This is a genomic window from Mycobacterium shunyiense, assembly GCF_058270035.1.
This window is the reverse complement of sequence record NZ_JBZDPT010000004.1, coordinates 333,943-386,284: the sequence shown is the minus strand read 5'-3', so window position 1 is coordinate 386,284 and position 52,342 is coordinate 333,943. Positions and strand designations below refer to the sequence as shown.

Genomic DNA, 52,342 nt, shown 5'->3' with positions numbered 1-52,342 from the left:
GCGCACACAGTGCTCACCGACCAGCGGCTCGGCAATCAGCTTCACCCGATCAGACCACTACCGGTCGTAGGCTCGCTGATCAGTTCCCATTAGGCGCGCAGCGGGCACCGACGCCGGGCGTGCACAACTCGGGCTGGGTGCAGAGCCCCGGTGCGCAACGCATCGACGACCCCCGTTACCGCCCTGTACTGCGCGACTACGTGGTCGGCGTGATGAGTCAGTTCCGCAACGACAACCGGGTCCTGGGTTGGGACCTGTGGAACGAGCCGGACAACCCCGCCAAGCAGTATCGCAAGGTCGAGCGCAAGGACAAGATCGATGCGGTCGGAGGACTGCTGCCCCAGGTGTTCGCCTGGGCGCGTTCGGTCAACGCCGTGCAGCCGTTGACCAGTGGTGTGTGGCAGGGCAGCTGGGACCGCGGAAGCCGAAGCGAGATGGACAGCTTCCAACTCGACAACTCCGACATCATCTCCTTCCACTCGTACGCCGGGCCTGCTGAATTCGAGGCTCGCATCGCCGAACTCGCTCCCTTGGGCCGGCCGATCATGTGCACCGAATACCTGGCCCGAGACCAGGGCAGCACCGTTGAGGGTGTGCTTCCGGTTGCCAAGCGGCACAACGTCGCTGCCTATAGCTGGGGTCTGGTGGCCGGCAAAACCCAGACCTACTTCCCGTGGGATTCGTGGGACAAGCCCTACACCAAGGTGCCGAACGTGTGGTTCAGCGATCTGCTGCAGCCCGACGGACGGCCCTACAAGGAAAGCGAATACCAGGCGTTCCGGAAGCTCACCACCCGCGTGTAGGTGTTTAGCCGTGGTCGATGCGGGCGACTCACCAGGCTATGGACCAACGTGACGGTGGCAGGCCGATACCGAAAGACGCCCGTAAGGTGACTGAGGGGCAAGAGGAGCTGCAGGACGAATTCGACCGTCGGGGTGAGGATCCCGAGGGGCCGGGACTGCACGAGAGCCACGAGAACATCGCCGACGAGACGTGAACGCTAGAACGACTGCCCGTTGGCGTAGCGCTGCCGGCGGCTGTGCCGTCCGTTACCGCGGTTGCGGCTCTTGTATGTCGGCAACTGGGAGTCGCAGTTGGGGCAGACCAGTCTCAGGTTTTCGCGTCGGTTGTTGGTCGGGTTCCCGTCGATGTGATCCATGATCAAGGTCAGGGGTAGCGCCTGCCACACGCTGGCCGCGCCGCAGATGGCGCAACAGCCCGACTGTGCCTCGATGAGGTAAAGCCGGATGTAGTTGCCTTGTTCGCCGCGGACCCGGGCGTCGCCTGACTCGAGCCAGCGCTTCGTCATGGCGCCTCGTCGCGACGCAGCTTGACACGCATTACCGCAGTAGAGCTTCTGGCTGCGCTTCGACAGCGGTGTACCGCAACCGCGACAGAGCCTCATGATGGGAAATTACTTGCAACCACCGACAACCGAGTCGATGCGTGGAGCCTCCTATCGGGATTGAACCGATGGCCTACGCATTACAAGGGCGTTGCTCTACCACTGAGCTAAGGAGGCGGGTCGAACGCGGCCTAGTTTAGCGGGTCACTCGTCGGCGTCGATAACTCGCTGGGAACTGACCGGCCGCGGGGAGCTTCGCCGAGACGAACGGCGGGGCAGTGGGATGCGGTCGGCGATGTTGCTCAACGGGTTCACCACCTGACTCAGTGTGATGACGGCTTCGTGCAGAGCGTCGATGGTGGGCGCGAGGGCTTCGAGCCCGGGCGCCAGCCGGTTGAGGGTGTCGGCCACATCGGCGAGCTTGAGCAGCGGGCCGTCGGGATCGGTCAGGGTGTCGAGCAGGCCGCCCTCGGCGAGGAGTTTGTCGGCCACCCCGTCCTCACGCAGCACCCGCTCGAACAGTCCGTCGTTGGCGAGCAGTTGATCGGCCAACCCGCCGGGTGCGATCACCCGGGACACGGCGCCATCGGCGGTGGTCAACCGGTCCAGCAGACCGCCCTCCATGGTCACCTGGTCCACCAGGCCGCCGGGGGCGACAGCCCGGGCCACGGCGCCGTTGTCTGCGGTCAGCCGGTCCATCAGGCCACCCTCGGCGGTCAGTTGATCGACGATCCCACCTGGTCGCAGCAAACGGTTGATCGGGCCTTCGGGCGCCAGTGCCCGGCCGAGTGGCGCGTCATCGTCCAGCAGTCGCGCCAGGCGGTTCGCCCGCTCCACCGCATCGTCGATGCCGAACAGCGAGGCCATCGATGACCTGCCGTTGAGGGGATTTGCTTCGGTGATGCTGCGTTGCACCGCGTTGAGGGTCTCGTTGGCGATGCCGAGACCGGCATCGGCCACCGCCAGCCCGATTCGCACCGGCGCGGTAGCAACCTGGATCAGCGTCTTGCCGAGATTCATGGGCGTCAGTGTAGTTACCCCGATCACAGTTAAACTCACAGGAAGTGCACAGCGTGCATGCAGGTTGAGTTCAACAGGTACTACCAACATCAGGGAATGGCCATGCCTGCATTACCTGAGAGCGTCCCGGAGGCCCGGGTTCTCGTCGTCGACGACGAGGCCAACATCGTGGAGCTGCTGTCTGTCAGCCTGAAGTTCCAGGGTTTCGAGGTCTACACCGCGTCCAACGGCGCCGCCGCGCTGGACAAGGCCAGGGAAGTCCGGCCCGACGCCGTGATCCTGGACGTGATGATGCCCGGCATGGACGGCTTCGGGCTGTTGCGCCGGCTCCGCGCCGACGGCATCGACGCCCCAGCACTGTTCCTCACCGCGCGCGACAGCCTGCAGGACAAGATCGCCGGCCTGACGCTGGGCGGCGACGACTACGTCACCAAGCCGTTCAGCCTCGAAGAGGTGGTGGCCCGGCTGCGGGTGATCCTGCGCCGGTCCGGCCGGGGCGTCGAGGAGCCCCGCAGCGCCAAGCTGTCCTTCGCCGACATCGAACTCGACGAGGACACGCACGAGGTCTGGAAGGCTGGCGAACCCGTTTCGCTGTCGCCCACCGAGTTCACCCTGTTGCGCTACTTCATCATCAATGCGGGCACGGTGCTGTCGAAGCCCAAGATCCTCGACCACGTGTGGCGTTACGACTTCGGCGGTGACGTCAACGTCGTCGAGTCCTACGTGTCCTACCTGCGCCGCAAGATCGACACGGGCGACAAGCGTCTGCTGCACACTCTGCGCGGCGTCGGTTACGTTTTGCGCGAGCCACGCTGACGCCTCGTTCGGCGGCGGCATAATTCTGGAGTGTTTGACCGGGTAGAGCGGCACGGTGTGCCGCTGCGGGTCGGGCTGGTGGCGGTCGCGCTGGTCCTGGTGGCGTGTGGGCTGCTCGCCTCCGGCGTCGCAGTGACCTCGATCATGCGGCACACCGAGGTGAGCCGAATCGACCAGACGCTTCTTGACGCCGCGGGAAGTTGGGCCCAGGAGCCGCGCCAACTGCCGTCGACGCCGCTGGAAGGGCCGAACCCAGCCCGCCCGCCGTCGAATTTCTATGTGCGCGGTGTCGACCAGGACGGCAGGACCTGGATCGCGGTCAACGACCGTGAGGCGGAGCCCGAGCTCCCCGATGACAACGATGTCGGTCCGGTGCCGGTGACCGTCGAGTCCGTCGGATCCTCCGACGTGCAGTGGCGGGCCATGACGGTGCAGGGGCCGAACGGCGAGCTCACCACCGTCGCGATCGATCTGTCCGACGTCCAGTCTTCGGTCCGGGCGTTGATCTGGTCGCAGGTCGGCATCGGCACGGTCGTCCTGGTGGTGCTCGGCGTCGTCGGCTACGCCGTCGTGCACCGCAGCCTGCGTCCCCTCGTGGAGGTGGAACAAACAGCCGCGGCCATCGCGGCCGGACAGCTGGATCGCCGTGTCCCCGAACGTGATCCGCGGACCGAGGTGGGACGACTGTCGTTGGCGCTGAACGGCATGCTCGCGCAGATCCAGCGGGCGGTGGCGTCTTCGGACGCCTCGGCCGAGCAGGCGCGGACTTCCGAGGAACGGATGCGCCGCTTCATCACCGATGCCAGCCACGAGCTGCGGACCCCGTTGACCACGATCCGCGGATTCGCCGAGCTCTACCGCCAGGGCGCGGCGCGCGACGTCGAGATGATCATGGGCCGGATCGAGAGCGAATCCCGACGGATGGGCCTGCTGGTCGAGGACCTCCTGCTACTGGCCCGACTCGATGCACAACGGCCGCTCGATCAGCACCGGGTCGACCTGTTGACCCTGGCCACCGATGCCGTCCACGACACCCAGTCGATCGCCCCGAACCGTCGGGTGCGGATGGAGGTGTTCGACGGTCCGGGGACCCCCGAGGTGCTGGGCGACGAGGCCCGATTGCGTCAGGTGCTGAGCAACCTGGTCGCCAACGCCGTGCAGCACACACCGGAAACCGCCGGGATCACGGTGCGGGTGGGCACCGACGGCGACGACGCGGTGATCGAGGTGTGCGACGAAGGCCCTGGCATGAGCCAGGAGGACGCGCGACGGGTCTTCGAGCGGTTCTACCGAGCGGATACCTCACGCACCCGCGCGAGCGGCGGTACCGGGCTGGGCCTGTCGATCGTGCATTCCCTGGTGCTGGCGCACGGCGGCACGGTGAACGTCACCACGGCGCCCGGTCAGGGCTGCCGGTTCACCGTCAGCCTGCCGAGGATTGCAGATCTGCCAGCGCGGCTTTGATCTTGGCCTGAGCCTCGTCGAGCGACTCGGCCGACGGGTTGTTGTCGACGTGGGCGAAACCGAAGTCGGCCAGGTTGTAGGCCGGGAACACGTGCACGTGCAGGTGCGGCACCTCAAGACCGGCGATGATCACGCCGGAGCGCTGTGCGCCGAATGCCCGGCAGACGGCCTTGCCGATCAGCTGCGACACTTCCATCACCCGGGCGAACACCGCGGGTTCGACGTCCTGCCAGTTGTCGATCTCGGCGCGGGGAACCACCAGCGTGTGGCCCTGCGTCATCGGGGCGATGGTCAGGAACGCGACGATCTCATCGTCTTCATAGACGAATCGTCCGGGCAGTTCTCCGTTGATGATCTTCGTGAAGACGGACGCCATGGAGACCAAGCATAGTGGAGGCCACCGCGTCCTGAACTCCGGTTATGTCCCGGAAATGGCCTCGTGCAGTTCCTCGACGGTCCACGGCGGCGCACTGTGGTGATCTCGGTATCCGATGAAACCGGTTGAGGGCCGGGCGAATTCGCCGATGAACCCACCCGCGGCGATGAAGATGCGGCCCGTCACGTCTTTGGCCTGGTCGCTGACCAGGTAGGCGTACGTGGGGGCGACGTAGTCCGGCGAAGCGGCGTCCAGTGCGCCCTGCATGCTGACGTCGTCGAGCAGTCCGCGCCGGTTGAGGTCAGCGATGTGCTGTTCATAGTCCGATCCGGTGGACAGCCGGGTGCGGGCGCCCGGGCACACCACGTTGGCACGCACGCCGTGTTCCTTGAGTTCGGCGGCAATCGCCAGGGTCAGCCCGTTCACCGCGCCCTTGCCCGCCGGATAGCCGCTGCCGCCGTAATCGCCCAGGAATGCAAAGGAACTGGTGTTGACGATGGCGCCACCCCCTTGAGCCACCATCTTGGGCGCCGCTGCGCGACAGGTCTCGAACACCGTACCCAGATGTGCGTCGAGCAGGCTCCGGAACTCGGCGCTGGTCACGTTCAAGATCGAGGACCCCGCCGGCTCCGCGGTGCCGGCGCAGTTGATCAGGATGTCGACGTGACCGAACTCGGATACGCAGGTGTCGACGAGTGCGTCGGCCACCACAGGGTCGGCCGGTGAACCGGCATGGGCGACACCGGAAATGGATTCGGCCGCGGCTGAGGCAGCCCCCAGGTCGCGGCCGTTGACCACCACACCCGCACCCTGGGCGGCCAGGAGCTCGGCGACCGCCAGGCCGATGCCGCGGGTGCCGCCGACCACGATCGCGCCGCGGCCGGCGAGCGATCCGGTGGTCAGTTTCCGTCCGCCTCTGCGAACTGCATCGCTTCCAGATTCCAGTAGCCGCGCAGGTTCGTGATCAGCCCTTCGTCGTTCACCTTGTAGGTGAAGACGCCTCGCACCGTGGCGGTGAACCCGTTGGGAAACTTGGTGCGCAGCACCAGGATGTAGGCGATCTCGGTCGGCGAGCTGGACGGGAACGTCTCCTCGCACGTGACGGTCAGCTCGTTGGGACCGATGTTGGTGTCGTAGAAGGCGGCGAGTGCTTCCTTGCCGCGCACCCCGGTGCCGTCGGGGTTGGTGACGGCCTCACCGATCGGGTCCTCGACCAGGATGTCATCGGCCATGAGGGCCAGCCAGCCCTCCCGGTCACCGGATTGCACGCATCTCCACGACGACCGCGAGGCGACGACGACGGGTGTCTCAGTGGTTGTCTCGGTCACGAAATTCCTTCCTCCATATGCCGAAATGGCATTCCAGCAGGTGGTTACTCGACCTTTGTCTGCTGGAATGCCATTTCGCGGGTAAGGGGTTTAGCGGTCGGCGTCGGTGTAGCGGATGACGCCGCGGATGTTGCGGCCCTCGAGCATGTCCGCGTAGCCGTCGTTGATCTGCTCCAACTTGTACTGGCGGGTCACCATGTCGTCCAGGTTGAGCCGGCCGGCCTTGTACATGCTCAGCAGCTGCGGGATGTCGTGGTGCGGGTTGCCGCCACCGAAGATGGTGCCCTGCAAGCGCTTCTGCAGCAGGGTCAGCATCGACAGGTTGAGCTTGACGTCGTTGCTGGCCATGTTGGCGACCGCGGTGGCCACGACCGTGCCGCCCTTGGCGGTGATGTTCATGTAGTGGTCGATGTCCTCGCCCTTGAGCTCACCGACGGTGACGATCGTCTTGTGCGCCATCCGGCCCTGGGTGACCTCGGCGACCCCGGCCATCGCGGAGAAGATGTCCGGGTAGGCGTGGGTGGCACCGAACTTCAGCGCGTTGTCGCGCTTGAACTCGACCGGGTCGACGGCGAAGACGTTGCGTGCGCCGGCGGCCAGGGCGCCCTGCAGCGCACCGGTGCCGACACCGCCGACGCCGACGATGACGACGTCGTCACCCGGGCGGACGTCACCGCTGCGCACCGCCGAGCCGTAGCCGGTGGTGACGCCGCAGCCCACGAGGCAGGCCACCTCGAACGGGATGGACGGATCGATCTTCACGACCGAGCTCTTGTGCACGACCATGTACGGGCTGAACGTGCCCAGCAGGGTCATCGGGATGACGGGCTGACCGTTCTTGACGGAGTGGATGCGATGCGTGCCGTCGGAGACCGCCGTGCCGGCCAGCAGCCCCGCGCCCAGGTCGCACAGGTTGCGCAGACCCTCCTGGCACGCCGGACACTCGCCACACGACGGGATGAACGACAGCACGACGTGATCACCGGGCTGGATGTGGTCGACGCCCGGGCCGACCTCCGTCACGATGCCTGCGCCTTCGTGGCCGCCGAGCACCGGGAAACCTGCCATCGGGATGTCGCCGGTCACCAGGTGGTGATCGGAATGGCACATGCCCGAGGCTTCCATCTGAATCTTGACCTCGTCCTTGACGGGGTCACCGATCTCGATCTCCTCGATCGTCCAAGGTTGGTTGAACTCCCAGATGAGAGCGCCTTTGGTCTTCATCGCGTGTGCCTTCCACTAGAGCCGTTGACCACAGACTAGAGCCATTAGTTGCGTGGGTCACACCCACCCCCAAGCAACTGCTTGGCCGGGAACTACCAGATCTTGACCGGCGCTTCGCCGCGCGGGTAGTAGCCGGGCAATTTCTCGCCGGCGAGGCTGCGCTCGATGCGCTTCTGCATCGTCGGGGTGAGGTCGCCGGAGCTGATCAGGTTCATGAATGCCTTCTGCACGTGCCCGAAGTCGAAGAAGTCGCGCTGCCACTCGATGAGCAGCTGATCGTTGAGCCGGAACCAGCTACCGCCGATGCCGTAGATCTCGGCGGTGCTGCCGTCGGACTTGTGGGCGATCTGCTTCCAGAAGCCGACGATCTCGTTCTGCTTCTCGTCGATCAGCACCCGCTGGTACTCGTAGACCCAGTTCTCCAGGCCTTCCATCTCCAGGCCCAGTGCGGTGTCCCGGATTTCGTCCTTGCCGATGCACATGACGTCTTCCTTGGGCCCGATGTTCCAGCCGTAGGTTGCATCGTCGGTGTAGAAGTCGGCCAGCGGCTTCCAGTCACCGGCCTTCTCGGCCTCCTGGTTGGCCTTGAGCCAGCGATCGGACCAGGTTTCGAGGGCTTCTCGTTTGGAGGATGAAGTCATTGTTCCGCTTTCTTTGTGATGGATAGTGCTCGGGTAGGACACATCTCGACGGCCATCTCGACGGCATCGCGGAGCTCGTCGGATGGTTCGTGATCGAGGATCTCGACGACGCCGCGTTTCGGCACCCGGAACACGTCCGGCGCTTCGAGCTCACACATGGCGTGGCCCTGGCACAGATCCTCGTCGACCTCAACGCGGTAGCAGCCCATGAGTGCGCTCCTACTCGATTCCCCGGTCGCTGCGCTCATGCCCGCCGGAAACCCGCTTCCGATAGCGAACCTTGGCCGGCTGAGCCAGCTGCACGACCATCTTGGAGTGGTCGTTCTGGTAGCTCTCGGCCGGCTGGGCCATCTCGAACTCATACTCGCGCAACAGAACCGAGAAGATCGCCTTGATCTGCATCTGCGCGAACGCCGCACCCACGCAACGGTGTTTACCGGCGCCGAAGGGGATCCAGGTCCACCGGTTGATCAAATCTTCCTGACGCGGCTTCTCATAGCGGGCAGGGTCGAAAGTGTCGGGCTCGGGGAAGTCCTCCGGGATCCGGTTGGAGATTGCCGGGGAGGCTGCCACCATCTGGCCCTTGTGGATCGGATGGCCCGCCACCTCGAACTCGTCCTGAGCCACGCGCATCAGGATGATCAGCGGCGGATGCAGGCGCAGGGTCTCCTTGAGCGAGTTGTCCAGCTTCGGAATCTGCCGCAGCGCATGGAAACTCACCTCCTGGCCGTCGGCGTAGAGGTCGTCGAGCTCCTGCTGCACCTGTGCGTACACCTCGGGGTTGCGCAGCAGTTCGATGAGCGTCCACGAGGACGTGCCCGAACTGGTGTGGTGCCCGGCGAACATCAGGGAGATGAACATCCCGGTGACCTCGTTGGCTGTGAACCGGGGGTTGCCCTCGTCGTCCTTGATCGACACCAGAACGTCGAGCAGGTCGCGATCCTCCTTGCCCTTCGGCGGATTGGCGATGCGACCGTCCATGATCTCCTGCACCAGCGCTACGAGTTTGACGCGCGACTCATCGCGGATGCGGAAGCTCTCGATGTCCAGGTAGGGATCGACGTAGCAGAGCGGGTCGGTGCCCCGCTCCAACTGGTGGTAGTACTCGGCGAACCGGCGATCGAGCTGCTCGCGGAACTTCAGCCCGATCAGGCACGCCGTCGAGGTGTAGATCGTCAGCTCGGAGAAGAAGTCGAGCAGTTCGATCTCGCCCTCGTCGCCCCAATCGGCGATGATCTTCTTGACCTCGTTCTCGATGGTGGCCGCGTGGCCCTTCATCTGCTCACCGCGCAGCGCGGTGTTGTGCAGCATCTCGGCGCGGCGCTCGGGATCGGCGTCGAACACCACGCCCTCACCGAAGATCGGCGTCATGAACGGGTAGGCCTCGGCCTGGTTCAGTTCGCTGTCGCTGGAGCGGAAGAAGAACTCGTTGGCCTCCGCACCGCTCAGCAGCACCACCTGCTTGTCGGCCAGCTGGAACCAACCGACGTCACCGCATTCGTCCCGGATGCGCTGCATCAGGCCGATCGGGTCGGTGCGAAATTCTTCCAGGTGGCCGTGTTCGTCTGCTTCACCGCCCGAGACGCGCTGTACTTCCTTGAGTTCTGAGCTCGTCATGTTCTTGTCAGCCTTCCACTCTCAGCTTCTGGCGGTCCTTGACATCGGCGAGCGGAGCTTCGGGCTGAATCTCCAGTTCGGCGATGAAGCCGCCGCGGGGGGTTTCCGCGACGAAGGTGATGGCCCGCGCGAGGTCTGCCGCGCGCAGGAAGTAGTCGTGCCGGGCCTGGCCCCACTTGGCCCAGTCCTCGAGCATTTCGCCGACCTTGTCCATGGGCGCACTCCAGCCCATGGCGGTCTTGGTGGGCCCGGGATGGACCACGGAGGCGCGCACGCCGGTGCCCTCCAGTTCCATCTGCAGGGTCTTGGCCATGCCCAGCAGGCCGGCCTTGGCTGCGCCATAGCCGCCCATGTACGGACGCGGCCGCAGGGACACGTCAGAGCCGACGAAGATGATGTCGCCGCGCCGCCGCTCGACCATGCCCGGAAGCACAGCGGTGGCAAGGCGATTGGCGCCGATGAGGTGAATCTGGATCTGGTTCTCGAACTCGTCGGTGCTGATCTCGTGGAGCTGGCCGAAGAAGGTGTCACCGGCACCTGCCACCAGTAGCTCGATGTCGCCGAGCGCCTCGGTGGCGCCGTGCACGAACGACTTCACCGACTCGGCGTCGGTGACGTCGAGCGGCAGCGCGATTGCCTCGCCGCCATCGGCGGTGATCTGCTCGACGAGCTCCTGGCATTTCTCGACGCGGCGAGCGCCGAGGGCGACCGGGAAGCCGTGCGCGGCAAGCTCGGTCGCCGTGGCGGCGCCGATGCCGGACGACGCGCCAGCCACGATGGCCGGTCGGCGGTCGGGATGGGGTTCGAAACGTGCCATTTAGCGTGCCTTTACTGTGATGGGCTTCAGCGGTGGGACACCGCAATGGGCAGGTGAGCGAATCCTCGTACGGAACTGGAGTGGACACGGACAGCGTTGGCCTCGTCCACCTCGTATCCGCGGATTCGCTTGAACAACTCGGTCAGTGCCACCCGCGCCTCCATGCGCGCCAGGTGCGCGCCGAGGCAGAAATGGGCTCCACTGCCGAAACTCACCAGTTTCGGGCCGATCTCGCGATCGATCCGGTATTCGTCGGGGTTCTCGAAGGCGCGCTCGTCTCGGTTCGCCGAGCCGATCAGCAGCACCAGCACATCGCCGGCGGGCACCGTGGTGTCGTAGTACGTCTGGTCCTCGGTGACCAGCCGCGCCAGGATCTGGCTGGAGGCGTCATAGCGCAGGGTCTCCTCGACCCACGGCACGACCAGGGCGTGGTCGTCGAACACCGGGGCCAGCTGGTCCGGATTCTTGAAGCCCCAGTACGCGGCGTTGGCAAGAAGTTTGGTGGTCGTCTCGTTACCCGCCACCACCATGAGGAACAGGAAGGCCATGATCTCGTCGTCGGTGAGCCGGTCTCCGTCGATCTCGGCCTCCACCAGTGCCGACGTCAAGTCGTCGGTGCGGTTCTTGCGGCGCTGCTTCACCATGTCGGCGTAGTAGACCAACAGTTCCCCGGAGGCGGCGATCGCGGATTCGGGGACATCGGCGACACCGTCCTCACGGTGCATGACACCGTCGGCAAGCGCCCGGATGCGAACCCGGTCCTCGTCCGGCACGCCCATCAGTTCGGAGATGACGTCCATGGGCAGCTTGCCTGCGAAATCGTCTACGAAATCGATGGAGCCGGACGTTCCGATCTCTAGAGCCGTATCCAGGTGCTGGTGGGCGATCTCCGTGACCCGGCCCTCCAGTTCGCGGATACGCCGCGGGGTGAATCCCTTCGAGACCAGGGTGCGCAGCCGGAGGTGACCGGGATCGTCGAGGGCGAGGAACGACATCACCCGGTGGGCTTCGTCATTGCGGGAGATCGGATCCAGGGACACGCCGTGCTTGTTGGACAGCGTGACGCTGTTGCGGAAGCCGGCGACCACGTCCTTGTGCCGCGACAACGCCCAGAACTTGAGCTCCTCGTTGTGATACAGCGGTGCCTCGTCGCGCAGTCGGCGGTAGTAGGGGTACGGATCCTCGTGGAATTCGTAGTCGTACGGGTCGAGGATCGGTTTGACTATGTCCAAGCTCATCAGTGCTCTCCCAGGCTCATGCTCATTTGTCCTCTCCGAGGACGAGGCCGACGACATAGGTCAGCCGATCGGCGATCTGGTGGTAGGTGAAGGCGCCGCTGCCGGCGTTGACCAGCGCGCCGAAGAACGTCATCTCGAGGGCGGAGACGATCCGCGAATCGGCATCGGGCCCGACGGCTGACCGGATGCGCTTGTGGATCTCGGCGCCGATACGGTCGCGCACCTTGCGCACCGCCGGATCGGTGCCGCCGCCCAGCAGGGCCGTGGTGCAGGCAGCTGCCACCTCGGGCTCGTCGGCGACGACCAGCGTCAGTGCCCGGAGCGCCTTGTCGACGCGCGTGGTCATGGAGTCGTTCACGTCCGTGAAGTACGGGCACTGGCTGACCAGATCCAGGTACATCTCGGCGATCAGATGATTCTTCGACGAGAAGTATGTGTAGGCCGTGGCCGGCGCTACCCCGGCGCGTGCCGCGACTGCGCGCACGGTCAGATCGGCGTAGGAGGACTCGCGCAACATCTCGGTCCCGGCGGTCAGGACCTTGCGGAAGGTCTCCTCCTGCCGGCGGTTGCGCGGGGACTCCTTGTCTGGCTCGGGAGCTGGCTCTGTGACTGCGGACACCGCATCGCTGGACACATGTCCAAGTTATCGGACGATGTCGCGGTTGGGCAAGTGCGTATCCTGAAAGGGGCTGATGAACTGCGTATTTTTCGCTATTCGCGGGGCGGTTGGGGGCCGCTCTTGCGGCTTGACATTGTCTGCGGCTATCGTTCGAGACGAGACAGCCGGACAGTTGTCCAGAATCTTCTGAAGTGGAGTTCACCAATGCCGGTACTGGCCGATCGCCAGAGTCAACTGCTGATCGACGGCAAGCTCGTCGCTGGACGCGGCGGAGTGTTCGAGACCGTCAACCCCGCTACCGAGGAGGTGCTCGGCGTTGCCGCCGACGCCGACGCCGAGGACATGGGCAACGCCATCGAAGCGGCTCGCCGTGCGTTCGATGACACAGACTGGTCGACGAACACCGCGCTCCGGGTGCGCTGTCTGCGGCAGTTGCGTGACGCGCTGCGCGAAAACATCGAGGAACTGCGGGAACTGACCATTGCCGAGGTGGGCGCACCCCGCATGCTCACCGCCGGCGCGCAGCTGGAAGGCCCGATCGACGATCTGGCCTACTCGGCCGACACTGCCGAGAACTACGAGTGGAAAACCGATCTCGGCTACGCCACCCCGCAGGGCATCCCGACCAACCGCAAGATCGCTCGCGAGGCGGTCGGTGTCGTCGGCGCGATCACCCCGTGGAACTTTCCGCACCAGATCAACCTGGCCAAGGTCGGCCCGGCGCTGGCCGCGGGTAACACCCTGATCCTCAAGCCGGCCCCCGACACCCCGTGGGCAGCCGCGGCTGTCGGCCAGATCATCGCCGAGCAGACCGATTTCCCGCCCGGCGTGATCAACATCGTCACCTCGAACGATCACTCCGTCGGCGCGCTGCTGTCCAAAGATCCTCGGGTGGACATGGTTTCGTTCACCGGCTCGACCGCGACCGGGCGCGCCGTGATGACCGATGCGGCACTCACACTCAAGAAGGTGTTCCTCGAGCTGGGCGGCAAGTCGGCCTTCCTGGTGCTCGACGACGCCGACCTGGCGGGGGCCTGCTCGATGGCCGCCTTCACGGTGGCCATGCACGCCGGCCAGGGCTGCGCGATCACCACCCGCCTGGTGGTGCCGAGGGCCCGTTACGACGAAGCCGTCGAGGCTGCCGCCGCCACCCTGGGCGGCATCAAACCTGGTGACCCCAACAGCAAGCGCACCGTGTGCGGCCCGCTGATCTCGGCCCGCCAGCGCGATCGGGTGCAGTCCTACCTGGACCTGGCTCTGCAGGAAGGCGGCCGGTTCGCTTGCGGTGGTGGACGTCCCGCGGACCTGGACACCGGCTTCTTCATCGAGCCGACCGTGATCGCCGGTCTGGACAACACCGCCCGGGTGGCCCGCGAGGAGATCTTCGGGCCGGTGCTGACGGTGATCGCCCACGACGGCGACGACGACGCCGTGCGCATCGCCAACGACTCGCCGTACGGCCTGTCCGGCACGGTGTTCTCCGGTGACGACGCCCGCGCCCAGGCGGTGGCCGCCCGGATGCGCGTCGGCACCGTCAACGTCAACGGCGGCATCTGGTACTCGGCCGACGCACCGTTCGGCGGCTACAAGCAGTCCGGCGTCGGCCGCGAGATGGGCCTGGCCGGCTTCGAGGAATACACCGAAATCAAATGCGTCGCGACGCTCGCCAATTAGAACGGGTGCCGAGCGGCCAGTTATGACACGCAAACTCGTGAGAGCCGTGCACTAACTGGCCATTCGGCGGGAAAGGAACAGACATGGGACAGTTCACAGACAAGGTTGCGATCGTCACCGGGGCCGGTGGCGGAATCGGGCAGGCGTATGCCGAGGCGCTGGCACGTGAGGGCGCGGCGGTCGTGGTCGCCGACATCAACACCGAAGGTGCGCAGAAGGTCGCCGACGGCATCAAGGGTGAGGGCGGCAACGCCCTGGCGGTACGGGTCGACGTCTCCGACATCGACTCGGCCAAGGACATGGCCGCGCAGACGCTTTCGGAGTTCGGCGGCATCGACTACCTGGTCAACAACGCCGCGATCTTCGGCGGGATGAAACTCGACTTCCTGCTCACCGTCGACTGGGACTACTACAAGAAGTTCATGAGCGTGAACCTCGACGGCGCGCTGGTGTGTACCCGCGCGGTGTACCGGAAGATGGCCAAGCGGGGCGGCGGCGCGATCGTCAACCAGTCCTCGACCGCGGCCTGGCTGTACGCCAACTACTACGGCCTGGCCAAGGTCGGCATCAACGGTCTGACCCAGCAGCTCTCCCGAGAGCTCGGCGGACAGAACATCCGGATCAACGCCATCGCACCCGGACCGATCGACACCGAGGCGAACCGCACCACCACGCCCAAGGAGATGGTGGACGACATCGTCAAGGGAATCCCGTTGTCCCGCATGGGCCAGCCGGAGGACCTGGTCGGCATGTGCCTGTTCCTGCTGAGCGATCAGGCCAAGTGGATCACCGGCCAGATCTTCAATGTCGACGGCGGACAGATCATCCGGTCATGAGCACCGACGAGCGCGGGCGCGAGGAGCCGACCAGCACAGTGAAATACGGCTACATCGGCCTGGGCAACATGGGTGCCCCGATGGCCAAGCGGCTGGCCGCATGGCCCGGCGGGTTCATCGTGTACGACGTGCGGGCCGACGCGATGGCGCCGTTCGAGGAACTCGGGGCCACGTTGGCGGGCGACGTCGCCGACATCGCCGAGGCCGACATCATCAGCATCACGGTGCTCAACGACGAGCAGGTGCGTTCCGTGATTGCCGAATTGGCGGCAAAGGTCAAGCCGGAGACGGTGATCGTCATCCACTCGACGATCAGCGATACCACCGCCGCTGAACTTGCCGACCAGTACAAGCCGCAGGGTATCCACATCGTGGATGCCCCGGTCAGTGGTGGCGGCGCCGCCGCCGAGAAGGGTGAGCTGGCCATCATGGTCGGCGCCGAACGGCCTGTCTACGAGCGGATCAAGCCGGCACTCAAGCAGTTCGGCTCGATGGTGATCCATGCCGGCGAGCCCGGTGCCGGTACCCGGATGAAGCTGGCCCGCAACATGCTGACCTTCACCTCCTACGCCGCCGCGTGCGAGGCCATGAAGTTGGCCGAGGCGGCCGGGCTGGACCTGGGCGCGCTGGGCCGCGTGGTGCGCCACACCGATGCGTTGACCAGTGGGCCCGGCGCCATCATCGTCCGCGAGAACATGACCGAGCTGACCCCGGATCATTGGCTCTACGACGCCTTCACCCACACCCGCGGACTGGGGGAGAAGGACCTGAGCCTGGCTCTCGGGTTGGGTGAGGTTGTGGGAGTAGACCTTCCGTTGGCCCAGGTGGCCCTGCAGCGGCTCGCTGAGGGCCTCGGCGTACCGCACGAGAACGACTAGGAGAACTTCGATGGACGAGTTGCGCGCCAAGGGCCTGGCCAAGATGAACGAGGTCTACGGCTGGGAGATGCCGAACATCGAGGGAGATCCGTACTTCGATCTCACCGTCGACCACCTGTTCGGCACCATCTGGAGCAAGCCGGGACTGTCGATGCGCGAGAAGCGGCTGATGACGTTGTCCGCTGTGACCGCCGTCGGCTCGCAGGACCTCGCCGAGATCCAGGTCAATGCCGCGTTGCTCAACGGTGAGTTCACCGAGGAAGAGCTCAAGGACATCGCCATCTTCCTCACTCAGTACCTCGGCTTCCCGCTCGGCTCCGGTCTCAACGGAACCGTGTCCAAGGTGGTGGCCAAGCGCCGCAAGGCCGCCGAGAAGGGGCTGGCCGAGGATCGGAAGGCGAACGTCAACGCCGCCGTCAAGATGAACACCGGGAGCGAGCTCGATGACAAGTAGGTATGCGTCGCTGACGCACGACGAGCTGGTCAAGCTGGTCCCCGAGCTCCTGCTCATGGGGCAGATGATCGACCGCTCCGGGATGGCCTGGTGCATCAGCAATTTCGGGCGCGAAGAGATGCTGCAGATCGCGATCGAGGAGTGGGCCGGGTCCAGCCCGATCTACACCAGGCGGATGCAGAAGGCGCTCAAGTACGAGGGCGTCGACATCATCACCATCTTCAAGGGGCTGCAACTCGACATCGGCGCTCCTCCGCAGTTCATGGATTTCCGCTACACGGTCCATGATCGCTGGCACGGCGAGTTCCACCTCGACCACTGCGGCGCGCTGCTCGACGTCGAGCCGATGGGCGAGGAATACGTGCGCGGCATGTGTCACGACATCGAGGACCCGACCTTCGATGCCACCGCGCTGGCCACCAACCGCAAGTGCCAGGTGCGTCCGATTCACCGGCCGCCCCGGACACCTGCCGACCGGCAGCCACACTGCGCCTGGACGGTCATCATCGACGAGTCCTACCCCGAGGTCGACGACATCCCCGCGCTCGAGGTGATCGGCCGGACTCGCGCAGCCCAAACGGTTCTGGATCCGATCGACCCTTCCGATGAGGGTGCGGCCGACTACTCGGGCCCACTGCTGTCGGATTTCGATTTCGCGGCGTTCTCGCATTCCGCACTGGTCCGGATGGCCGACGAGGTGTGCCTGCAGATGCACCTGCTGAACCTGTCGTTCATCCTCGCGGTGGGGGCACGCGCTGGTGCCGACACCGCGTTGGCCACCGATATCTGCGCCAAGCAGCTCATCGGGGTGGCGGGTGTCGGTGCCGAGCGCATCCACCGAGCTCTGGGCCTGCCCGGCGGCATCGAGGGTGCGGTGCGCGTGCTGGAACTGCACCCGTTGTTCAACCCGGCCGCCTACGTCGACGCCGAGTTCGGTCCCGACACGGTGTCCGTGCGTCGGTCGCCGGCACACGAGGATGGTTCTTGGGTGGCGCTGGTTTCGCCCGCCGAGATCCGGCCCCTGCTGGCGATCGTCGCCGCTGTCGACCCGCACCTTGCCGTCGAGGTGATCGGGTCGGATGTCGAGTGGACCGCCCGGGTGATCGAAACCGAGACCGCGGCAAAGGAATTCGGTGAGGTCGCAGTGGTCAAATTCAGTGGCGGGGCCGAGTTCGTGTTCGAGCCGAGGAAGTCGTTGCCGCTGACCGTGGTGTGACGCGCAGCGTCAGGATTTCGCCCGTTCCAAGGCTCTGCCCACTGCGGTCGAGGCATCAATCAAAGTTGCGGCAAACGTCCGCTCAGGGGCCGATTTCCCGTCTCTGAGACCATATGGATGGCCATCTCGGCGATCTAGAGTCGCGGGGTGGGCATCGCAACCGTCCGCGTATGTGCCCTGGTGGTGGCAGTGTTCACCGGGTGCACGGCGGCGTGCGCCGGTGGCGCGCCCGAACCGGTGCGGGCACCCGAGAGCATCTCTGCCTCGCCGCAGAATCCGCGGCCCAGCGTGGAGCCGGAGCAACCCGCCCGGGTTCAGCCCGTCGACGAGGCCGCGTTGGGCGCCAGTTGGCGGCCGGGATGCCCGGTGCCGCCGGCCGACATTCGCCGAATCACCTTGTCGTATATCGGTTTTGACGGTCGATCCCACCGGGGTGAGTTGGTGGTGCACCGTGATGTGGTGAGCGACGTGATCGAGATTTTCGGGGATCTGTATTCGGCGCGATTTCCGATCGAGAAGTTGCGCACGGTGGACCACTATCCGCGCGCCGACGACGAGCTGTCCATGGAGGACGACAACACCTCGGCGTTCAACTGCCGGCCGCTGCAGAGTGGAGCATGGTCGTTGCATGCCTACGGTCGTGCGGTCGACATCACCCGCTGGTCAACCCGTATATCTCAGCCTCTGGCGACCTTCAGCCGGTTACCGCGCGGGCTTATCTGGACCGCACCCGCACCGATCCGGGGATGATCCACGACGGAGACGTGGTGGTGCGGACCTTCGCCGAGCGTGGCTGGCGCTGGGGCGGGCACTGGAATGACCCGGTCGACTACCAGCACTTTGAACGACGTTGACGTGCCAGCCCGTCTAACGTCCGGAGACCGGCCCTTCGGACGCCAATTTCCCGGCCACGACGGCCGAGCCGACCCACCGGCGCAGGTAGCTGCGTAGCGCCTCGCCGGTGCGCGGAGGACGCCCAGGGTCGATGACGAACGACTGGATGATCCGCAGGAGGTGCTCAGCGAGCTCATCGAGATCCGCGTCGGTGTAGCCGATCGCGGCCCAGTCGACGTCGAGCATGCGCATCATCGTCCGGGCAAAGTCGACCGCCACATCCGAGGTCACCCCTTCGGTGTGCGCGGTCGCGTGTCCGGGAGCCACGAGCAAACCGATGTGCTTGTCCTCGGGCAGCCACTCCAGGGCGACGGCGATGGCCTCGGTGACGGCCTCCGCCGGATCGGTCGTGCCCTTGACGTGGGCGGCCACCCGGTCCTGGAAAGCGCTGGCCGCTTGCACGGCCGATGCCACCAGCAAGGCATCGGTGCTGGGGAAATAGCGGTACACGGTCTGGCGGGTGACACCGAGGGTGCGCGCCACGTCGGCGATGGAGAAGTCTGCGCCCCGCTCATCGATGGCGTTGCCCGCAGCGACGAGGATGCGGGCAATCGCCTCCTCGTCGCTGGCCGGCGCCGAGCCGGACCACCCGTGCGTACGCATGGGCGAATCCTAGAACAGACAGCTGATCACCTGCGGTAGGAGACCGGCAGATCCTTGACGCCGTTGATCCATCCCGACCGGAGACGTTGGGGCTCACCCAGTTTGGCGATGTCCGGAATCTGATCGGCGAGCTCGTTGAAAATCAGCTTGATCTCCATCCGCGCCAGGTTGGCACCGATGCAGAAATGCGCGCCGTTGCCGCCGAAGGCCAGGTGCGGATTGGGGTTGCGCAGGATGTTGAAATCGAAGGGCTTGTCGAAGACCGATTCGTCATAGTTGGCCGAGCTGTAGAACAGGCCGACGCGTTGCCCGGCCTTGACGGTGACGTCGCCCACCTGGACGTCGGACAGGGCGGTCCGCTGGAAACAATGCACCGGCGTGGCCCAGCGGATGATCTCGTCGACCGCGGTCTCGGGGCGTTCCCGCTTGAAAAGCTCCCACTGGTCGGGGTTCTCGAGGAAGGCGTTCATGCCATGCGTCATGGCGTTGCGGGTGGTCTCGTTGCCGGCCACGGCGAGCAGGATCACGAAGAAAGCGAACTCCACCTCGGTGATCGCCTCGCCGTCGATATCGGCCTGGATGAGGCGCGTCACGATGTCGTCGGCCGGGCACTTCCGTCGCTCCTCAGCCATGTTGTAGGCGTAGCCCATCAGTTCGGCATTGGCCATCGTCGGGTCGGCGTCGAAGTCCGGGTCGTCGGTGTTCATGATCGCGTTGCTCCAGTGGAACAACTTCTCCCGGTCCGCCTCGGGTACACCGATCAGGTCGGCGATGGCCTGCAGCGGAAGGCTCATTGCGACGTCGTCGACGAAATTCCCGCTGCCCTTGTCCGCAGCCGCGGCGACGATCTCGCGTGCGGAGACGGCGAGCTTCTCCTCCAGTGCGGCGACGGACCGCGGGGTGAACAGGCGGGACACGATCTTGCGCAGCCGGGTGTGCTCGGGAGCGTCGTGATTGATCAGCAGCGCCTTGGTCAGATCAAGCTGCTCGCTGGTGACCCCCTCGGGCAGCCGCATGACGGCGCCCTTGGCGTTGGTGGACCACAGGTCACCGCCGTTGCGGGAGATGGTCTTGATGTCCTCGTGGCGGGTGATCACCCAGTAGCCGCCGTCGTTGAAGATCGATTCGCCCTGCTCGTTCCACCACACCGGGGCGGTCTGGCGCAGTTGGGCGAACTCCTCGACGGGGATTCCGCGGAGCAGGACGTCGGGGTCGGTGAAGTCATAGCCGGCGCCGAACGGGCAGGCGCTCATCGTTGTCATGCCGGGGTCATCTCCTTGTGTGACGGCGGGCACATTCCTGCATTCGACCATACACCGTGGCGTCAAGTGTATGCCCGTAGGTTTCCCGCTACGCTACGACCGTGCGCGTCCTCGTTATCGGATCCGGAGCCCGTGAACACGCCCTGCTGCTGGCCCTGCGCCGCGACCCGCAGGTGGAGGAGTTGGCGGTGGCCCCCGGCAACGCCGGAACCCAGTCCATTACCGACCAGTACGACGTCGACATCACCTCTGGTGAGGCCGTCGTGAAGCTGGCCCAGCGCCTCGGCAGCGACCTGGTGGTGATCGGACCCGAGGTTCCGTTGGTGCTCGGCGTGGCCGACGCCGTACGGGCCGCCGGTATCGCCTGCTTCGGCGCGAGCAAGGACGCCGCCCGCATCGAGGGCTCCAAGGCGTTCGCCAAGGACGTCATGGCCGCCGCCGGGGTGCGGACCGCGACCAGCGAGATCGTCGACAACCCGGCCCACCTGGACGCCGCGCTCGACCGCTTCGGGCCCCCCGCCGGCCAGGCCGCCTGGGTGGTCAAGGACGACGGACTGGCCGCCGGCAAGGGAGTGGTGGTCAGCGCCGATCGCGATGCCGCCCGGGCGCATGCCGCCAGCCTGCTCGACTCCGGACACCCGGTGCTGCTGGAATCGTTCCTGGATGGGCCCGAGGTGTCACTGTTCTGTGTGGTCGACGGCGCCACCGTCGTGCCGTTGCTGCCCGCGCAGGACTTCAAACGCGTCGGCGACGGCGACACCGGGCCCAACACCGGTGGCATGGGCGCCTATGCACCGCTGCCGTGGCTTTCGGACTCGGTCAAAGCGCAGATCGTCGACGACGTCGTCAAACCCGTTGCGGCAGAACTGGTTGCCCGGGGCAGCTCGTTCTCGGGCCTGCTCTACGCCGGCCTGGCGATCACCTCGACCGGTCCTTCGGTGGTGGAATTCAACTGCCGCTTCGGCGATCCGGAGACGCAATCGGTTCTGGCTCTGCTGGATTCGCCGTTGGCGCAGCTGCTTAACGCTGCGGCCACCGGGGAGCTCGCCTCCTTTGGTGACCTGCAGTGGCGCGACGGCTACGCCGTGACCATCGTGGTGGCGGCCGAGAACTATCCGGGCCGGCCGCGCGTCGGCGACGTCATCCAGGGATCGGAAGCCGACGGCGTGCTGCATGCCGGTACCGCGCGCCGCGAGGACGGCGCGGTGGTTTCCTCGGGCGGCCGGGTGCTCTCGGTGGTCGGCACGGGAGCAGATCTGCCCGCCGCGCGCGATGCGGCCTACGCGCTCGCCAAGTCGATTCGGTTGCCGGGCAGCCACTTCCGCAGCGATATCGGTCTGGCCGCCGCCGAAGGGCGGATCAGCGTCCAGGAATCAGGCGACCAGTAGCGGTGCCATCCAGGAGATCTCGGCGGGCAGCTGCGAACTCCAGAAGCTGCCATCGTGTCCACCGGGGGAGAACCCACCGGCCGGCGGATTGGGCAGTTCGGAGATGAACTGCTTGGTTGCCGAATAGAACGGATCGCTGTTGCCGCAATCGATCCGGATCGGAATCGATCCCAGCGCGGGCTGGCCCCACACAGTGTTGGCGGCGTAGTCCGCTGCGCTGTCGAAAGCCCCGGGCGCTGCGGCGCCCGACGACGTCCACAGCGCGGGGCTGACGGCACAGATCGCGGCGGTACGTGCCGGCCCCAGCCGCGAACCCAGCAGCAGTGCACCGTAGCCGCCCATCGACCAGCCCAGGAACCCCACCCGTGAGGTGTCCAGACCCTGATCGCCGAGCAGCGGCATGAGTTCGTCGAGCACCATGGCGCCCGAGTCCTCACCGGATGCGCGCTTGTGCCAGTAACTTCCACCACCGTCGACGGCGACCACCGCGAACGGCGGCAATCCCGCGGCCACGGCCTCGGCCAGGCCCTGCTCGACTCCGCCGGCCATCACACCGGCCGCGTCCTGGCCTTTGCCGTGCAGGGCGATCACCGGACGGAGTTTGCCGGTCTGGCCGGGCGGGCGCGCGATCGCCCAGCTCGTGTTCGTCCCACCGCGTGCGGCCGAGGTGAACGAACCGCTCGTCATCGTGGGGGCTGCGACAGGGCTGGCCACCGATCCCGGGGCGGAGGCGAGGGCCAGGGCGCCGGCGGCGCCGGCGGCTGCACCGACGCCGAGGCGCAAGACTGCGCGACGACTCAAGTTGGGCATGCGGGCCATCTTGCCATCGCCCGACAAAGGCATCGGTCAGTGGCATTCTCGCGGGGTGGCCGACGCGCCAGCAAAACCTGAGTAAAGGCTGATGATTGACCGAAAGCCCCATGTGGAGAGGGTCCGACTGGCACGATGCTAAAGGTGACGGCAGCGGTCACCCCTAAAGGGGAGCGTCGGCGGTACGCCCTCGTCAGGGCGGCCGCTGAATTGCTCTGTGAGGGCGGCTTCGACGCCGTCCGGCACCGCGCCGTGGCCCGCCGCGCCGGCCTCCCGCTGGCTTCGACGACGTACTACTTTTCTTCACTGGACGACCTCATCGCGAAGGCTGTCGAGTACATCGGCACCCAGGAAACCGAACATCTCAGTGCCGGTGTGGCTGCGCTCTCGCGGCGGCGTCGCGGTGCCGAATCGACCGCCGACGTCCTCGTGGATTTGTTGCTCGGGGAGTCTCCGGAACGTCGTGGCGCCGAGGACCTGATCTCGCGCTACGAGCGCTACATCGCCTGTGCCCGGCAGCCCGGACTGCGTGACATCCAACGGCGCATCCTGCAGCAGCGGACCGACGCCGTCGTCGAGGTGGTGGAACGCTCGGGCCGCTCGGTGCGGGCCGAACTGGTCACCGCCCTGGTGTGCGCCGTCGACGGAGCTGTGGTTGCATCGTTGGTCGACGAAGGGGAGGGGCCCCGGGCCAGCGCCAGGGCCACGTTGATCGACGTCATCGACGTATTGGCGCCCGTCGACGAACGGGCGGTGCGCGTCTGACCGGTGAAGGAGGGGGAATGTCGCAACCCGCAACCGCGGCGCAGCCACAGCTCAAGCGGGTGATGGGACCCGGCCTGCTACTGCTGTTCGTCGTCGGTGACATCCTCGGCACCGGTGTGTACGCGCTCACCGGTCAGGTCGCCAAGGAGGTCGGCGGCGCAGCTTGGCTTCCCTTCCTGGCGGCGTTCCTGATCGCCACCATCACCGCGTTCAGCTACCTCGAGCTGGTCACCAAGTATCCGCAGGCCGCCGGTGCAGCGCTGTACGCGCACAAGGCCTTTGGCATCCACTTTGTGACGTTCCTGGTGGCGTTCATCGTGATGTGTTCCGGAATCACCTCGGCCTCAACGGCTTCGCGCTTCTTTGCGATCAGTTTCTTCGACGCGATAGAGGTCAACTTCGGGCAGTTCTATACCGATAACGTCGCTCACCTGAAGGTGATCGGAGTCATCCTCCTTGCGCTGTTGTTCATGGCTCTGATCGCCGCAGTCAACCTGCGCGGCGTCAGTGAGAGCGTCAAGCTCAACGTGGTCCTGACGTTCATCGAGATCACCGGCCTGGTGCTCGTGATCGGGGTGGGGCTCTGGGCGATTGTCAGCGGCGTGGACGTCGACTTCTCCCGCGTCGTCGCATTCGATACCTCGGGGGAGAAGAACGCGTTCATCGCGGTCACCGCCGCGACGTCACTGGCCTTCTTCGCGATGGTCGGATTCGAGGACTCGGTCAACATGGCCGAGGAGACGAAGGATCCGGTGCGAATCTTCCCGAAGGTCTTGCTGACCGGGTTGGGTATCGCCGGGCTCGTCTACGTCGTCGTGGCTGTCATCGCGGTCGCGTTGGTGCCGGTCGGAACGCTCGCCGAGTCGGACTCGTCACCGCTGGTGAAGGTTATGGAAGCCGCCGCGCCGGGACTCCCGTTCTCGAACATCCTGCCTGTTATCTCGATGTTCGCCGTCTCGAACACCGCATTGATCAACATGCTGATGGCCAGCCGGCTGATCTACGGCATGGCCCGTCAGCACGTCCTGCCGCCGATGCTCGGCGCGGTGCACCCGAAGCGTCATACGCCGTGGGTGGCAATCGTTTTCACCACGCTCATCGCGTTCGGCCTGATCTTCTATGTGTCGGCGTTCGCGAGCGGCGACACCGTCGCGATTCTCGGCGGGACCACCTCGTTGCTGCTACTCGCGGTCTTCTCGGTGGTCAATGTCGCGGTCCTGGTGCTGCGCCGCGATGTGAAGAGAGAGGGCGGGCATTTCAAGACACCGACGGTGCTGCCCGTCATCGGTTTCATCGCGTCGTTGTACCTGGTACTGCCGACGTCGGGGCGGCCGGCCGTGCAGTACGTGCTGGCGCTGGCCTTGGTCGCCACCGGCGTGGTGCTGTTCTTGATCACCAAGTTGATCAACCGCCAACTGGGTATCACCGGGCCCGGCATCACCGATCCGACCCATCTGGCCGACGCGCCCTAGGAGTCGGTGCGCAGCTTCGCAATTCGGTTCTGCAGCAACGCGACCCGGTGGGCATTACCGTCCAGCCCGATGTAGCGGTCGTCGAACACCGCCAACAACGCGTCGTCGAGGCGACGCACCGCGCCGGGCGGATACCGGTAGTCCATGAGCCGGTTGATCTCGTCGGTGTCCACCGAATCCAGAAGACCGGTCAGCGCTTCCAACGTGGTGATACCCAGCTCGAGCAGCAGCCCCGAGATCCAGGCGTAGTGGTCGGTTCGCGACCAACCGGCGTCCGCGAAGCGGTTGCCCAGATAGGTGGCGAGCACCGGGGTGGGGATACGGGAATCCCTGGAAAACCCCGGAGACTCGGCCTCCTCGTCTTCGGACATGGTCAGCCGCAGGCGTTCCCGGATCTCGGTGAACTCACGGTCGGCGAGTTCCAGAAGCCCGGCGGCCAACGTGAACCGACGGTCCAGCTCACTCACGTGCTCGGCCGGTATCGAACCCTTGTACCGCACATCGTGTTCGAACTCGGCCCACGCATGCTGCAGGACGGTACGGACCTGGATGGATGCCGGATACTGTTCGCCCTCGACCCCGAACAGCAGATGCCGGCTCGCATACCCCCACCGGCCCTGCCGGGCGGTCTGCAGGCCCATGTCCTGGTCGTCGAGCAGCCGCATCTCCTCGGCCAGCAGATTGGCCACCGCGTCGACATCCTCACGCAGATAGGTGATGACACGCAGACCCACCTGATCGGTGATCTCCACCAACGGATCGCTGTACAACGGAGTGCCGTCGCCGGCGCGGCGGTTGGCTTTCGCGGCGAACGAATCGATGCTCTTGGTGCGGGCCGTGATGCTCAGGTAGTTGATGCCCGCCTCGTCGAGTAGGCCGGTGACCAGCTTGAGGTACTGCTCGGTGGCCGCCACCAGGTCCGGGCGCCGCGAGGCGTACTCGGCCACCGCCGTCGACGGGGCGGTCTCGCGTACCGGGGCCGGCCGCGGCCGGGGGAGCCGATCAGCAGGCAGAGACGGGGTGACGATGTACCCCGAGGCGAAGTCGCCGTAGATCGTCACATCCTCCGGCCGGTCATACCAGTACAGCGCGATGTAGGCACAGAGCATCGCATCGACGGGATCCTCGTCCCGGTCGAGCTGGCCCGGCCGGGTGGCCGCCTCGATCCGCCGCCGCAGCTCCACCCAGTTGACATTGCGATTGGCCCGCAGCCTCGGCGTCGCCGTGTCGAGTTCCTCGATGTACGTCATCAACTTGAGCAGCTCCCGCTGCCGGTCGCCGAAGGCGCCGCGCTTGTACTTCAAGGTCTTGTCGAGTCCGAACAGCACCACGCTCGCCGGATGTGGATACACCTCGATGGCGCGCCGATTCGACTGCGACGACGGATCCATGTCGAGGCCAAGGGCCGTCGCGATACGCGCGCCGCGCGGATGCTTGAACTCGGGTCGCTCGGTGAATGCGGGGCGCGCCCCGGCGTCGAACCGCTGGAAATCCCGGTTGAGATCCCGCTCGCACGGACGGTGGCCCGTCGGGTTGTTGACGATGAGCGGCGCATCGATCGCAACCAGGCAGTCACCGCTGACATAGGGCTCGATCGCCGCGCCTATGTCGTCGTCGTCCTGTGCCACCCCGACGTGAAGGACCCGGCCACTGGAGTCGATGACAGCGACCCCCGTCTGATTCTTCTCGCCCCACGCGAGGTCGAGCCCGACGAAGTACATCCGTCCACTGTCTCATTGGTGGTCCGGCCCGGGCCGTAAGCTGTGTGTTCGTGACGATCCCGAATGTTCTGGCCAACCGCTACGCCAGCGACGAAATGGTCGCGATCTGGTCGCCGGAGGCCAAGATCGTCGCCGAACGCCGACTCTGGCTCGCCGTGCTGCGGGCCCAGGCCGAGCTGGGTGTCCCGGTGCCCGACGGGGTGGTCGACGACTACGAGCGGGTTCTGGAGAACGTCGACCTGGCCTCGATCGCGGCCCGCGAGCGGGTCACCCGCCACGACGTCAAGGCGCGCATCGAGGAGTTCAACGCGCTGGCCGGCCACGAGCATGTGCACAAGGGCATGACCAGCCGCGACCTCACCGAGAACGTCGAGCAGCTGCAGATCCGCCGCTCCCTGGAGCTGGTGTTCGCCCACGGCGTCGCCGTCGTCGCCCGACTGGCCGAGCGCTCCGTCGTCTACCGCGACGTGGTCATGGCGGGCCGGTCGCACAACGTGGCGGCCCAGGCCACCACGTTGGGCAAGCGGTTCGCCTCGGCGGCCGAAGAAACCCTGCTGGCGTTGACCCGGCTGCGCGAGCTGATCGACCGGTACCCGCTGCGCGGTATCAAGGGCCCGATGGGCACGGCCCAGGACATGCTCGACCTATTTGACGGGGACACCGAGAAACTGGCCGAGTTGGAGCGGCGGGTCGCCCAATTCCTCGGATTCACAGACGTTTTCACCAGCGTCGGGCAGGTCTACCCGCGCTCGCTGGATCACGACGTGCTCTCGGCGCTGGTACAGGTGGGTGCCGGGCCGTCCTCGATGGCGCACACCATCCGGCTGATGGCCGGCCACGAACTGGTCACCGAGGGCTTCGCACCAGGTCAGGTCGGGTCGTCGGCGATGCCGCACAAGATGAACACCCGGTCGTGTGAGCGGGTCAACGGCCTGCAGGTGGTGCTACGCGGGTATGGCTCGATGGCCGCCGAGTTGGCCGGTGCCCAGTGGAACGAGGGCGACGTGTTCTGCTCGGTGGTGCGCCGTGTTGCGCTGCCGGACGCGTTCTTCGCCGTCGACGGGCAGACCGAGACGTTCCTGACCGTGCTCGACGAGTTCGGCGCCTACCCGGCGGTGATCCAGCGTGAGCTGGACCGCTACCTGCCGTTCCTGGCCACCACCCGCATCCTGATCGCCGCGGTGCGGGCCGGGGTCGGCCGCGAGACCGCGCATGAGGTGATCAAGGAACACGCTGTCGCCGTCGCGTTGGCGATGCGCGAGCAGGGGCGTGAACCCGACCTGCTCGACCGCCTGGCCGCCGACCCGCGGCTGCCGCTGGACCGGGCCGCCCTGGAGGCCGCGCTGGCCGACAAGCAGGCCTTCACCGGCGCCGCCGGCGCCCAGGTCGACGGGGTTGTCGCGGCCGTCGACGAACTGGTCAGCCGCTACCCGGAGGCCGCCAAGTACACCTCGGGCGCCATCTTGTGACGTTGGCGGCCGACCTCACCGACCTGGACAACTTCGCTGCCGGTTTTCCGCACGAGTTGTTCGCCGCGCACCGCCGCGAAGCGCCGGTGTACTGGCACGAGCCGACCGAGCACACCCCGGACGGCGAGGGCTTCTGGTCGGTGGCCACCCACGCCGAAACCCTTGCGGTCCTACGGGACGCCGAGACCTATTCCTCGGTGACCGGCGGCTCCCGGCCCTACGGCGGCACGCTGCTGCAAGACCTGGCCATCGCGGGCCAGGTGCTCAACATGATGGACGACCCGCGGCATGCCGAGATCCGGCGACTGGTCAGCTCCGGGCTGACCCCGCGGATGATCAGGCGGGTCGAAGACGACCTGAGGGCGCGGACCCGCCGGCTGCTCGACGGGATCTCCCCGGGTGATCCGTTCGACTTCCTGGTCGACGTGGCCGCCGAGCTGCCGATGCAGATGATCTGCATCCTGCTGGGAGTGCCTGAATCCGAGCGGCATTGGCTGTTCCACGCGATCGAGCCCCAATTCGACTTCGGCGGTTCCCGTTCGGCGGCCATGCCGCAGATGTCGGCCGAAGAGGCCGGATCGCGGATGTACACCTACGGCTCTGAGTTGATCGCGGCGAAGCGGGCCGAGCCCACCGACGACATGCTGTCGGTGGTCGCGAATGCGACGGATGCTTCTCTGTCCGACCTTGAGCTCTACCTGTTCTTCTCCCTGCTGTTCAGTGCAGGTGCCGAGACCACCCGCAACTCGGTGGCCGGTGGGCTGCTGGCGCTGATCGAAAACCCTTCGCAGATGGCGTTGTTGCGTGAGGATCTGGGTGAACTGCCGACGGCAATCGAAGAAATGGTGCGCTGGTCCTCGCCGTCACCGTCGAAGCGCCGCACCGCAACCCGGGCGGTGACGCTCGGCGGCTGCGACATCGAGCCAGGACAGAAGGTGCAGGTGTGGGAAGGGTCGGCGAACCGGGATTCACTGGTGTTCGCGCAACCGGACGTTTTCGACATCACCCGTAAACCCAATCCGCACTTGGGTTTCGGCTACGGCATCCACTACTGCCTTGGCGCCAATCTGGCCCGGCTGGAGTTGCGGGTGGTTTTCGAGGAGCTCCTTCAGCGGTTCTCGGCGGCCCGTCTGGTGAAGCCCGTCGAATGGACCCGCAGCAACCGTCATACCGGTATCCGACATCTGGTGGTGGAGCTCGGGGCGTGAAACCCGAGTCGTTCGCCGCCGTCATGGCGACCGGCATCGTGTCGATCTCCGCGGGGCAGCACGGCTATGGCGTCATCAGTTGGCCGCTGGCGGTGCTCGCGGCGCTCGGGCTGCCGGTACTGATGTACCTCGCCGTCCTCCGTTGGCCGTCCCTCGATCTGCAGAGCATCGACACTGTGGTCGGTTTGTTCACGTATGTGGCGGCGTGCGCGGTGGTGGCTGCCCGGTTCGCCGAGTACGGGCCCGCGCTGTGGATCCTGGGAGCGATGGGTCTTGCCGGCTGGCTGGCGCTGATCCCGATGCTGCTGGTGCAGATGCGGCGGCTGGGGCCGACCGGCCTGCGGGATCGTGCCCGTGGCACCTGGGAGCTGGCCAGCGTTGGGACGTCCGGGCTGTCACTCATCTTCGTCGCTGAGGGAATCGTGTTCTGGGGGTTCATCTTCTGGGGTGTCGCCCTGTGCCTGTACGGCGTGATGACTCTGCTCATCGCGTGGCGGGCACTCGGTGAGCCCGAGGTTCGGCGCAATGTGCCATCCGATCACTGGATCCTCATGGGTGGCCTGGCAATCGCAACGCTGGCCGGTGAGCACATCTACGGTGCGCTGCCACCCGGCCCGATTGCCGATGCGGTGCGCGTCCTCACCATCGCGACTTTTGTTGTTGCCACCGTGCAGATCGTGCCCCTGGCGATCACGAGCCGGCGCCAGATGCTCGACTGGCCCGCGGTGTTCCCGTTGGGCATGTACTCGGTGGCCGCATTCGGCCTGGCCCTCGAAACCGGTTGGAATGCACTGGCTGTCGTATCGCAGGTGTTCTTCTGGATCGCATTCGTGGCCTGGCTGGCGGTGGTTGTCGTGGTGGTCGGGCGCGTCGTTCGCCTAACCTCGGGGCATGGACTCAGGCCAGAATGACCACCTCCGAGTCTCAGACGCCGAGCGCGCGAAGGTGGGACAACTGCTCGAACGCGCGGTAGCCGAAGGCATGATCACGCTCGACGAGTTCAGCGAGCGCTACGACGCCGCCCTGGCCGCCCGGACCCGTGGCGAGCTGAATGCAGTTTTGGTCGACCTGCCGTTGGGGCGGCCGGCCGTACCGACCCCGGCCGCGGCACCCGAGGAGCTGCGCGGCTGGATGTCCTCGGTTGTGCGGCGTGGACAGTGGACGGTGCCGCCCGCCCTGCACATGACCACGCGGCTGTGCAGCACCACCCTGGACTTCACGTCGGCCGTCCTGAACGGCCCGATCGTGGACATCGTCCTCGACGATTACTGCAGCTCGACAGAGCTCATCGTGCCGGCGTCGGCCACCGCCGACCTCAACGGCGTCAACGCCATCGCCGGCAGCGCCACCGTCAAAGTGCGCACCAGCCCGCCGTCGGACCAGCTGCACCTCGTCGTGCGCGGCCGCGTGCGGATGGGTTCTGTCACCGTGCGGCACCCGTTCGGAAGCTGGCTGCGGCGCTTGAGCGGCACCGGATAGCCTCGCTGGGGCGATCGTCAAACTTTTTGACGGTTCTGGTGAGGACTATGGGCCGGGAGTCTGGCCGGTGGTGGTCGTCTCTCGGCGCGACATGTCGCACGGAACTTCGTCAAACTTTTTGACGAAATCACTCGATACGGCGCAGGCGCATGCCGGCGGAACGCAGTTCCAAGGCGGCGAGGCCGCGAATGGCCCGCTGATCTTGACTGCGCCACGCGCCGACAGGGTCGTCCGACACCGCGGTCAGCTTGGCCAGCGGCCGGTTGGCCAGGGCCCGCAGCGCGAGCAGTTGTTCGCCGGCGCTCGTCGAGGCCAGGGTGATCGCGGTCCACTTGCGCCGGAAGAACCGCACCCGCAGGAACAGCCACGGCATGGCGACGAACAGGATCGGAGCGGCGGCCACTGCCAAGGCCAACACCCAGGCCAGCCAGCTCGCGGTGCTGTCCAGGTTGTGGCCGGCGCCGGCGATGTCGAGGGCGGCCTCGCTGGCGGCGCGCAACGGCTTGCTCAGTGTGTCGCCGATCAGCGGAACGTGGTCGGTGCTGTCGCCGGCCGATCCCAGGTTGTCGGCAACCCCGTTGGCGCCGCTCTCGACCTGCCTGCCGACCTCAGCGATGGTCGCCACCGCCGAATGCACGGCCATCCCGACCAATATCCACACCGCGATCCACGTGATGACGGCCACGTCGCTGAACAACTGGGCCAACAAGCGGCCAGGTCTGCTGGCATAGGGCAGGTACCGCGATCTCATGAGACCGATCCCAACACATAGGCTGACCCAATGCGTCCTGCTCTGTCCGACTACCAGCACCTGGCAAGCGGCAAGGTCCGTGAGTTGTACCGCATCGACGACGAGCACCTGCTGTTCGTGGCGTCCGACCGCATCTCGGCCTACGACTATGTCCTCGATTCGCAGATCCCGGACAAGGGCCGGATCCTGACGGCGATGAGCGTGTTCTTCTTCGACCTGATCAGCGCGCCCAATCATCTCGCCGGGCCGCCGGACGACGAGCGCATCCCCGCCGAGGTACTGGGGCGCGCGCTGGTGGTGAAGCAACTGAAGATGCTGCCGGTGGAATGTGTGGCCCGCGGCTACCTGACCGGTTCGGGGCTGATCGACTACCAGGCGTCGGGATCGGTGTGCGGTATCCCGCTGCCGCCCGGGCTGGGAGAGGCGAGCAGATTCGACGAGCCGCTGTTCACCCCGGCTACGAAAGCCGACATCGGTGACCATGACGAGAACATCGCGTTCGCGCAGGTGATCGAACTGGTGGGGCCGGTGCTGGCCGACCAGCTGAAGGAACGCACCCTGCAGACCTACCTGCAAGGTGCCGACCATGCGTTGACGAAGGGCATCATCATCGCCGACACCAAGTTCGAGTTCGGCGTCGACGGGAACGGCAACGTGGTGCTGGCCGACGAGGTGTTCACGCCGGATTCGTCCCGGTACTGGCGCGCCGAGACCTATCAGCAGGGTGTGGTTCAGGACAGCTTCGACAAGCAGTTCGTCCGCAACTGGCTGACCGGGCCGGACTCAGGCTGGGACCGGCACGGCGACACCTCGCCGCCACCGCTGCCCGAAGAGATCGTCGCAGCCACCCGGGACCGGTACATCGAGGCGTACGAACGGATTTCGGGCCTGCGGTTCGAGGATTGGATCGGCGCATGACCCCGTCCGTGCAGCCTCCGGTCGCCAAGCGCGGCAACCACCGCCGCGAGCACCACGGTGATGTGTTCATCGACCCCTACGAATGGTTGCGCGACAAGGACAACCCCGAGGTGATCGCGCACCTGGAGGCGGAGAACGCCTATACCGAGGACGCCACCGGGCATCTGGAGCCGTTGCGGCAGAAGATCTTCGACGAGATCAAGGCCCGCACCAAGGAAACCGACCTCTCGGTGCCGATGCGCCGGAACGGCTGGTGGTACTACGCGCGCAGCTTCGAGGGCAAGCAGTACGCGGTGCATTGCCGGTGCCCGATCGGCGATCCCGACGACTGGACGCCGCCCCAGCTCGACGAGGGTGCCGAGATTCCGGGCGAACAGATCCTGCTGGACGAGAATGTCGAGGCCGACGGTCACGAGTACTTCTCGCTCGGCGCAGCCACCGTAAGTCTCGACGGCAATATCCTGGCCTACTCGGTGGACGTCCTGGGTGACGAGCGATACACCTTGAAGTTCAAGGACTTACGCACCGGTGAGCTCTATGACGACACGATCGCCGGGATCGGCGCCGGTGGTACCTGGGCGGCCGACAGTCGCACCCTGTACTACACCACGGTGGACGACGCCTGGCGACCCGACACCGTGTGGCGGCACCGGCTGGCGTCGGGCCTGCCTGCCGAGAAGGTGTATCACGAACCGGACGAACGGTTCTGGGTCGCGATCGGTCGCAGCCGCAGCGACAAATACCTCTTCGTCGCGTCGGGCAGCGCGGTCACCACCGAGGTCCGCTATGTCGATGCTACTGACCCGACCGCCGAGCTCACCACGGTGTGGGAGCGGCGCGACCTGGTGGAGTATTCCGTCGAGCACGCCGTGGTCGGGGGCGAGGACCGGTTCCTCATCCTGCACAACGACGGCGCCGAGAACTTCATGTTGGTGGAAGCCCCGGTCAGCGATCCCAGCGACGTGTGCCCCCTGATCGAACACCGGTCCGATGTCCGCCTGGACGGCGTCGATGCGTTCGACGGTTTCCTGGTCATCAGTTACCGCAGTGACGCATTGCCGAAGATGGCGCTGTGGCCGCTGACCGCCGACGGCTACGGCACGCGCGAGGAGCTGACCTTCGACTCCGAGCTGACCGCCGCAGGGATGGGTGGCAATCCGAACTGGTCCACCCCGAAGTTGCGGATCGGTGCGACGTCGTTCATAACGCCGGCGCGGATCTACGACCTGGACCTGGCCACCGGCGAGCGCACGCTGCTACGGGAGCAGCCGGTGCTGGGCGGTTACCGGCCGGAAGACTATGTGGAGCGCCGGGATTGGGCGACGGCGTCCGACGGTGCCCGGGTTCCCATCTCGATTATTCACCGGGCCGGGTTGCAGTTCCCGGCGCCGGCGTTGCTCTACGGTTACGGGGCGTACGAGTCGTGTGAGGATCCGCGGTTCTCGATCGCCCGGCTGTCGCTGCTGGACCGCGGCATGGTGTTCGTGATCGCCCATGTGCGCGGCGGCGGCGAGTTGGGCCGGCCGTGGTACGAGCACGGCAAGCTGTTGGAGAAGACCAACACCTTCACCGATTTCATCGCGGCGGCAAGCCATCTCATCGACACCGACGTGACCCGACCGCAGAATCTGGTGGCACTCGGCGGCAGTGCCGGCGGCTTGTTGATGGGCGCGGTGGCCAACATGGCCCCGGAGTTGTTCGCCGGAATTCTGGCCCAGGTGCCGTTCGTCGATGCACTGACGACGATCCTGGACCCGTCGTTGCCGCTGACCGTGACCGAGTGGGACGAGTGGGGAAATCCGTTGGAGGACCCCGAGGTGTACCGGTACATGAAGTCCTACACGCCCTACGAGAACGTGGCGGCACAGGACTATCCGGCCATCCTGGCGATGACCTCACTCAACGACACCCGGGTGTACTACGTCGAGCCGGCCAAATGGGTTGCCGCACTACGGCATACGAAGACTGATGGTCATCCCGTGCTGCTCAAGACCGAGATGGTGGCCGGCCACGGCGGACTGTCCGGACGCTACGAGCGGTGGAAGGAAGCCGCGTTCCAGTACGCCTGGCTGCTAGCCGCCGCCGATGGCGACAACTACGGCCGCGGCCAGGTAGACAGCCTCTTCGGCGGTCCGAACACCTAACCGCGAGGTCATCGACTTCGGCGGGTCGGGCATGCGGGCCGCGTGGACGTTGGCCGGGAACATGGCCAGCATGAGCAGGAACAGGCAGACTGCCGCCGCTGTGCGGGTGGGCGGGTAGAGCAGGCCGATGGCGCCGGCCAACTCCAGTACGCCGGTGACCGTCACCAGGATGCCCGGCGCCGGGAGAGCGGGCGGCACGATGGCGATCATGTCGCGCCGCAACGGATTGACGAAGTGTGCGACGCCGGTCATGACGAACATCGCGGCCAGTCCCACGGCGATGGCCTCAGGCCAACTGTCGAGGTAGTGCACGCCTGCCAGTCCGATCACCCGGGCTGCCACGCTGCCGAGGATCAGGGTGAGAAAGACGGCCATCGCAGGCTCCCATCTTGTCAGTGCCTAGATCGACACGCTACGCCTGATCTAGCCGCTGTCAAGATGCGGGATTAGGATGGACCACATGGGCTATCACCACGGCGACCTCAAGGCCGCGATCCTCGCGCAGGCCGCCGCCCTGGTGGCCGAACGCGGCGCCGACGGCATCTCGCTGCGCGAGCTCGCGCGAGCCGCCGGGGTCTCCCACGCGGCCCCGGCGCACCACTTCACGGACCGGCGCGGGCTGTTCACCGCCCTGGCCACCGAAGGGTTTCAGTTGCTGGCGGCGGCGCTGACGGGGGCCAGGCCGCAATTCATCGACGCCGCCAAGGCCTACGTGCGGTTCGCCCTCGACCACCCCGGCCACTACGAGGTGATGTTCGACAAGTCGCTCTACGACGACACCGACCCCGAACTGGTTGCGGCCGCGTCGGCCGCGGGTGCGGAGTTGAGCCGCGGCGTCGGCACCCTGGCCGACCCCAAGGCCGCAGCCGACCCGGAAAGCGCCGCACTCGCCGCATGGTCCCTGGTACACGGATTTTCGATGTTGTGGCTCAACGATGCGATCGACACCGGGGGAGACCCGATCGCCAAAGTGGAGAGTCTGGCCGCGATCCTGTTCGACGGTTAAGGGGCGGAGTAGCGTCCGCTAACCTCATTGCGATGAGCCTCAACGACATTCCCCTGACCACCCTCGACGGCGAACCGACGACGTTGGCCGAGTTGGCAACCGGCGCAGCGTTGGTCGTCAACGTGGCCTCAAAGTGCGGGCTGACACCGCAGTACAGCGCCCTGGAGAAGCTCGCCCAGGATTACGCCGCACGCGGGCTCACCGTCGTCGGTGTGCCGTGCAACCAGTTCATGGGCCAGGAGCCGGGCAGCGCCGAGGAGATCCAGACCTTCTGCTCGACCACGTACGGCGTGACGTTCCCCCTGCTCGCCAAGACGGACGTCAACGGCGCCGACCGTCACCCGCTGTATGCCGAGCTGACGCAGGCCGCCGACGCCGATGGCGAGGCCGGGGACATCCAGTGGAACTTCGAGAAGTTTTTGCTCGCCCCGGGTGGCACGGTGACGAACCGGTTCCGTCCCCGCACCGAGCCGGACGCGCCCGAGGTCATCGCGGCCATCGAAGCGGTCCTGCCGGCCTGATCGCAGGTCTATCCCAATGGACACTCGGCGTCAGAGTGTTCGACACCGTCCCGACATGTGACGTTGCCACACTGGCAGCGTGACCGGACAACTCATCGTCTCGATATCGCAGATCAGCGATCGCACGATGGCTGATGTCGAGTCGTTCTGCGCCGAGCTCGATGCCCGTGGAGTGCCCGCCTCGATGATGGTGGCGCCGCGGCTCAAGGGTGGCTACCGGTTGGACCGCGACGCCGACACTGTGGACTGGCTGGCCCGTCGGCGCAGCGGCGGTGACGCCATCGTGCTCCACGGCTATGACGAGGCCGCGACGAAGAAGCGTCGCGGTGAGTTCGCCTCTTTGCCCGCCCACGAGGCCAACCTGCGGCTGATGGGTGCCGACCGGGTGCTCGAACACCTCGGCCTGCGTACCCGGCTGTTTGCCGCCCCCGGCTGGACGGTGTCACAGGGCACGGTGACAGCTTTGCCGCGCAACGGCTTTCGACTGCTGGCCGACCTCAACGGCATCACCGACCTGGTCCGCCAGACCACGACGCGCGCACGCGTGGTCGGAATCGGGGAAGGATTCCTGTCCGAGCCGTGGTGGTGCCGGACCGTGGTTCTCGCGGCCGAACGCACGGCGCGACGCGAAGGAATGGTGCGGGTCGCCGTCGCTGGGCGGCACCTGCGGCGGCCCGGGCCCCGGCAGGCCATGCTGGATGCAATCGACCTGGCTTTGCTGCATCAGTGCGTGCCCACCGTCTATCAGTGGCGAGGATTTTCGGTACTGACCGACGCCGCCTGACAGGGGCTACTCTTTCGTCTCATGGCAGACGCCGATGTCATTGTCGTGGGGGCCGGTCTCGCCGGCCTGGTCGCTGCATGCGAGCTCGTCGACAGGGGCCTGCGGGTCCTGATCCTCGACCAGGAGAACGCCTCGAACCTGGGTGGCCAGGCCTTCTGGTCGTTCGGTGGCCTGTTCTTCGTCGACAGTCCCGAACAGCGCAGGCTCGGCATCCGCGACAGTCAAGAGCTGGCGCTGCAGGATTGGCTGGGCACCGCGGGGTTCGACCGACCGGAGGATCACTGGCCCCGGGAGTGGGCGCATGCCTACGTCGATTTCGCCGCCGGGGAGAAACGCAGTTGGTTGCGGGCTCGCGGTCTGCAGACGTTTCCCTTGGTCGGGTGGGCCGAGCGAGGTGGTTACGGGGCGCTGGGCCACGGCAACTCGGTGCCCCGCTTCCACATCACCTGGGGCACCGGTCCGGCGATCGTCGACGTCTTCGCCCGCCGGTTGGTGGACGAGCCCCGGGTACGATTTGCCCACCGGCACCGCGTCGATGAGCTCATCGTCTCCGAGGGTGCCGTCGTCGGCGTCCGGGGTGCGGTGCTGGAGCCCTCCGACGCGCCCCGCGGCGCGGCCTCGTCGCGAAACACCGTCGGGGAGTTCGAGTTTCGTGCCTCTGCGGTGATCGTGGCCAGCGGCGGCATCGGGGGCAATCACGATCTGGTGCGCGAGAACTGGCCGGCCCGCATGGGCAGGGTGCCCGAGCAATTGCTCAGTGGTGTGCCCGCGCACGTCGACGGCCGCATGATCGGCATCTCCGAGACCGCCGGCGCGCACGTCATCAACAGCGACCGGATGTGGCACTACACCGAAGGCATCACCAACTACGATCCGATCTGGCCGGACCATGGGATCCGCATCCTGCCCGGACCGTCGTCATTGTGGTTGGACGCCAACGGAAAACGACTGCCCGGGCCGCTGTACCCCGGCTTCGACACGTTGGGCACACTCGAACACATCTGCCGCACCGGGCAGGATTACACCTGGTTCATCCTCGACGCGCGGATCATCGCCAAGGAGTTCGCACTGTCCGGCCAGGAACAGAACCCCGACCTCACCTCACGCAGCGTGCGTGATGTGCTGGCCCGGGTGAAACCCGGCGCTCCGGCGCCGGTGCAGGCGTTCGTCGACCGTGGCGTCGACTTCGTCAGCGCGCGTTCGCTTCGCGAGCTGGTGGCGGCGATGAACGACGTGCCCGACGTGGTCGAACTCGACTACGCCATCGTGGCTGCAGAAGTCACCGCACGCGACCGCGAGGTGGTCAACAAGTTCACCAAAGACGGACAGGTGACTGCGATCCGGGCGGCCCGAAATTACCTCGGCGACCGGTTCACCCGGGTCGTCGCCCCGCATCGGCTCACCGACCCGAAGGCGGGCCCGATGATCGCCGTCAAACTGCACATCCTCACCCGAAAGTCCTTGGGCGGTTTGGAAACCGACCTGGACTCCCGGGTGCTCAAGGAAGACGGGACGGCGTTCTCCGGCCTGTACGCCGCGGGCGAGGCGGCCGGATTCGGCGGCGGAGGGGTGCACGGCTATCGGTCTCTGGAAGGCACCTTCCTGGGTGGTTGCATCTTCTCCGGCCGGGCGGCCGGGCGTGGCGCCGCAGCCGATATCGCCTGACCCGCACGACCGCTCGCGGTCAGAAGGCCACGGCTGGGCCGTGAATCAGAACTCGGTGCCGTTTTCCTCGGTGAGCACCTGGAAGTCGGTCTTCGTCATCTCGGACAGCCGCCCGTAGTAGATGCCCCGGGCATTCGGCTCGATGATGCCCTGATGGATCGGCACCGCCCGGGCCGGTGCCACCGCGCGCAGGAAGTCCACGGCCTCCGAGATTTTCATCCACGGAGCCGCCGCCGGGGTGGCCAGCACGTCGACCGGTTCACCGGGAACGAACAGCGCATCCCCGGGATGCATGAGCCGGGCCGGATGCTCGTCGTCGCCGAGCAGGTACGAAATGTTGTCGATCACAGGGATTTCCGGGTGGATCACGGCATGCTTGCCGCCGGTCCCGCGCACGTTCAGTGAGCCGACCCGGAACTCGTCGCCGGGATGCACGGCCTGCCACGGCTCACCCAGCTGGGCGGCGGTCTGCGGGTCGGCATACAGCGCGGCCTGGGGGTTGGCATCGATCAGCGCAGGCAACCGGGCAGTATCGGCGTGATCGGGGTGCTGATGGGTGATCAGGATGGCCGACAGGCCGGTGATGCCTTCGAAACCGTGCGAGAAGTTACCCGGATCGAACAGCACAGTGGTGTCCGAAATGCTGGCCAGTAGGCACGAATGTCCGAAATGCGTGAGTTGCATACCTATATTGTGGCGCTCGGTGGGGCTATGGCGGGTGATCGTGGCGATGTCGATAGTGCTCTGCGGTCTGGCCGCAGCGCCTCCTTCCGCGTGGTCAGAGCCCAGCGCCGACTGCCCGCCGCTGTGTGACCGCATCCCCGATTCGGCGTGGGCGCCTGCGTCGCAACTCCCGTTGGCCCGCGAATATCGCTGGCCCGGACTAGCAGGCTTGGCTGTGACCGCAGTGGCACCGCGCTTCCGCCTCGAAGAGGAGTGTGGGTCGCCACTCGTGCCGGGGGATCCGCGCGGCTATGCCGTCGCAGCGCGATCGGAGGTGACGCAGCCCGCCGGGCACTGGCAACTGCGGGTACAGGTCCTGCATTGGCGCGGGGAGACATGGCAGGGCGGTCAGACCGCGCTCGCGGTGGTGCAGGGGGCTGCCGAGGCACTGCGCGCGTGCCAGGGGGCCGGGACGGCCATCACCACCGACCGGCCCGGGCGGCTGGCGGCGGCCGTCAACTTCGGTAACACCAGGTTGCTGCACCAGTACCTGCTCGCCGATCCGGGCAACAGCACCGTGGTGGAGTTGGCCCTCTGGTCGAGCACGCCACCACAGGTTCCGTGGTCGGCTTCGTCCGATCGTGAGGTGCTCGATGCGCTGGCCGACCCACTGTGCACGGCTTACATAGGGTCGTGCCGGTAGAGTGTGGGCCGTGGCAAAGGTGGTTGTGCACGTCATGCCCAAGGCAGAGATCCTCGACCCGCAAGGTCAGGCGATTGTCGGGGCACTTGGTCGGCTCGGACATGGTGGTATCGCAGACGTCCGTCAAGGCAAGCGTTTCGAGCTCGAAGTCGACGACTCCGTAGCCGACGAAACCTTGGCCGAGATCGCTGAATCTCTGCTGGCCAACACGGTTATCGAGGACTTTTCGGTGAGCCGGGAGGACTCGTGAGCACCCGTGTCGGGGTGATCACCTTCCCCGGGACGCTCGACGACGTCGACGCGGCCCGAGCCGTCCGTCTGGCCGGGGCCGAGGCCGTCAACCTCTGGCACGCCGACGCCGACCTGAAGGGCGTCGACGCCGTCGTCGTCCCCGGTGGGTTCTCCTACGGCGACTACCTGCGCTGCGGGGCGATCGCGAAGTTCGCCCCCGTGATGGGGTCGGTCGTCGAGGCGGCCGGCAAGGGCATGCCCGTGCTCGGCATCTGCAACGGCTTCCAGGTGCTGTGCGAGGCCGGGCTGCTCCCGGGTGCACTGACCCGCAACGCCGGTCTGCATTTCATCTGCCGCGACGTGTGGCTGGAGGTCGCCTCCAACACGACCGCGTGGACGACCCGGTACGACGCCGGCGCCGATCTGCTGATCCCGCTCAAGTCCGGCGAGGGCCGGTACGTCGCGTCCGAGGCGGTGCTCGATGAACTCGAGGGTGAGGGCCGCGTGGTCTTCCGCTACCGCGAGAACCTCAACGGCTCGATGCGCGGAATCGCGGGCGTCTGCTCCGAGAACCGCCGCGTCGTCGGCCTGATGCCGCACCCCGAACATGCCACCGAGGCACTGACCGGACCGTCCGATGACGGGCTCGGCTTGTTCTACTCCGCTCTGGATGCGGTTCTCTCGGTTTAGCGCAGATTTTGGTGCCCTGAGCAGGGTTTGGCCTGTGTTAGCTTCACGTTAGGTGTGGCGCTGCGCGGCAGTCCCCACCGCCGAAAGTTAAGGGGGGACGATGTTAGTTGATCCAGAAGTGCTGCGCGCGTTCGCCGCACAGGTAAATACCGCCGCGGCGTCGATCAGCGGCCTCGATATGGGCACCGTCGCTAGTACAGCGGCGGACGGACTACCCGGATCGGCAACTGAATGGGCAGCCCGCTTGAACGGAGCGCACCTGGGTTTGGCGGCAAAGGACGTCGTTAATGACATCGGCGCCATCGGTACCGCAGTGCGTGGCGCAGGTGACAAGTACGAAGTGGACGATGCAGCCTTGGCGAGAACCTTCGGAGGCCTCTTCTAGACATGCTGCCTTCACGTTCACGGTTGGAGAGCTGGAATCCTGAGTCGCTGCAGCGGTCGGCATCATCGATCAAGCCCGCTGGCGACTCGATCTACAACGCGGTCGTCAGCCTAGACAACCGAATTGACGGGATGCCCGAAATGATGGGTTGGGCAGGTGAAGGTCACGATGCTGCTACCCATATGTTCGGTCAGGCAACCGACAGGTCATCGCGGCTGAAGAATTACTCGGAGGCGTTTGCGCGTGCGTTGAGTCGCGGCAGTGCTTCTATCGGTAAGGCCAGAACAGATTTGTTGACCCTCGCAGAGGAAATCGACAGTGGTCCGTTGAAAGTCACTGACCAATGGGTCGTGATGATCGATCCCGCCGGGATGTCCGCAGCGAAGGCAGCCGAACTGCAACAGCAGGCTGAGCTAGCGCAAGTTGAGGTGAACGAACTCCTGCTCGCTGTGGACGACGCTGACAGGTTCACCTCCATGGAGTTGATGGCTGCGAGGGCAGCCACCGACGGTGAATTCGAGGACATTCTTCAAGGGCCTCCGGGTCCACTGCCACCGCACCCAGGTGACGACGTGCCGAACCCCAGCACGGACGAGGGGAAGAAATTCCAGGAGTTTGCGCGCGCGCAGGACATGGCAACCACCATTCGCGACATCGGTGAGACGACGGACCGGGACGGGAACCGAATCACTACCTACACCATGCTTGACGGCAGTAAACAAATTGCGACGGAATACGTCGATGAAGGACCGCCAAGCCTGAAGTCTTATCCCGCTGGAACGCTCCGCGTTCTCCACGTGGATAAGAATGGAAATTGGATATCTGACACTTGGACCACTCCCCGCGAGGACGGAGGCAAGCAAACCGAAGTGTCGTGGGCAGATGGCACGCACATCACCATCTCGCAAAACGCTGATGGGACACGTTCGGGTAGCTGCACGACAGCGGATGACTACGCCTTGTTGCCAGATTCGTTCTTTCAAGATCCGATACCGACCTTGGCTGGCGGTGCGCTCTCTGGACTGGAAGTGCAGGCTGGCCAAGGTGTTAAAGGGTTGAGCGCGCCAGTACTCGATGGGCTGAAAAATGGGGCAAAGTTCGGCGGACCGGCTATGGGAATCGCGCAGTTGGCGCTCGGCGTCGCAACCGCAGACACGGTCCGCGAGAAGTGCGTCGCCGCATGGTCCGGGGGTATCAGTCTGGTTGGAGGCCTCGCGACTACGGTAGCGGTGGGCGCAGTTCCTGGAGTCGGGCCATTCGCGGCGATGGGGGCCAACGTCGCCGGCGGATTCGTGTTCGGGTATGTCGGGAAGTTGGTCGGTAACGTTATGTGTGCGCCGTGAAAGCATTGGTTGCCACGGTGTTTCTCTGCATCGTGTTCACTCCTTTCGGAGTGGTCTGCACAGCCTGGGCCTTCGCTTTTTCCGTTCGCGGCGAGTATCTGTCAGCGGTCGTGGCCCTGGGGTTTGGTGTTTTCACTCTGGGGCTGGCCGCATTACTCATGATCGTCGCGTCGCGCAAAGTAACGCCACGCGTTAGACAAGACGATGTGGGCACCACGGTCCGGCCGGACATCAGAGTCGACCGCCTTCTCGCTGCTTCGCTGTTCGGGATATTTACCGGAATGGCGGTCTACGCGATCTTTACGCCGCTCGGTATGCTTGACATTCCCGTGCCGCGCGGGAATCGGCGCTATCTTCTATTCGTCTGTGCTGCAGCAATTGTCGTGGGAATTTTCACGTTGCGTCAGATAATCAGGCGCCGCGGGACGAGCTATCTCCGCATGACCGTTGAAGGCCTTGAGGCTGGAAACACGATCACCACTGCGCGGCGCTCCTGGGATGAAGTGATCGACATTGCAGACAGGCCGAAGAATGGTCGCCAGCCAACCGGGTCCACGTACATCATGACCACAGACGGTCAGACGCGAACGCTGCCAACCGGATGGTATACGCCGGGAGGGCACGCGCTACGCGAGTTGATGCGCTTTTACTGGCAGCATCGCGAACACCGCGATGAACTCGTCAATGGTCCGGTTTTGGACAGACTCCTCGCAGGATCGTAGGTTCATGCCGTTGAAAAGCCCTATGGCCGCGCACTTTCGCCGGTGGTCGATGGTCGTTCTCACTTGTGTGGCGACCGTTGTCTCCGGTTGCTCGGGCAACACGACCGCGGGGCAGTCGTTCTCGGGCGCGTTCGCACCCGAGTTGCCTGAACAGATACTGCTGACTTCATCAATGCGCCAGCACCCCGTGCCGGGATGGACAATTACCGTTGGTGAGCTTGCGCTCCCGGCGGACACGGTCGTCCGTCCGGTAGGAAACATAGGTGATCGTGGCATTTTCCTCGGCATCACCGAGGAGGGGTGGTGGCTACTCGGTCTCGACGTCACTACAGGGCAGCGGACCTTCGGTCCCATCCGCCTCGCAACTGTCGGCGATGCAACGGATTTCAAATGCTATGTAAATGGCCCTCCGATAGTTCTTTGTGTGCGTCAGGGGCCCGATCCGAACGTGCCATCCACTGCGTGGGTGGTGGACACGTCGTCGGGCATCGTGAAATACGTTGGACCCACTGATCTACGGGTGGTGACGCAAGACAAACCCCGCCTTGAACAGGTAGGCGACTATGCGATTGCTCTGGTGTCGGGGAGAGGTGTCTATGGCGTGGGCGTGCATGGCGAGCTGACGTGGTTCGTGCCCGGCGACGGAATCCTGCCAGCTCAATTCGCATCTTGGGCCCGGGACACTCGTCCCTCGACGTTGGCAGTCCAAGGTCGTGATGACGCAACTGACGTGGTCTTCTCTATGGTGGACGGCGGCATCGTAAAACCGTCTATGTCGCAAGATGTTCAACTTGGCCGCGCGGTCATCTACCCCGGCGGATTCGGTTACGAGTACGGTCCGGCGGGCGACTTCAGAACGCAACGGGTGGCGTTCTTCGATGACACTGGAAAGAAGCTCGGTGAGTCAAATCTGGACGGCAGTCTCGAAACTCGTTCCGTCGATCTACCCTTTGTGGGATCAGAGTCGAAAGACATCGTGCTCACCATCACTGGTCGACAGCTCCTCGAGCTACCACCATCGGTTGTGTCCTCGGATGCCCGCCTCATCGGATCTCGATTCTTCGTTGCCAATGACAAGGACCATCGAGTTTGGCGGCAATTCGATTTGGAGACCGGTGCGCCTGGTAGGACGTGTGAAGGCGAGAGCCTTGGATTTCAGTACCTCGCTTCAGATGGTGAGGTGGCTGTCGCCCACGGAGCGCGCACCCCTGCGCAGGCGATCGATCTGACGACCTGCGATGTGCTGTGGTCGATAGCGGGATCCACCCCGGACGAAGCGAAAGAAGTGTGGAAAGTGAACACCGCGCTTGTCCAGCGCACCAATGATCGACTCTTTTCATTGGTGGCACCGAGATAGCGCTGTTGCGAGCGTGCACAAACTGCGGCCCGCGAGCGGCGTGTCCGGCAACGGACACGCGCGCTCGCGGTGCTGACTGTTACGCGGTGAGGGCGACCGAAGCCTCGGCGGTGTAGGCCAGGAACGTCAGGGTCTCCTGCAGGTACAGCTGCACGCTCTCGGCATCGTGGGACAGGTAGCCGATCGAAACGTCGGTGCCGAGCTGCAGGTCGAAATCACCACCGCGGGTGGACAATACGAAGGCGCCGTCGATCGCGGGCGCCCAAATGATCTCACCGTCCACCAGCCGGCTCAGGTGCTCGCGGATCGGGTAGCCGTGCGCGGTGGTCTCGCTGACCTTGGTGTAGGTGGCAGCCGAGAGCAGCACTGAGTACGGCCCGTCGACACCGGCCAGTCGCAGCTCCGAAAGTGCCTGCGCGATCACGTCGGGAATCTCGCGGGCGTCGTCGGGCAGGGCCAGCGCCGGGTTGGAACTCGAGCTGCGGATGCCTTCGATCGAGGCCGCCGGGTAGCCCTCGAAGATCGCGCGGTCCTCGACGAACGCCAGCTTCTTGGCGGCTTCCTTGACCGGATCCCAGTCGGAGTCCTGGGCGCCGCGCTCGACGTCGTCGATTGCGGTGCGCGACACCGTGAACGGCACCCGCAGCCGCACCAGCGGCCGCGCGTCGCGTAGGTGGGCCACCACGCCGTCACCGGGTGATTTCACGTCGAGCAGATGGCCGGTGCTGACCGCCGCGGTCACGGGGCCGCCGGGCTCGCTGACATCGACCACGCGCCGACCGGCGATGTGCCGCTTGAAGGTTCGGCTGGCCTCGAGTTCGATCTCGGCCCAGGCGGACTCGGTGATCGGAGCAAGCTCGCGGTACAGGTTGTTCATTGCGGGATTCCTTTCAGACTGCCGATGCCGAGCGAGCCGTCACGGTGGCCCTGAGCCGGTGGTGCTTCCGCTGCTGCCGACTCTTGGTCGGAGGAGGGCAGCGGCGGTGGATCATCCAGAAAATCGATCGTGGGGCTGAAGAACAGGCCACCGGTGACGGCGGTGGAGAAATCCAGGATGCGGTCGGTGTTACCGGGCGGGTCGCCGATGAACATATTGGTCAGCATCCGCTCGGTGACTTCCGGGGTGCGCGAATAACCGATGTAGTACGTGCCGAATTCGCCCTTGCCGATCTCACCGAACGGCATGTTGTGTCGGATGATCTTGAGCTCGTTGCCCTCGTCGTCTTCGATCACGTTGAGCGCCACATGAGAATTGGGCGGCTTGACCGCGTCGTCGAGCTCGATGTCGTCGAGTTTGGTGCGGCCGATCACCCGCTCCTGCTCCTCGGTGGACAGCGAGTTCCACGAACCCATGTCGTGCGTGTACTTCTGCACATGGACGTAACAGCCGCCCGCGAAATCCGGGTCCTCGTCACCGATCTGGCTGGCGTTGACCGCCACCGGGCCGTTCGGATTCTCGGTGCCGTCGACGAAGCCCATCAGATCGCGGTTGTCGAAGAACTTGAAGCCGTGCACCTCGTCGACGATCGTCACGGCGCCGGCCAGCGCATCGGCGAACTTGGTGGCGAGCTCGAAGCACACGTCCATGGACTCGGCCCGCAGGTGGAACAACAGGTCACCCGGCGTCGCCGGCGCTCGGTGTCGCGGACCGTCGAGTGGAATGAACGGGTGCAGTTCGGCGGGGCGTGGACCGGAGAACAACCGGTCCCAAGCGTCGGAGCCGATCGACACGATGGCCGACAGGTGCTTGGTGGGGTCGCGGAAGCCGATGGCACGCACCAGACCTGAGATATCGGTCAGGGTGTCGTGAACGGTCGCCTCGCCGCCCTCGTCGATGGTTGCGACCATGAACACGGCCGCCGGTGTCAGCGGGGCCAGGACCGGCTGGGGCTGTGGTGCGGGCACAAGATCGACCCTAACGCGGCGCGCGTTGAAATCCCGGTCAAGATAGAGATATGGCAGCCAGCGCCCAGAGCATGTGCGAGTTCATCGACGCGTCCCCGTCGCCCTTCCACGTCTGCGCCACCGCCGCTCAACGGCTGCGTGACGCCGGTTTCACCGAGCTTGCAGAAGTGGACGCGTGGCCCGGCACGGGGAAGTTCTTCACGGTACGGGCGGGTTCGCTGGTGGCGTGGAACACAGAGGGTGCGGACGCCGCCGCACCGTTCCGGGTGGTGGGCGGCCACACCGACAGTCCGAATCTGCGAGTCAAGCAGCACCCGGACCGCGTCGTCGCAGGCTGGCAGGTGGTCGCGCTGGCGCCGTACGGTGGGGCCTGGCTGAACTCCTGGCTCGACCGCGACCTCGGGATCAGCGGTCGGCTCTCGGTCCGCGACGGCAACCGGATCGACCACCGGCTGGTGCGGGTCGACGATCCGATCCTGCGCGTGCCGCAGCTCGCCATCCACCTGTCCGAGGACCGCAAGGGGGTGAGCCCGGACCCGCAGCGGCATGTCAACGCGGTGTGGGGCCTGGGGGAGCGGCCGCGGTCCTTCGTCGGATTCGTCGCCGAACGGGCCGGCATCGAACCGGATCGGCTGCTCGGTTTTGATCTGATGACCCACGACCTGGCGCCGTCGGCGATCACCGGTGCCGACCGCGAGTTCGTCAGTGCGCCGCGGCTGGACAACCAGGCCACCTGTTACGCGGGGCTGGAGGCATTCCTGGGGGCGGATGCCGGAGCGCACGTGCCGGTGCTTGCACTCTTCGATCACGAGGAAGTCGGCTCGACGTCGGATCACGGCGCCCAGTCAGAGCTGCTGCCGACCGTGCTGGAGCGCATCGTGCTCGCCGCGGACGGTTCCCGGGAAGACTTCCTGCGCCGGGCGGCCGGTTCCATGGTGGCGTCCGGAGACATGGCGCACGCGACGCACCCGAACTACCCGGACCGTCACGAGCCCGGACACCTGATCGAGGTCAACGCCGGGCCGGTGCTCAAGGTGCAGCCCAACCTGCGCTATGCCACCGACGGTCGTACCGCGGCGGCGTTCGCGCTGGCGTGCGATCAGGCCGGGGTGCCGCTGCAGCGCTATGAGCACCGCGCCGATCTGCCGTGTGGGTCGACCATCGGGCCGATGACCTCGGCACGCACCGGGATCCCGACCGTCGATGTCGGCGCGGCGCAGTTGGCCATGCACTCGGCGCGCGAGTTCATGGGTGCCAAGGACGTGGCGGCCTACTCCGCGGCATTACAAGCATTCCTTTCGCCGCACTGACGCGGTGTCACCGCCTCGGTCTAAGGTCGGCGCCATGACGCTCTCCGTGGAAATGATCACGTTCGACTGCGCCGATCCCGATGCGCTGGCCCAATGGTGGGCTCAAGCCGTCAATGGCACGGTAAATGCCGTCTTCCCAGGCGAATTCGTCCTCATCGACCTTCCCGACGGGCCCAACCTCGGCTTTCAGCGGGTACCAGACCCGACTCCGGGCAAGAACCGCGTGCACCTCGACTTCCACGCGGCGGACATGGAAGCCGAGGTGGCCCGGTTGGTGGGCCTGGGTGCCACCGAAACGGGCAGGCACAACTTCGGCGAGGAGTTCAACTGGGTCGTCCTGGCCGACCCGGCCGGCAACGCATTCTGTATCGCGGGCGGATAACCGCCGGTAGCTGGCAGGATTCCGGCCATGCTGTTGTCGCTCGTCGCGGTTTCGGTGGTGCTGGCCGGATGGTCGCTCTTCTCGCGTGGCTTCGAGCGGCTACGGCTGACGGCGCCGATGGTGCTGGTGTTGGCCGGGATCGCGGTCGGCTTCACCACCCAGGACGCGTTGGCGTCGACGCTGAATGCCGTCACCGCCCAGCGCGTCGCCGAGATCATCCTTGCGGTACTGCTTTTCGTCGACGCCACCGATGTCCGCGGCGGGTATCTCGGTGCCGATCCGCGGTCGGCGCTGCGGCTGCTGTTCATCGCGATGCCACTGGGTCTGGCCGCATCGGTGCTGCTGGGGTTGTGGCTGATGCCAGGGCTGTCGTGGGCGGTGCTGCTGGTGATCGCCTGCGTGGTGGTGCCGATCGATTTCGCGCCGACGTCGTCGCTGCTGCGCGACACGCGGATACCCGAGCGCGTCCGCAGCTTGTTGACCGTCGAGGCCGGATACAACGACGGCATCGTGTCGCCGGTGTTCATCTTCGCGCTGGTGCTGGCCTCCGATCGCACCGATGCCGAGACCCCGCTCGACGCCCTGGCCCGGGCCGTTCCGGACGCGGGAAAGGCGCTGCTGGTCGGTGCGGTCGTCGGCGCCGTTCTGGCCATCGCGACCAACAATGCCGAACGCCGCAGCCTGATGACCGGGCAAGCCAAGCGACTGATCCTGGTGACGGCTCCGCTGTTGTCGTTCGGCGCCAGTCTCGGCGTGGGTGGCAACGGCTTCGTCTCGGCTTTCGTCTGCGGCATCGCATTCAACTACTTCCGCACCTCGCCGAGCTTCGCCGCCGAGCTCGAGCTCGTCGACGATCTCGGATTCCTGCTGGCCTCGGTGATGTGGTTCGTGTTCGGGCTCACCGCAGTGCTGGCGCTCGGCTACGGCGTGCCGTGGGGGATCGTGCTGTTCTGCCTGCTCGCCCTGACCGTGGTGCGTATCGCCGCGGTGCTGCTGTCGATGGTCGGCTCGCCGCTCGGGTGGCGCGAGAGGCTGTTGCTGGGTGGGCTCGGGCCGCGTGGCACTCCGTCGATCGTGTTCGGACTGCTGGCGTTCAACGCCCTCGAAGGCGTGGCCGAACACACCGTCGCGCAGGTACTGGTGGTGGCGGTCCTGGGCAGCGTGGTACTGCACGGAGCGGGCGCACCAGCGGTCGCCCGCGCCTATGCGAAATCGCAGGCCAAACCGGTCACGTGAGGTCTGCACCCGCCCGCTGCCACATCACCGTGGACAGCTCTCGAACTGGGCGCGCAGCTTGGTCTGCAGGTCCATCAGCGGTGGTGTTCGCGGCTGGGGTTCCTGGGCGTCCTTCGAACAACCCCCAGGCCGGACGGTGACCTGTTCGTCCTCGATTTCGTACACCGCGGGCAGTCCCGAGTTCTTGACGAGCTGAAGTTGGTCGACGGCAACGCGATCCCCGTCGGCGCCGGCAGGCACGTCCTCGATGGACACGCGAGGCGGCTCCAGATCGAAGAGGCCATTGGTCGGTGCCAGCTGATCGAGTGCCTCCCACAACGCCAGCTGCTCTGCGGTGGGCAGTCCGTGGTCCGAGCGGATGCTGGGTGCGTTGTTGCTGTCCGCATCGAAGATGTGCCAGGCCGTGGTCGAGTCTGCGAGGTCCGCGATCAGCCGCCGCACCGAGGCCGCGAACTCCGATGCGCCCAGGGGATCGCGCACATGGTCGTAGCTGCGCAGGGTCACTCTGAGGCTGGTTCGAGCCGGTTGCCAACCGTCGTCAGGTGAAGCCGACCCGGTGATCTCGTACGCATAGTTGCCCTGTGACAGTTTGAGCCAGTCCTGCCAGGGTGGTTCCGGGGTGGTCTTCTCCGGAGCGACCCCGACGTACATCGTGGAGCCTGTTTGGGCCGGGAAAGACTGCGCTGAACGTCTCACGTTCATGCTGGCTCCCTTGTCGTCGTACACCCTCGATCCGTTCACCTGGTCGGTGAACGTGCGGCCGAGCGCCGACAGTTGGTCAGCGGTGGCGTCGGTACTGACGTAGACGTCGAAGCCGGCGGTGCGGACCCCGAATCCGTCGTTGCTCGAGACCGTATGTGTGACAGACGTAACGCCGGGTTGGCTCTTCAGTACTTCGTCGATCGCGTCGGCCGCACGTGAGCCCCCGAAGTCGCAACCGGTTACGCCGGCAATCAGTACGGCGCCGAGAACGACGAGACGGCCCTTGGCCCCGAGCTTGCGCATCCGCTGAGTATGCCGCCGCTCGGGCAGGCAGAGGTGCACTCAGCAATCGCCTGGTCGGACGTGCGCGAGCGGCAACGATAGACTCTTGGGCGTGACGTCTGAGCTCACCCACGCTATCGACACGGTGCAGCGGGCAGCCGCCACCCCTGATCAGCCCCAGCCGTACCGCGAACTCGGCCTCAAGGACGACGAGTACGAGCGAATCCGCGAGATCCTGGGTCGCCGCCCCACTGATGCCGAGCTGGCCATGTACTCGGTGATGTGGAGCGAACACTGCTCCTACAAGTCCTCCAAGGTGCACCTCCGCTACTTCGGCGAGACCACCACCGACGAGATGCGCGCCGGCATGCTGGCCGGGATCGGCGAGAACGCCGGCGTCGTCGACATCGGCGACGGCTGGGCGGTCACCTTCAAGGTCGAATCGCACAACCACCCGTCCTACGTCGAGCCCTACCAGGGCGCGGCGACCGGCGTGGGCGGCATCGTCCGCGACATCATGGCGATGGGCGCCCGGCCGGTGGCAGTCATGGATCAGCTGCGCTTCGGCGCGGCCGACGCACCCGACACCCGCCGCGTGCTCGACGGCGTGGTCCGCGGGGTCGGCGGCTACGGCAACTCGCTGGGCCTGCCGAACATCGGCGGCGAGACGATCTTCGACCCCTCCTACGCGGGCAATCCGCTGGTCAACGCGCTGTGCGTCGGTGCGCTGCGCAAGGAAGACCTACACCTGGCGTTCGCCTCGGGTACCGGCAACAAAATCATCCTGTTCGGTGCGCGCACCGGCCTGGACGGCATCGGCGGTGTCTCGGTGCTGGCGTCGGACACCTTCTCGGGTGACGAATCCGGCGCGGGCCGCAAGAAGCTGCCGAGCGTGCAGGTGGGCGACCCGTTCACCGAGAAGGTACTCATCGAGTGTTGCCTTGAGCTGTACTCGGCCGGCCTGGTGGTCGGCATCCAGGACCTCGGCGGAGCCGGACTGTCCTGTGCCACATCCGAACTCGCTTCTGCCGGCGATGGCGGCATGCGCATCGAGCTGGACCAGGTGCCGCTGCGGGCCAAGGACATGACCCCGGCCGAGGTGCTCTCCAGCGAGTCGCAGGAACGCATGTGTGCGGTGGTGACGCCGGAGAACGTCGAGGCGTTCATGGCCGTCTGCCGCAAATGGGACGTGTTGGCCACGGTGATCGGCGAGGTCACCGACGGGGACCGGCTGGAGATCACCTGGCACGGTGACATCGTGGTGGACGTCCCGCCTCGCACCGTGGCCCACGAAGGCCCCGTCTACCAGCGGCCGGTGGCGCGCCCCGACACCCAGGACGCCCTCGTCGCAAACACCTCGGCCAACCTGCCGCGGCCCAAGACCGGCGACGAGCTCAAGGCCACCCTGCTGGCACTGATCGGCAGTCCGCACCTGTGCAGCCGGGCGTTCATCACCGAGCAGTACGACCGCTACGTCCGCGGCAACACCGTGCTGGCCGAGCATGCCGACGGTGGCGTGCTGCGCATCGACGAGACCACCGGCCGCGGCATCGCGGTCTCCACCGACGCGTCGGGCCGCTACACCCAGCTCGATCCGTACACCGGCGCGCAGTTGGCGCTGGCCGAGGCCTACCGCAACGTCGCGGTCACCGGGGCCACCCCGGTCGCGGTGACCAACTGCCTCAACTTCGGGTCCCCCGAGGACCCGGGGGTGATGTGGCAGTTCAGCCAGGCCGTCCGAGGGCTGGCCGATGGCTGTGCGGCTCTTGGCATTCCGGTCACGGGTGGCAACGTCAGCTTCTACAACCAGACCGGCTCGACCGCGATCCTGCCGACCCCGGTGGTCGGCGTGCTCGGCGTGATCGACGACGTGAAGCGACGCATCCCCACCGGCCTGGGGACCGAACCGGGTGAGACGCTGCTGCTGCTCGGAGACACCCACGACGAGTTCGACGGGTCGGTCTGGGCGCAGGTCACTGCCGACCATCTGGGCGGGGTCCCGCCGAAG

56 protein-coding genes and 1 tRNA gene (1 of these 57 cut by a window edge) are annotated in these 52,342 nt (G+C 66.0%); 34 read left to right on the top strand and 23 right to left on the bottom strand.

Going from position 1 to position 52,342, the window contains the following annotated elements; translation table 11 throughout:
* Positions 1 to 803, top strand: an 803-nt coding sequence (locus tag AC4ELS_RS05935; protein WP_499046335.1) for a glycoside hydrolase 5 family protein, incomplete at its 5' end; no start/stop codon positions are given.
* A gap of 197 nt (positions 804 to 1,000) precedes the next feature.
* Here the strand turns inward: AC4ELS_RS05935 and AC4ELS_RS05930 are convergent.
* From AC4ELS_RS05930 to AC4ELS_RS05920, 3 genes are all read right to left on the bottom strand, one after another.
* The gene (locus AC4ELS_RS05930) at positions 1,001 to 1,405 is read right to left on the bottom strand and encodes an HNH endonuclease (protein ID WP_448447567.1); all 405 of its coding nucleotides are present in this window, start codon (positions 1,403 to 1,405) and stop codon (positions 1,001 to 1,003) included.
* 42 nt (positions 1,406 to 1,447) lie between these two features.
* Positions 1,448 to 1,522 (bottom strand) — tRNA-Thr (locus AC4ELS_RS05925).
* Positions 1,523 to 1,549: 27 nt separating this feature from the next.
* The gene (locus AC4ELS_RS05920; RefSeq protein WP_448447565.1) at positions 1,550 to 2,365 is read right to left on the bottom strand and encodes a hypothetical protein; all 816 of its coding nucleotides are present in this window, start codon (positions 2,363 to 2,365) and stop codon (positions 1,550 to 1,552) included.
* A gap of 96 nt (positions 2,366 to 2,461) precedes the next feature.
* Between AC4ELS_RS05920 and AC4ELS_RS05915 the strand changes: the two genes are divergently transcribed.
* Both AC4ELS_RS05915 and AC4ELS_RS05910 read left to right on the top strand, forming a co-directional pair.
* On the top strand, positions 2,462 to 3,181 hold the full coding sequence (locus tag AC4ELS_RS05915; RefSeq protein WP_064884923.1) for a response regulator transcription factor: 720 nt from the start codon (positions 2,462 to 2,464) through the stop codon (positions 3,179 to 3,181).
* Positions 3,182 to 3,211: 30 nt separating this feature from the next.
* Positions 3,212 to 4,645 carry a sensor histidine kinase gene (locus AC4ELS_RS05910; RefSeq protein WP_498888581.1) on the top strand — a complete coding sequence of 478 codons (1,434 nt, stop codon included), beginning with the start codon at positions 3,212 to 3,214 and terminating at the stop codon, positions 4,643 to 4,645.
* On the opposite strand, the gene AC4ELS_RS05905 is transcribed toward AC4ELS_RS05910, so the two are convergent.
* From AC4ELS_RS05905 to AC4ELS_RS05860, 10 genes are all read right to left on the bottom strand, one after another.
* Positions 4,605 to 5,021, bottom strand: coding sequence for an HIT family protein (locus AC4ELS_RS05905; protein WP_064884678.1), 417 nt, complete (start codon positions 5,019 to 5,021; stop codon positions 4,605 to 4,607). The two genes, AC4ELS_RS05910 and AC4ELS_RS05905, sit on opposite strands and share 41 nt — an antisense overlap.
* 42 nt (positions 5,022 to 5,063) lie before the next feature.
* Positions 5,064 to 5,891: an SDR family NAD(P)-dependent oxidoreductase gene (locus AC4ELS_RS05900; protein ID WP_498889498.1), complete on the bottom strand. Its 828-nt coding sequence runs from the start codon at positions 5,889 to 5,891 to the stop codon at positions 5,064 to 5,066.
* A gap of 29 nt (positions 5,892 to 5,920) precedes the next feature.
* Positions 5,921 to 6,349, bottom strand: a complete 429-nt coding sequence (locus AC4ELS_RS05895) for a nuclear transport factor 2 family protein (protein ID WP_498888583.1) — start codon at positions 6,347 to 6,349, stop codon at positions 5,921 to 5,923.
* Between the two features lie 90 nt (positions 6,350 to 6,439).
* Entirely contained in the window at positions 6,440 to 7,573 is a 1,134-nt protein-coding gene (locus tag AC4ELS_RS05890; protein WP_044520554.1) for an NDMA-dependent alcohol dehydrogenase, read from the bottom strand.
* 92 nt (positions 7,574 to 7,665) lie between these two features.
* The gene (locus tag AC4ELS_RS05885; protein WP_499046331.1) at positions 7,666 to 8,214 is read right to left on the bottom strand and encodes a nuclear transport factor 2 family protein; all 549 of its coding nucleotides are present in this window, start codon (positions 8,212 to 8,214) and stop codon (positions 7,666 to 7,668) included.
* Entirely contained in the window at positions 8,211 to 8,423 is a 213-nt protein-coding gene (locus AC4ELS_RS05880; protein WP_448447557.1) for a ferredoxin, read from the bottom strand. The genes AC4ELS_RS05885 and AC4ELS_RS05880 overlap by 4 nt, the downstream gene beginning before the upstream one ends.
* Positions 8,424 to 8,433: 10 nt before the next feature.
* A complete protein-coding gene (gene cyp51, locus AC4ELS_RS05875; RefSeq protein WP_064884687.1) occupies positions 8,434 to 9,831 on the bottom strand; it encodes a lanosterol 14-alpha demethylase in 1,398 nt (465 codons plus the stop codon).
* A 7-nt stretch (positions 9,832 to 9,838) separates the two neighbouring features.
* Complete coding sequence (locus AC4ELS_RS05870) at positions 9,839 to 10,648, bottom strand: SDR family oxidoreductase (protein ID WP_064958864.1); 810 nt, start codon at positions 10,646 to 10,648, stop codon at positions 9,839 to 9,841.
* Between the two features lie 26 nt (positions 10,649 to 10,674).
* Positions 10,675 to 11,886: a cytochrome P450 gene (locus AC4ELS_RS05865; RefSeq protein WP_064884690.1), complete on the bottom strand. Its 1,212-nt coding sequence runs from the start codon at positions 11,884 to 11,886 to the stop codon at positions 10,675 to 10,677.
* A gap of 22 nt (positions 11,887 to 11,908) precedes the next feature.
* Complete coding sequence (locus tag AC4ELS_RS05860) at positions 11,909 to 12,520, bottom strand: TetR family transcriptional regulator (RefSeq protein ID WP_064884692.1); 612 nt, start codon at positions 12,518 to 12,520, stop codon at positions 11,909 to 11,911.
* A gap of 189 nt (positions 12,521 to 12,709) precedes the next feature.
* On the opposite strand from AC4ELS_RS05860, the gene AC4ELS_RS05855 reads away from it, so the two are divergent.
* From AC4ELS_RS05855 to AC4ELS_RS05825, 7 genes are all read left to right on the top strand, one after another.
* A complete protein-coding gene (locus tag AC4ELS_RS05855) occupies positions 12,710 to 14,179 on the top strand; it encodes an aldehyde dehydrogenase (protein WP_498888588.1) in 1,470 nt (489 codons plus the stop codon).
* Positions 14,180 to 14,262: 83 nt separating this feature from the next.
* The gene (locus AC4ELS_RS05850) at positions 14,263 to 15,015 is read left to right on the top strand and encodes an SDR family oxidoreductase (protein ID WP_003879855.1); all 753 of its coding nucleotides are present in this window, start codon (positions 14,263 to 14,265) and stop codon (positions 15,013 to 15,015) included.
* Positions 15,012 to 15,893, top strand: a complete 882-nt coding sequence (locus tag AC4ELS_RS05845; protein ID WP_498888591.1) for an NAD(P)-dependent oxidoreductase — start codon at positions 15,012 to 15,014, stop codon at positions 15,891 to 15,893. The genes AC4ELS_RS05850 and AC4ELS_RS05845 overlap by 4 nt, the downstream gene beginning before the upstream one ends.
* A 10-nt stretch (positions 15,894 to 15,903) precedes the next feature.
* Complete coding sequence (locus tag AC4ELS_RS05840; RefSeq protein ID WP_064884702.1) at positions 15,904 to 16,347, top strand: carboxymuconolactone decarboxylase family protein; 444 nt, start codon at positions 15,904 to 15,906, stop codon at positions 16,345 to 16,347.
* Positions 16,337 to 17,563, top strand: coding sequence for a hypothetical protein (locus AC4ELS_RS05835; RefSeq protein WP_499046328.1), 1,227 nt, complete (start codon positions 16,337 to 16,339; stop codon positions 17,561 to 17,563). Before AC4ELS_RS05840 ends, AC4ELS_RS05835 begins: the two co-directional genes overlap by 11 nt.
* Before the next feature lie 147 nt (positions 17,564 to 17,710).
* Positions 17,711 to 18,313, top strand: coding sequence for a M15 family metallopeptidase (locus tag AC4ELS_RS05830; RefSeq protein WP_499046355.1), 603 nt, complete (start codon positions 17,711 to 17,713; stop codon positions 18,311 to 18,313).
* Positions 18,223 to 18,417 carry a M15 family metallopeptidase gene (locus AC4ELS_RS05825; protein ID WP_499046353.1) on the top strand — a complete coding sequence of 65 codons (195 nt, stop codon included), beginning with the start codon at positions 18,223 to 18,225 and terminating at the stop codon, positions 18,415 to 18,417. Before AC4ELS_RS05830 ends, AC4ELS_RS05825 begins: the two co-directional genes overlap by 91 nt.
* A 13-nt stretch (positions 18,418 to 18,430) precedes the next feature.
* Here the strand turns inward: AC4ELS_RS05825 and AC4ELS_RS05820 are convergent, their stop codons facing one another.
* Together AC4ELS_RS05820 and AC4ELS_RS05815 are read right to left on the bottom strand one after the other, a co-directional pair.
* Positions 18,431 to 19,060 (bottom strand): TetR/AcrR family transcriptional regulator, encoded by a 630-nt coding sequence (locus AC4ELS_RS05820; RefSeq protein WP_499046326.1) that lies wholly within the window; start codon positions 19,058 to 19,060, stop codon positions 18,431 to 18,433.
* Between the two features lie 26 nt (positions 19,061 to 19,086).
* On the bottom strand, positions 19,087 to 20,322 hold the full coding sequence (locus tag AC4ELS_RS05815) for a cytochrome P450 (protein WP_499046323.1): 1,236 nt from the start codon (positions 20,320 to 20,322) through the stop codon (positions 19,087 to 19,089).
* A 101-nt stretch (positions 20,323 to 20,423) separates the two neighbouring features.
* Between AC4ELS_RS05815 and purD the strand changes: the two genes are divergently transcribed.
* Positions 20,424 to 21,710: a phosphoribosylamine--glycine ligase gene (gene purD, locus AC4ELS_RS05810; RefSeq protein WP_499046319.1), complete on the top strand. Its 1,287-nt coding sequence runs from the start codon at positions 20,424 to 20,426 to the stop codon at positions 21,708 to 21,710.
* Here the strand turns inward: purD and AC4ELS_RS05805 are convergent.
* Complete coding sequence (locus AC4ELS_RS05805; protein ID WP_499046316.1) at positions 21,696 to 22,529, bottom strand: alpha/beta hydrolase; 834 nt, start codon at positions 22,527 to 22,529, stop codon at positions 21,696 to 21,698. The genes purD and AC4ELS_RS05805 overlap by 15 nt on opposite strands.
* Before the next feature lie 126 nt (positions 22,530 to 22,655).
* On the opposite strand from AC4ELS_RS05805, the gene AC4ELS_RS05800 reads away from it, so the two are divergent.
* The gene (locus AC4ELS_RS05800) at positions 22,656 to 23,285 is read left to right on the top strand and encodes a TetR/AcrR family transcriptional regulator (RefSeq protein WP_499046313.1); all 630 of its coding nucleotides are present in this window, start codon (positions 22,656 to 22,658) and stop codon (positions 23,283 to 23,285) included.
* Positions 23,286 to 23,302: 17 nt separating this feature from the next.
* Positions 23,303 to 24,757 (top strand): APC family permease, encoded by a 1,455-nt coding sequence (locus AC4ELS_RS05795; protein ID WP_064884715.1) that lies wholly within the window; start codon positions 23,303 to 23,305, stop codon positions 24,755 to 24,757.
* On the opposite strand, the gene relZ is transcribed toward AC4ELS_RS05795, so the two are convergent.
* Positions 24,754 to 26,478, bottom strand: a complete 1,725-nt coding sequence (relZ, locus tag AC4ELS_RS05790) for a bifunctional ribonuclease/(p)ppGpp synthase (RefSeq protein WP_064884717.1) — start codon at positions 26,476 to 26,478, stop codon at positions 24,754 to 24,756. The two genes, AC4ELS_RS05795 and relZ, sit on opposite strands and share 4 nt — an antisense overlap.
* A gap of 50 nt (positions 26,479 to 26,528) precedes the next feature.
* Between relZ and purB the strand changes: the two genes are divergently transcribed.
* The 4 genes from purB to AC4ELS_RS05770 are packed head-to-tail and all read left to right on the top strand — an operon-like array spanning position 26,529 to position 30,634.
* On the top strand, positions 26,529 to 27,947 hold the full coding sequence (gene purB / locus AC4ELS_RS05785) for an adenylosuccinate lyase (RefSeq protein ID WP_064959105.1): 1,419 nt from the start codon (positions 26,529 to 26,531) through the stop codon (positions 27,945 to 27,947).
* On the top strand, positions 27,944 to 29,155 hold the full coding sequence (locus tag AC4ELS_RS05780; RefSeq protein ID WP_499046310.1) for a cytochrome P450: 1,212 nt from the start codon (positions 27,944 to 27,946) through the stop codon (positions 29,153 to 29,155). Before purB ends, AC4ELS_RS05780 begins: the two co-directional genes overlap by 4 nt.
* A complete protein-coding gene (locus tag AC4ELS_RS05775) occupies positions 29,152 to 30,066 on the top strand; it encodes a tellurite resistance/C4-dicarboxylate transporter family protein (RefSeq protein ID WP_499046307.1) in 915 nt (304 codons plus the stop codon). The genes AC4ELS_RS05780 and AC4ELS_RS05775 overlap by 4 nt, the downstream gene beginning before the upstream one ends.
* Positions 30,047 to 30,634: a DUF1707 SHOCT-like domain-containing protein gene (locus AC4ELS_RS05770; RefSeq protein WP_064884720.1), complete on the top strand. Its 588-nt coding sequence runs from the start codon at positions 30,047 to 30,049 to the stop codon at positions 30,632 to 30,634. Before AC4ELS_RS05775 ends, AC4ELS_RS05770 begins: the two co-directional genes overlap by 20 nt.
* Positions 30,635 to 30,761: 127 nt before the next feature.
* Here AC4ELS_RS05770 and AC4ELS_RS05765 read toward each other — a convergent pair whose 3' ends face one another.
* A complete protein-coding gene (locus AC4ELS_RS05765; RefSeq protein ID WP_064884722.1) occupies positions 30,762 to 31,385 on the bottom strand; it encodes a hypothetical protein in 624 nt (207 codons plus the stop codon).
* 30 nt (positions 31,386 to 31,415) lie between these two features.
* On the opposite strand from AC4ELS_RS05765, the gene AC4ELS_RS05760 reads away from it, so the two are divergent.
* Both AC4ELS_RS05760 and AC4ELS_RS05755 read left to right on the top strand, forming a co-directional pair.
* Positions 31,416 to 32,303, top strand: coding sequence for a phosphoribosylaminoimidazolesuccinocarboxamide synthase (locus tag AC4ELS_RS05760; protein ID WP_498888605.1), 888 nt, complete (start codon positions 31,416 to 31,418; stop codon positions 32,301 to 32,303).
* Entirely contained in the window at positions 32,300 to 34,447 is a 2,148-nt protein-coding gene (locus AC4ELS_RS05755; RefSeq protein WP_498888607.1) for a S9 family peptidase, read from the top strand. Before AC4ELS_RS05760 ends, AC4ELS_RS05755 begins: the two co-directional genes overlap by 4 nt.
* Here the strand turns inward: AC4ELS_RS05755 and AC4ELS_RS05750 are convergent.
* Positions 34,376 to 34,822 carry a DoxX family protein gene (locus tag AC4ELS_RS05750; RefSeq protein ID WP_448447524.1) on the bottom strand — a complete coding sequence of 149 codons (447 nt, stop codon included), beginning with the start codon at positions 34,820 to 34,822 and terminating at the stop codon, positions 34,376 to 34,378. The genes AC4ELS_RS05755 and AC4ELS_RS05750 overlap by 72 nt on opposite strands.
* An 85-nt stretch (positions 34,823 to 34,907) precedes the next feature.
* On the opposite strand from AC4ELS_RS05750, the gene AC4ELS_RS05745 reads away from it, so the two are divergent.
* The 4 genes from AC4ELS_RS05745 (at position 34,908) to AC4ELS_RS05730 (ending at position 38,423) form a co-directional block, all read left to right on the top strand.
* Positions 34,908 to 35,453, top strand: coding sequence for a TetR/AcrR family transcriptional regulator (locus tag AC4ELS_RS05745; protein ID WP_064884933.1), 546 nt, complete (start codon positions 34,908 to 34,910; stop codon positions 35,451 to 35,453).
* 32 nt (positions 35,454 to 35,485) lie between these two features.
* Entirely contained in the window at positions 35,486 to 35,974 is a 489-nt protein-coding gene (locus AC4ELS_RS05740) for a glutathione peroxidase (protein ID WP_448447521.1), read from the top strand.
* 79 nt (positions 35,975 to 36,053) lie between these two features.
* A complete protein-coding gene (locus tag AC4ELS_RS05735; RefSeq protein ID WP_064884732.1) occupies positions 36,054 to 36,758 on the top strand; it encodes a DUF2334 domain-containing protein in 705 nt (234 codons plus the stop codon).
* 21 nt (positions 36,759 to 36,779) lie between these two features.
* Positions 36,780 to 38,423, top strand: coding sequence for an FAD-binding dehydrogenase (locus AC4ELS_RS05730; protein ID WP_499046304.1), 1,644 nt, complete (start codon positions 36,780 to 36,782; stop codon positions 38,421 to 38,423).
* Between the two features lie 45 nt (positions 38,424 to 38,468).
* On the opposite strand, the gene AC4ELS_RS05725 is transcribed toward AC4ELS_RS05730, so the two are convergent.
* Entirely contained in the window at positions 38,469 to 39,107 is a 639-nt protein-coding gene (locus tag AC4ELS_RS05725; protein WP_499046302.1) for an MBL fold metallo-hydrolase, read from the bottom strand.
* A 214-nt stretch (positions 39,108 to 39,321) separates the two neighbouring features.
* On the opposite strand from AC4ELS_RS05725, the gene AC4ELS_RS05720 reads away from it, so the two are divergent.
* The 7 genes from AC4ELS_RS05720 to AC4ELS_RS05690 all read left to right on the top strand — a co-directional run bounded on the left by AC4ELS_RS05720 (position 39,322) and on the right by AC4ELS_RS05690 (position 44,517).
* A complete protein-coding gene (locus AC4ELS_RS05720; protein ID WP_499046299.1) occupies positions 39,322 to 39,789 on the top strand; it encodes an ATPase in 468 nt (155 codons plus the stop codon).
* 10 nt (positions 39,790 to 39,799) lie between these two features.
* Positions 39,800 to 40,039, top strand: a complete 240-nt coding sequence (purS, locus tag AC4ELS_RS05715) for a phosphoribosylformylglycinamidine synthase subunit PurS (RefSeq protein WP_054603966.1) — start codon at positions 39,800 to 39,802, stop codon at positions 40,037 to 40,039.
* Positions 40,036 to 40,710 (top strand): phosphoribosylformylglycinamidine synthase subunit PurQ, encoded by a 675-nt coding sequence (purQ, locus tag AC4ELS_RS05710; protein ID WP_064884738.1) that lies wholly within the window; start codon positions 40,036 to 40,038, stop codon positions 40,708 to 40,710. The genes purS and purQ overlap by 4 nt, the downstream gene beginning before the upstream one ends.
* A gap of 100 nt (positions 40,711 to 40,810) precedes the next feature.
* Positions 40,811 to 41,095 carry a hypothetical protein gene (locus AC4ELS_RS05705; protein WP_463792513.1) on the top strand — a complete coding sequence of 95 codons (285 nt, stop codon included), beginning with the start codon at positions 40,811 to 40,813 and terminating at the stop codon, positions 41,093 to 41,095.
* 23 nt (positions 41,096 to 41,118) lie between these two features.
* Positions 41,119 to 42,438 (top strand): hypothetical protein, encoded by a 1,320-nt coding sequence (locus AC4ELS_RS05700; protein ID WP_499046296.1) that lies wholly within the window; start codon positions 41,119 to 41,121, stop codon positions 42,436 to 42,438.
* Positions 42,435 to 43,160 (top strand): hypothetical protein, encoded by a 726-nt coding sequence (locus tag AC4ELS_RS05695; RefSeq protein WP_499046294.1) that lies wholly within the window; start codon positions 42,435 to 42,437, stop codon positions 43,158 to 43,160. The genes AC4ELS_RS05700 and AC4ELS_RS05695 overlap by 4 nt, the downstream gene beginning before the upstream one ends.
* A gap of 4 nt (positions 43,161 to 43,164) precedes the next feature.
* Positions 43,165 to 44,517, top strand: coding sequence for a 9-bladed beta-propeller domain-containing protein (locus AC4ELS_RS05690; RefSeq protein ID WP_463792518.1), 1,353 nt, complete (start codon positions 43,165 to 43,167; stop codon positions 44,515 to 44,517).
* 79 nt (positions 44,518 to 44,596) lie between these two features.
* On the opposite strand, the gene AC4ELS_RS05685 is transcribed toward AC4ELS_RS05690, so the two are convergent.
* Positions 44,597 to 45,394 (bottom strand): family 1 encapsulin nanocompartment shell protein, encoded by a 798-nt coding sequence (locus AC4ELS_RS05685; RefSeq protein ID WP_064884745.1) that lies wholly within the window; start codon positions 45,392 to 45,394, stop codon positions 44,597 to 44,599.
* A complete protein-coding gene (locus tag AC4ELS_RS05680) occupies positions 45,391 to 46,422 on the bottom strand; it encodes a Dyp-type peroxidase (RefSeq protein WP_448447515.1) in 1,032 nt (343 codons plus the stop codon). Before AC4ELS_RS05680 ends, AC4ELS_RS05685 begins: the two co-directional genes overlap by 4 nt.
* Before the next feature lie 50 nt (positions 46,423 to 46,472).
* On the opposite strand from AC4ELS_RS05680, the gene AC4ELS_RS05675 reads away from it, so the two are divergent.
* Genes AC4ELS_RS05675 through AC4ELS_RS05665 form a run of 3 tightly spaced genes read left to right on the top strand, consistent with a single transcriptional unit; the run spans position 46,473 to position 49,350 of the window.
* Positions 46,473 to 47,732: a M18 family aminopeptidase gene (locus AC4ELS_RS05675; protein WP_499046291.1), complete on the top strand. Its 1,260-nt coding sequence runs from the start codon at positions 46,473 to 46,475 to the stop codon at positions 47,730 to 47,732.
* A 34-nt stretch (positions 47,733 to 47,766) separates the two neighbouring features.
* A complete protein-coding gene (locus tag AC4ELS_RS05670) occupies positions 47,767 to 48,114 on the top strand; it encodes a VOC family protein (protein ID WP_064884751.1) in 348 nt (115 codons plus the stop codon).
* A gap of 27 nt (positions 48,115 to 48,141) precedes the next feature.
* Positions 48,142 to 49,350: a cation:proton antiporter domain-containing protein gene (locus AC4ELS_RS05665; RefSeq protein WP_499046288.1), complete on the top strand. Its 1,209-nt coding sequence runs from the start codon at positions 48,142 to 48,144 to the stop codon at positions 49,348 to 49,350.
* A gap of 24 nt (positions 49,351 to 49,374) precedes the next feature.
* On the opposite strand, the gene AC4ELS_RS05660 is transcribed toward AC4ELS_RS05665, so the two are convergent.
* Positions 49,375 to 50,355, bottom strand: a complete 981-nt coding sequence (locus AC4ELS_RS05660) for a hypothetical protein (RefSeq protein ID WP_499046287.1) — start codon at positions 50,353 to 50,355, stop codon at positions 49,375 to 49,377.
* A gap of 115 nt (positions 50,356 to 50,470) precedes the next feature.
* On the opposite strand from AC4ELS_RS05660, the gene purL reads away from it, so the two are divergent.
* On the top strand, positions 50,471 to 52,342 hold the 5' portion of the coding sequence (gene purL, locus AC4ELS_RS05655) for a phosphoribosylformylglycinamidine synthase subunit PurL (RefSeq protein WP_499046350.1). 399 nt of this gene lie beyond the right edge of the window; only the first 1,872 of its 2,271 coding nucleotides appear in the window; the start codon lies at positions 50,471 to 50,473; its stop codon lies off the right edge, out of view.

Bases quoted from the DNA above. Each gene is read 5' to 3' on its own strand.
- AC4ELS_RS05930 (WP_448447567.1), bottom strand. From the start codon at position 1,405: ATGAGGCTCTGTCGCGGTTGCGGTACACCGCTGTCGAAGCGCAGCCAG.
- AC4ELS_RS05920 (WP_448447565.1), bottom strand. From the start codon at position 2,365: ATGAATCTCGGCAAGACGCTGATCCAGGTTGCTACCGCGCCGGTGCGA.
- AC4ELS_RS05915 (WP_064884923.1), top strand. From the start codon at position 2,462: ATGGCCATGCCTGCATTACCTGAGAGCGTCCCGGAGGCCCGGGTTCTC.
- AC4ELS_RS05905 (WP_064884678.1), bottom strand. From the start codon at position 5,021: ATGGCGTCCGTCTTCACGAAGATCATCAACGGAGAACTGCCCGGACGA.
- AC4ELS_RS05890 (WP_044520554.1), bottom strand. From the start codon at position 7,573: ATGAAGACCAAAGGCGCTCTCATCTGGGAGTTCAACCAACCTTGGACG.
- AC4ELS_RS05885 (WP_499046331.1), bottom strand. From the start codon at position 8,214: ATGACTTCATCCTCCAAACGAGAAGCCCTCGAAACCTGGTCCGATCGC.
- AC4ELS_RS05880 (WP_448447557.1), bottom strand. From the start codon at position 8,423: ATGGGCTGCTACCGCGTTGAGGTCGACGAGGATCTGTGCCAGGGCCAC.
- cyp51 (WP_064884687.1), bottom strand. From the start codon at position 9,831: ATGACGAGCTCAGAACTCAAGGAAGTACAGCGCGTCTCGGGCGGTGAA.
- AC4ELS_RS05870 (WP_064958864.1), bottom strand. From the start codon at position 10,648: ATGGCACGTTTCGAACCCCATCCCGACCGCCGACCGGCCATCGTGGCT.
- AC4ELS_RS05865 (WP_064884690.1), bottom strand. From the start codon at position 11,886: ATGAGCTTGGACATAGTCAAACCGATCCTCGACCCGTACGACTACGAA.
- AC4ELS_RS05855 (WP_498888588.1), top strand. From the start codon at position 12,710: ATGCCGGTACTGGCCGATCGCCAGAGTCAACTGCTGATCGACGGCAAG.
- AC4ELS_RS05850 (WP_003879855.1), top strand. From the start codon at position 14,263: ATGGGACAGTTCACAGACAAGGTTGCGATCGTCACCGGGGCCGGTGGC.
- AC4ELS_RS05845 (WP_498888591.1), top strand. From the start codon at position 15,012: ATGAGCACCGACGAGCGCGGGCGCGAGGAGCCGACCAGCACAGTGAAA.
- AC4ELS_RS05840 (WP_064884702.1), top strand. From the start codon at position 15,904: ATGGACGAGTTGCGCGCCAAGGGCCTGGCCAAGATGAACGAGGTCTAC.
- AC4ELS_RS05835 (WP_499046328.1), top strand. From the start codon at position 16,337: ATGACAAGTAGGTATGCGTCGCTGACGCACGACGAGCTGGTCAAGCTG.
- AC4ELS_RS05820 (WP_499046326.1), bottom strand. From the start codon at position 19,060: ATGCGTACGCACGGGTGGTCCGGCTCGGCGCCGGCCAGCGACGAGGAG.
- AC4ELS_RS05815 (WP_499046323.1), bottom strand. From the start codon at position 20,322: ATGACAACGATGAGCGCCTGCCCGTTCGGCGCCGGCTATGACTTCACC.
- AC4ELS_RS05805 (WP_499046316.1), bottom strand. From the start codon at position 22,529: ATGGCCCGCATGCCCAACTTGAGTCGTCGCGCAGTCTTGCGCCTCGGC.
- AC4ELS_RS05800 (WP_499046313.1), top strand. From the start codon at position 22,656: ATGCTAAAGGTGACGGCAGCGGTCACCCCTAAAGGGGAGCGTCGGCGG.
- AC4ELS_RS05795 (WP_064884715.1), top strand. From the start codon at position 23,303: ATGTCGCAACCCGCAACCGCGGCGCAGCCACAGCTCAAGCGGGTGATG.
- relZ (WP_064884717.1), bottom strand. From the start codon at position 26,478: ATGTACTTCGTCGGGCTCGACCTCGCGTGGGGCGAGAAGAATCAGACG.
- AC4ELS_RS05770 (WP_064884720.1), top strand. From the start codon at position 30,047: ATGGACTCAGGCCAGAATGACCACCTCCGAGTCTCAGACGCCGAGCGC.
- AC4ELS_RS05765 (WP_064884722.1), bottom strand. From the start codon at position 31,385: ATGAGATCGCGGTACCTGCCCTATGCCAGCAGACCTGGCCGCTTGTTG.
- AC4ELS_RS05760 (WP_498888605.1), top strand. From the start codon at position 31,416: ATGCGTCCTGCTCTGTCCGACTACCAGCACCTGGCAAGCGGCAAGGTC.
- AC4ELS_RS05755 (WP_498888607.1), top strand. From the start codon at position 32,300: ATGACCCCGTCCGTGCAGCCTCCGGTCGCCAAGCGCGGCAACCACCGC.
- AC4ELS_RS05750 (WP_448447524.1), bottom strand. From the start codon at position 34,822: ATGGCCGTCTTTCTCACCCTGATCCTCGGCAGCGTGGCAGCCCGGGTG.
- AC4ELS_RS05745 (WP_064884933.1), top strand. From the start codon at position 34,908: ATGGGCTATCACCACGGCGACCTCAAGGCCGCGATCCTCGCGCAGGCC.
- AC4ELS_RS05740 (WP_448447521.1), top strand. From the start codon at position 35,486: ATGAGCCTCAACGACATTCCCCTGACCACCCTCGACGGCGAACCGACG.
- AC4ELS_RS05730 (WP_499046304.1), top strand. From the start codon at position 36,780: ATGGCAGACGCCGATGTCATTGTCGTGGGGGCCGGTCTCGCCGGCCTG.
- AC4ELS_RS05725 (WP_499046302.1), bottom strand. From the start codon at position 39,107: ATGCAACTCACGCATTTCGGACATTCGTGCCTACTGGCCAGCATTTCG.
- AC4ELS_RS05705 (WP_463792513.1), top strand. From the start codon at position 40,811: ATGTTAGTTGATCCAGAAGTGCTGCGCGCGTTCGCCGCACAGGTAAAT.
- AC4ELS_RS05690 (WP_463792518.1), top strand. From the start codon at position 43,165: ATGCCGTTGAAAAGCCCTATGGCCGCGCACTTTCGCCGGTGGTCGATG.
- AC4ELS_RS05685 (WP_064884745.1), bottom strand. From the start codon at position 45,394: ATGAACAACCTGTACCGCGAGCTTGCTCCGATCACCGAGTCCGCCTGG.
- AC4ELS_RS05675 (WP_499046291.1), top strand. From the start codon at position 46,473: ATGGCAGCCAGCGCCCAGAGCATGTGCGAGTTCATCGACGCGTCCCCG.
- AC4ELS_RS05670 (WP_064884751.1), top strand. From the start codon at position 47,767: ATGACGCTCTCCGTGGAAATGATCACGTTCGACTGCGCCGATCCCGAT.
- AC4ELS_RS05665 (WP_499046288.1), top strand. From the start codon at position 48,142: ATGCTGTTGTCGCTCGTCGCGGTTTCGGTGGTGCTGGCCGGATGGTCG.
- AC4ELS_RS05660 (WP_499046287.1), bottom strand. From the start codon at position 50,355: ATGCGCAAGCTCGGGGCCAAGGGCCGTCTCGTCGTTCTCGGCGCCGTA.